Source organism: Mycolicibacterium sp. lyk4-40-TYG-92, assembly GCF_030209435.1.
Lineage (GTDB): Bacteria > Actinomycetota > Actinomycetes > Mycobacteriales > Mycobacteriaceae > Mycobacterium.
This window is the reverse complement of record NZ_JARVRX010000001.1, coordinates 904,315-961,985: the sequence shown is the minus strand read 5'-3', so window position 1 is coordinate 961,985 and position 57,671 is coordinate 904,315. Positions and strand designations below refer to the sequence as shown.

Genomic DNA, 57,671 nt, shown 5'->3' with positions numbered 1-57,671 from the left:
GCCTCAAATAACCGTGCTTCCGGGCAAGGCGTAGTGCGCTTTGAGCTGTCTCGGCGGCGCAATCGCGCGCGCCACTCGAGTAATGCGATCGCGTCACCAACGTAAGCGCAGCCGCCTGGCCGTAGGCATACGCTGCATCGGAGAAGAGCCGAACGGCTTCGTCGCCGTGCTTAATGGCGCTGGGTATGTCCCGTCCCCCCTCTATCAAGCATCGGGTGTAGGCGCACCAACCGAGGCGTATCAGCCCAGCAGGACCGCTTACACGCCCGGCGAAGTCCTCGGCACGCTGCAAGTCAGCCAGATGCATGTCGCTCTGCTGCGGGAGGACAAACAAGCCTGCGCGGGCCCGGTCATAGGCTGCACGCGCGCGCAACAAATCCTCGCCCGATCGCTCGGCGATGGCCTCGGCGCTCTCGGCGAGATCCAACGCGTCCTCGCCAGCTTCAGCCGACCCTGACGAGCGCAGCAGCACACCCGCGACACCAAGCGCCGACACACGCAACTGCGGACTGAGATTGCTGTCGTTTCCTGCGCGCAACAGATCGGGCAAGAACTCCGCCGCGGTCCGGGCGTTTGTATGAGTGAGTCCATCCACGAACTCCACCAACTGGGCGGTATCGGCTAGCCCACGCGTGGCGAGGGCCGGAGCAGTCTCAGGGTCGGGTGCCGATCGAAGGTCAAGCGTGGCCGTGAGGTCGGTTTCAGGCTGCACGTCCAGTCGACGGTACAGGCGCTGGCGTTTGTCGCCGACTCCCTCGGCTCGTTCGACTAGACCTTCTGCGAGCAGTTGGCGCAGCACACGTGACACCACGGTGGTCGGCGAGTTAACGAATTCGCCGATGGCTGTCGGGTTCGCGACGCCAGCGTCGAGGGCACCCAGGACCTTGTCGCGGAGTGTCTCACTGCCAGGATTGAGGGCCGCCGCGGCGACAGTGCGGTTGTGTAGATGCTGACGCACCACACCCAACAACGCGGCGAGTGGCAGCGCCCAGTGCCCCTTGATCTCATCGGATTCCGCATTAGACCGTTCCGACTCGAGATCGGCGATGAGCTGCAAAATGACCGGTTCGGGCTGGTCAGTGTCGAGCACATCGGAGATCGCCTGCCCCAGCAGCGCCACACCACCGATGTCGGCGGGGCGGTTAAGCAACCGGGGCCGCACAGCAGTCAGCATCTGATAGGGCGACAAGGTGGAACCAGACATGAAAGTACAATACATGTCTAATACTGGTTGCGCTAGACGGCGCGGTCCACTGCGGTACCGTCGGGTAGCTCTTCCGGCCAGATGCTCAACCCACGCGCGGCGCTGTCGAATACCAAAATGTGGTCGCGGTCGGGGAAGTTCGCGGTCACGATGCGGTGTTCGTACTTCGCCAACGGCATCCCGACGAGCGCGCCCTCGACAGCGTTGCCGAACCAGTCAGCTGGGTTGTTCACTGCAACCGACGTCGTTTGGCCGGCCAGAACGAGGGCATTCGCGGCGGCCTTAAAGTCGCCGTTTTTCTCGGTCATGTTGCACACCAACGTCACGGAAGGTGCCAATGCCTCCAGAACGTCGAGCAACTGGCCCTCAAGCAAGTCCGCACAGATCACGACGACGGCTGACAACTTCGCGCCCAGGTAAAGCCTGACCTCGTTGGTTGCGACGATGTCCTCGCGGAATTCGACGGTATCGGTGGACGTCGTGCCACTTGCGGCCACGGCTGTCGGCTTGGGCGGCGACGAGTGGTCACACACCATGGCCTCCAGCACTGTCCGCGGCACGGTCAGGGCGAAGAACCCCGACTTCGAATGCTGCCGGTCGTTGACCGCACCGGCCCGAGGAAAATGGACCCGAACCGAATTGCGTTGCTGATCGGCGTCGACGTGATGGAAGCTGCCGGAAATGACGACGCGCAATGCGTGGGAGTCTGCTTTTGCGCAGACCACAGTGCCGGGCTCGGATAGGTGCCCCGCTATCGCCGCGACGGCTGACTCCGTCATAACGAGCTCGGGGAGCAGGGCGATCCCCGCCCCAGCATCAGCGGCATGTCGTAGACCGGTCAGCACGCGTTCGACTTGTGTGTCCTCGTTGTGCGGACGGATGCCGAAGAACCGGCAATCGGCGTCCGACGGAGCGGATAAGCTCTTTAAGCAGAGTTCGTCTAGCGATTGGTTGGGCTGAATAAGCGCCACTCTCAGCGAGCCCTCGTGATCAACGGAGCGGCTGAACTGCTCACCGCCTACCCGATCGATGATCACGTTGAAGGAGCCGGCCTTGCTACGGCGCCACAGGGCCAGGCCACCGACGGACGATGGATCATTGCGGCGACGTTCAGGCCTAGGCCGTGCAGACAATCCTTTTGTGCCGCCGTAGATCGTCGAGCATGCACCGGTCGCCACGGGAAATGGCTGCATGTCTTCGAGCGACTGCACCGAAGGCCCGTGGACCGACGCGGAGAAGTCCTGTGAAATCGCCAACGAAATACGGTGCGCCGCACACCAAGCGGCCATCGGGCGATCATTGGAGTCGGCGACGGCCTGAGCAATCGCGTCAACCTCCTCTGGAGCGAGAAACGTCCGGAGGTCGCCGCCAACAATCGTGCAGATGCGCCCGTAGACATCGAGGGCGCGCTCCCCCACCGAGTCGAACGCGTACCCGGCGTCAGTGCGCAAAATCGCATATCGCAGGCATGCGACGGCGACCTCGGCGGCGCCTACCGCGTCCGTTGTCAAAGATTTGTACAACAGTTCAAAGGCCGGGTCGCTCGGTTGGTTCACCCAGATCACCCCCCGTCGCTAGTAGCATAAGTCCGCCACGGTGCGCAGGTGGCAAATATCGAGACCCGAGTCGTTCGCGGCATCTGTCGACGCCAATTCGCCACCGCCCTTGGGCGGTCAATCATGTACTCGACACCGCGCCGACATCTAATAACCGTACCGGTCGGCCAGCCGAATCATCACACCGCACGAATGCGCGCAGAAGTAGCTGCCCCGCTTGCTCATTCGACAGGGCGGGCTGGGGCTCAGCGGCAGTCTTCACACAAGCCAGCGACCAGGAGATGCCTTTGGAACTTCAAATAACAACTCGTGCAAGACTCTTCGCGTTCAGCGCGACGATCGCAATTGCATCGCTTACACGAAGGACAGAACTGTTGGCCGCAGTCGTCGCAGGGATAACCACGTACTGTGAATGTGCGTCCACAGCACGTGATCTGGGAAGAGGGCCTGCGGTCGAATTCATTAGGTTGATCAATGTGTAGTTGTTCGGCGTTCCAAACATCCAGATCAGCCAGAATTGCGATCACGCGAGTGCCCTCGCACACCGCGTCCGCATAGTAGTCACGCTGGGTGCCCCATCGCGCTCTCCAGTAGCTGCGTCTAGTCCAACTATCTCCAGACCGCATGTTGAGGAACGGATGTCCAGCGGGCACCTCGTTGCCCGGCCATGGAAAGACGTTCGGCCAGCCTTCCTCGACGTCGGGTCTCAGGCTGGCATATGAAACAACGGCAGCAACTCTATCGATCAAAAGTACTGAACCGCAGCAGGTTAGGCGTCTGGCCAGAGCGATAGCACACACCGGCCCGCTTGCTTCGCTGCGGTTGAACAGATTGATCACGTGGGAGGCACGGACAGGACCTGCTCCAACGACAGAATCAATCAGCGCTTCCGGTAGCAGCAGGCGCTGTGCGATTCTGTCGCAAAGTGTTTCGAGCATGCGTTGCGGCTCTGGCTGATCGGCCAGCCAGTCATATAGCTCGTCCTGTTGCTCGATGAGCCAGTGAGCGAGTTCGTGGGCCAGTGTGAAGTTCTGGCGTTTGCTCCAACGTGTCGGTGCGTAGAGGATGACGCCGTCCTGCAGGTACGAAACTCCGTCGCATGCGCCTCCGTCGTCTCGTCGTTGGGCGAGATGCTCGACAGGTTGAACCTTCAGCTCTAAGGTGTTGCGAAGAGCATCAACAGGGTCGGCAGCGAATCTCGTGCGCACGTCAGCTCCCAGCAGCCCCAACGCAAGCTCTGTGGCGCGGTCAAGATCCATGATTTGGATTCTCTCGTTCTTCCATTGTGCTGATGAGTGCCTCCAGCGACTGCAACATCTGGTCTTCATCGGGTCGATCGCCGCGGTGGACGGTGGCAAGCATCCGCGATCGCAGTGCAGACGACGCCAACGCATTCGACACACCTTGAAGCCGCGCCCACCGCCGCGCCAAGCTTTCGAAACGAGCGGACCGCATGGTCGAGGCAAGTGTTTGACTGTCAGTTGACAAACTGCGGTCCATCGTGAGCTGGTCCGGCAGGACGCCGAGCACTTCGGCGATTGCCCTAATCAGTGCTGGCGCCACATCCGAATGCGTCTGGTTTTCCCATTGGAAGACGTCGCGCACAACGATGTCCCACCCACGACTCTGTAACCGATCTGCGATGTCGCTTGTCTTGAGCTTCGCATTCTTTCGCGCGCGAGACACGGCGCGAGGATCCAGGCTAATCCGCGGGTCCGGGATCAGTCCAAGCATGGCAGCAACTGGGTCGGTCTCTAAAGGAGGCGCTCCGTGGCCCGCCTCCCACAAAAGGTCTGCCACCTCTATTAGCGAAGCGATCTCGGCCCGTTTTTGCTCGGGCCAGTCCTCAATGAAGTACCGAACGTCCTTGTGTGATTTGGCTTCAAGGAAGTCCTGCAGAATCCTGTCACGATCTTCATTGGTCATCTGCTCCCTCCTGTCAAACCCATGGCGTCTCTTAATATCCGGATGGTTGCGGTAGAGATTTGACTCACGCGTGCCGGTGTGACACCCAATTCGGCGGCGACCTCAGACCGCGGACGATCACGCGCGACGTACTCCCACGCCACAAAACGTTGTTGCTCGGTCAGCAACGGAAAATACTGGGTCACCTGGCTCGCCTGCCGTTGCCGATCGATGGCCTCGTCGATGTCCTCAACTTGGTACCGGGGATCGGCGGTGTCGTGTCCCTCAGACGGCGGCGGCCCCGCGTGGCGGACCACCGCAGAGTCAACGATGTCGAGGGCGCGTCGTTGGGTGGTCCTAACTAAAACCGCTTCCCAGCTAACGACACCAGCTGGCGGCGATTTCATCAATGAGAACATGGCCGCTTGGACAGCGTCATCGGCCTGGTCAGCAAGTCCAACCTCACGCAGCACTTTAGCGGCGACCCTGTACATCGCGTCGCGATGCCTCTGATACAGGGCCGCCCAGTCTGGATGATCGGGCATCATCCAGACCTCACCGATGGCTGATCAGCACGGCGGCACGCCATTGCACCTCCAACTCGTCGGCTACCCGCGCCAGCCTGTTCTGGATCTTGGGCTTACAACATGTAGTCGATACAGACGCTCATCGGGTTAGAAACGCTGACAACGACCAGCCCCGGGACACGTCGGCACAAGCGCCCCGTCGCCAGTCCAGTGCTGACAGAGCTCAAGCTGACCTCACTGACGTGCAGTTTTCCTGCGTTCGGCTATGCCGGTGGCGGCTGAACTCGCCGCGGCAGCAGAGTCCACTAACTCAGTTGACGGCTGTGTCGACTACTAGGTGAGGACATGCTGCACCACAGTCGACGGTCGAGTCCTCGGGGAGGAGGTGAACATCATGGCGAAGAACACGGGGCGCGACTATCGCGTCGGAGCGGTCAAAGGCCGCAGCGAGTTCAAGGTCGGGCAGACCTGGTTCAAGCGGGACACAGCCACTGGACGAATCCTGGACGGCAGTCCGCACGAACACAAGGGCGTGCGCAACGAAAAGAAGTAGAGGTTTCTCGCCGGCGGCTGGTGCGTCCGGCCGCCGGCGCGCCACACGCAAGTTCGACAGCCTCAAGTAAGCGGGTGCCCTGTAGCTATCACTCATTTGCATGCGTCCGATCTCGGCACAGAACACTTCTATCAATGACGTATCAGGCTATACACCAACAGGATTCCGTACCGATCTACCGGGCATCCGGCTGGCGGTGTGGTGATAGGTGTCGATGCGGTTACAGGACAACCGCCTACCCCAGAGGAGACATTACGTATGGCGCTAGCCGATCTTGACCGCCGCATATTGTGGGTCCGAGCCGGAGGCCGCTGCACCCTGTGCAAGAAATACCTCCTCGAGGGCGGCCTCAGCAGCAAGGAAGTCCCGCTTGGGGAGGGCGCGCATATTGTCGGCGCAGTCGCGTCGGCGAAGTCAGCCCGCGGTCTTGATCCGCTGCCCGTTGAGCAGCGAGATGACGTCGACAACATCATGCTGGCGTGCTCGGGCTGTCATACCGAGATCGATCAGCAGAAGGTGGCGGGTCTACTTGACGTGGACTTCCTGAGACAACGCAAGCGTGAACACGAAGCCGACATCCGAATGCAAACCGGTCTGCTGAAGGACAAGCGCACCGCGATCGTGCGGATGGCCGGCGATATCCGTGGAGACGTGATGGAACTCCCTCGACCTGCGGCGGCTGAGGCCGTCATCCGTCATGCACAGCGATTCCCGAGTTTTCTGGAGTCCTACGATCGTCAAGGAGTGGAGATCGACCTGCAGAAGCTACCGGGCGAGCATCCTCTGACCCCTGCCTACTACGACGCGGCCATCACCACCATCGATAATGCAGTCGATCACCGCATCCGGCCGGGCATTGTCAACGGCGATATTTCGCATCTGAGTGTGTTCGCGATCGCTCGCCTGCCGCTGCTGATCTACCTGGGGTTCAAGCTCGACGATGGGGTACCGCTAGATATCTATCAGCGGCATCGCTACACCGGTTCTTGGATGTGGCCCCAAATCGACGATCCCGGAACCGATTTCCATGTATCGGTGATCAACGGCGAGACTTCAGGCACCGGGGGCGTACTGGTTACCAATCTCTCCGGAACAACACCTCCGAGCGACCTTCCCCATGACCTTCGCGAGTTGCCGATGTGGACCCTGCTGCCTACCGGCGAGCCCGCCGAGGACATCTTCTCTCACCCGGCTGTTCTCGCCCGGTACGTCGCCGCGCTACGGACCTACTTCACCAATCTGGAAGGTACACATAAGCAGCTGCGCAGTCTCCATTTGTTCGGGGCGTTGCCACTGTCAGGTGCACTCGCCTTCGGGAGCATCCTCAAGTCCGCCAATTTGCGACCGACCATCGTCACTTACGACCGGACCGGCGAAGGCTACCACCGGGCCTTGGAGGTATAGACCGTGTCCACCGACTTCGACGCACACTTCACCGCCTTCCTCGAGAGCACGGTAAATCTCAAGCAGCACCGCCTCGACCAGCTCGATGCACGTGTTACGGCAATTACCAACGCGTTCAAGCGAGATGGTGAAATGGGTGGCAGGTACAAGGAGCACCTGCCACAGGGCTCGTGGGCTCACCAGACCATCATCAATCCCGTCACCGAGTACGACGAGTTCGACGCCGACATTCTGCTGCACTTGGAGAACGTTCCGGAGTGGAACGACAACCCCAGAATGTATCTGCAGCAGGTGCGAGCCGCGTTCAAGCGCAGCAGCCAATACAAGGACAAGCTGCAGCGGAAAAACCGCTGCGTGCGCATCTCCTACGCCAACGACTGCCATGTCGACGTTGTGCCGGCCGTCACCCTCGAGGACGGCAGTCAAGCCATCATCTACTACCGCGACAACGTATTTGAAGAAACCAACCCGGTTGGATTTGCGGACTGGATGAAAGAGCGTGATGACATCAGCCGTGGTCAGCTGCGGCGAGCCATTCGATTGATGAAGTGGCTGCGCGACTTCAAGAACACGTTCACATGCCCCTCGGTCATCTTGACCGTGATGCTAGGCGGGCGAGTCCAGCTCTGGGACAGCCACAGCGCCTACACCGACATGCCCACTTCCCTCGTACATCTACTGGAGTCGCTGGATACCTGGTTGTCCACCTACGCCGGAAGTCCACCGCTGGACGACCCCAGCTGCCCCGGTGTCAGTTTCAACCACCGCTGGGACGACCCCGTCGTCATCGCCAACTTCAAGTCGAAGATCGCTGACTACGCGCGATGGGCACGCGAAGCCTACGACCTGCAAGGCGTTGACGACGCCGCCGCCCTAATCGCCTGGCAAAAGCTATTCGGGCCCGAGTTCGCGGCCGACGAAGTCAAGGCCGCCCGCAACGACATCGTGGCCGCCAAGATGACCCGGGAGCTCGCCGCACGCGTCACTGTCCTGCCGCCGGCCGACGTTGCACCAGACGAAGAATTCATCCACGACCGGTACCCGGTCAGCGCTCCGCGCTACAGCGCAAACATCGAAGCCACAATTATTGACTTGCCGCGCAACAGCTTTCTGCGCAAGGAGCGAAGAGTTGCAAAGCGTCGGGAATTGCAGTTCTACCTGCGCACCGACGCACCCGAACCATACGAAGTGCTGTGGAAGATCCGAAACCACGGACCCGAGGCGGCCCGTGTGCGCGGCGGGCTACGTGGCCAGATCCGCCCCGGAGGCAACAAATCCCGCAATGTACATAACGAATCAACCCTGTATCGAGGCTCACACTACGTCGAGGCATACGTGGTGAAAGATGGCGTGGTCGTCGCAAGCGACCACCATGCCGTGACGATCGAATAGGCAGTCGTACCATACATGTCGTCGGCATTTGGCTCGCGCCGGTACCAGCTGGTATCTCCAAATGCCGATAACACCCAAGTATGTTGGCCTCTAAAGGTATTCCCGGGGACGTGTTCCGGTATCTCCTACCCGTGGCGACGTTCATAACCAACGAGGTTCGGCGGGCGGTAGTCGACCATTATTTCCATACGCGATAGGGCAGCGTCCGCAACTAGCTCGTTGTCCGGATCTGTGTGGCCGATCTGGCGAATATATGGTGGCAGAAGACGATGTGTTCCAACGTGTGGGTTGTGCAGCGCACCAAGCGGGTCGGCGTTGATGGGGTATTCCCGGAATGTCAGTCCTTGTTCAGTTGCCTTGGTCATCATCCAGCGCAGGCTGAGACCGGCCAAGCGATTGTCGGCGTAGCCGCCGCCAACATCAGCATGTGAGCCGGGAAACCAGACCTGCTCAGCTCCGAGACCATCGTCCCAACCCCTGCTCCACAGCGTCGGTCGGTAGCTAGACCGTCGCTCGTCAATCGCGACTGCGTGACATGCGTGTCGCACGATCCGGCTCTTCGAAGTGTCGTGGAACATCAACCGGCGCCAGCGCAGGTCAAGCAAGTGTCGCTGAGTGAACGGGATACCCAGTGCACCAACCGTTTCCCACACTCCGAGAAAATGCACGTCGGGTTCACAGGCATAGCTGTGTCGAAAGTCGGTGGCCGCGAAGCTTCGCGGATGGTTGTGGGCAGAGCGGCCCCGATAGAGCGCGTAAGCCTGGTCAACACGATCAGCGAACTCCCGACGGAGTATCCCGGCCGTTCTGATCATGCCCACCACTGTCCTGGCCACGTAGGCGCCGCGGCTGAAGCCGAAGACGTAGAGCTGGTCGCTGGGCCGAAAATTCTGCACGAGGAGCCGATACGTGTCGAGTACATCGAGCTCGACGGCGGCCGGGCTATCGGCCGTTCGACAACGTTGGTGAATAGCCAGCTGGGTCTCGCCATCGGACGAAGTCCTCGCGACCGCTCCGGCAATCCTGGATACATTGGTCGTAGCCTCCCCCCGTTGTTCCCAGACGCCGTCGCAGCAAATGACCAGGTTCCGGCGGCTGTTTTGCAAATCGGTCGATCTCGCGCGTTTTGCAGGCTTCGGCAATTGTTCCGATACCGCCGCAGCCAGATCACGACCGAAGCCCTCCGGCAGCTTCGCCCGCCAAACTGCCGCAGAGTCCAGGTTCGCGTCCCGCAGTTTTGCCCCGCTGAGATCCGCCCACTGCAGCATCGCCCGGTAGAGGTTGGCTCCTTCGAAGTCCGCATAGCGCAGGTCGGCACGCTCAAGGTCGGCGCCGACCAGATTGGCACCTGGCAGTGCAGCTGCCCAGAGCTTCGCGTTGATCAGGCTGGCTGCCTGCAAATTCGCCGAACGTGCTCGGACATGCTCCAAATCGACGCGGTCCAAAACGGCGTCCGGCATGTTGGCGCTGTTCAAATGGGCGCGTCGCAGATTGGCATCGGTGAGGTTGCTGCTGTCGAGGCGAACGTCATCGAGTCGGGCGTCACCGAGGTTGGCGGAGCGCAGGCTGGTGTCCCTGAGGTCTGCTGCGGTGAGGTCTGCCTCGTCGAGTTGAGCTCCACGCAGGTCTGCGCCGTTCAGACGAGCGCCTCTCAGGTCGGCGTTGACCAGGCACAAATCACGCAGATCGGGCAGGTGCCCGTGCGCGACGCCGTGTTGGCATAGAACGGTCAACGCGGCCTGAATGTCGGGGCTGGGGTGCTTCGGGAGATCCGGCTGGTACGCCGTCGATGCGCCGGATTCAGGCTTGCGAGGCGCACGATGCCGGATGAATGATGCGAGGACTTCGAGAATGGCCAGGCGGTCGTCGGAGGAGTCGCGTACCAAGGCTTCAAGCGCTCGGATTGCGCCGACGCGTACGTATAGTTCGGTGCCGCCAAGTTGGGTGAGTGCATTGGCTACCTGGCTCGCCGTCTGACCGCGGCGTGCCAGGCGGTAGTTAAATGCCGTGAAGAGCAGGCCTCCGGCCACAACTAGGGCCGCGCCGGCCGAGGTTACCGCTACACGTGCATTCTGTTCCGCAGTGAGTTGCGCCTCGTGGGTCGGTTGGGTGCCGGTGAGGAGCGCAGGAACGAACACGATCGCCAGCAGGTAGCCGACAGCACCGGATACGAGCAGCGTCCCCAGCAATACACGCCGCGTGTTTCGTGAACGGAGGACAGTCCATCGACTCTGGTCTCGATTCGCGCTGCCAGCCGAGACGGACTTGCGAGACCGCTTAACCGAGTTCGGCTGCCAGCGTTGTTGATTCAACTCGAGGAACCCGAAATGTCTTGTTGCGGTTCCCGGTCGCCGTCGGGATGCTCGGCTACATCGTTCACCGTTCGCAACTTGCTTTCATCGACTGCGGTGTAGCCCAGAAGATGCGAGTTACGCGTGCGAAGACCCCAATATTCAGTTCGCTCGCCATCGACTACTTTGCGGCCGTCAAACGCCACCGCTCCGGCGCTTACCAACAGCTTCCGCAACTCATCGTCGGTGAAGCCGCGTATGTGGTACTTGATGATTCCGAAGCTGCGCCGAGTCCATTCCTTGTGCTGCAGAAGTTGGTTGATTGCCTCGCGGACCATGAACTCGGTTCGCATTTCTGCGTGGAGTCTCTCGCGCGCGGTTGTTGCAGTCATCCGGCCGACGCTGAAGGCTACTGCGGCGGTGATCAACGCTCCGATGGCGGTACCCCAAGCTGGCGACACCCGAACAATTCTATTTATCAAAGTCGCTGGACGACTGGGTTTCTACGAATCAGGCCACGTCCACGCGTCCTGTTCGAGTCAGCGTCACAATCCCACGCTGGCGACCGCGGTGTCCGTGTGCCTAGAAGCGCGGACTTCGTCGTCCGACTTTGTCTCTCACCCGCTCCGGCCCCGGCACAGACGCGTGGCAGCACACCTCTGGTGAAAATTTGGGCGACGGCGCATTACGCAGTTCGCGCGGCCTACGCGTCCAGGCCGTCGGCAGCCTGCGTCTCAGCAGACTTAGAGATGAGCTTGACAAGGTCGTGTAGGGGTTTTGTGCCGCCTCCGATGATCAGTCCGGTGGCCAGAATTTCCGCCCACCATGGCTTGGTCGCTGCGATTCCTACGGTGCTGAGAAAATATAGGTTCATCGATGCGGCGACGACCATGCCCGCGCATGTCGCGATCACCCAGAACGCGGTGGTCCTTGCCAGTTGCCGAACACTGAGCTTCTCAGCCTTGGTTGCAGCGCTTTTGATCGCCTGAGTCACCTCGTTGGTGTCAGCATCGCCGTCCGACGAGCTATCGCCGGTGTCCGCTTGACGCCTTTGGGCGCGGCTGTGCACGAACGCTGCGGTCTGTGCGCCCGCCTTCTTGAGCGCGGTTCCAGCTTCCATTTCGCTTGTCGCTGTCGGCAGGATGGCATCGCTGAATGGCTCCAACAGGCGCTCGATCGCTAGCGCGGCAACGAAGAACACGGCGAATATTGTGAGGCCGTCGACCGGCACAGCCGATCCGGTTGCCACAACCGCGGGGTGTGCGAAATGTGCATCGAGGAACCAGCATAGGAGCAGAACCGTGCCGACGCCCCCGAGCGCAATTCCCCACCGGCCGAAGGCTCTATGGCACTTTTGCGGTTCGAGCCCAGACAGGTCTTCTGTCTCGATCGGCGCGAGACTCTGGGCGATCTCGGGCGAGATGAGATGCTGACGACGGTCGGCGCCCGCGAACGCGCCCACTCCCGATTGCGGACGACGAAGATGTGCCGCGAGCGCATCCTCGGGCGTGACTATTGTCGCCATCGTGTGTCCTCCTAACCGTCCGCGGAACTGGGATGCGGAACTCATCTTCCGCCGAGAAACGAGTTCGGTTCGGCAGACAGTAACGTCCGCCAAATCTGCTCGCCAGACAACGCATCTGATGATCCAGGGATTAACTACCCGCCCACTCTGTCAGGCGTGAGTTTGGCGGCAGATGCGACGATCCACGCTAACTCGGGGTGGAAGATGTCGCTGTGAGCCCCAGACGGTGGATTGCCGTTCCTCACCACCGCGGACGAATCGATGTTGAGGATTGTGTTCTTGGCGAACGGGTAGCCGGTGCCGACCTGGTCGATGAATTGTGTCGTGCTGTCGTATGCGCCGAGGGAACCAATCGCGCGGTAGCGGAACAGCGGGTCGGTGACGCCGGCTGTGTCCTGCCCGGCGGCTGCCGAGGCCAGTGGGTAACTGAGGCTCAGCGCGGTGTCGTAACTGGAGAAGCACACGGTGAGCGGTCCGTCGACTCGGACTAGCTGACCCGCCAGTGCGCCCTTGGGGGGCGTGGCGTCGAACGGAAGTGTGTCCAAGAAGGCGAATCGGGAGAACGCACCTTCGAGCAGGGTGACCGATTTGACTGGCGACGGGTCACCTGCGGGCAGGCCGGCCAACGCGAAGGAGACCACGCGGGCGCCAAAGCTATGTCCGACCAGATGGATTCGCAGTGTCTTGAATTCGTCCTTGGCGGTGATCCGCCCGATGAGCGGGCCTAGCCCGCGTTGCCCCACCACGCCGGCGCGGTTCTTCATCTGCCAGTAGGACAGCCCTCGCAGTGCTTCCTTGGCTCCATGCCAGAGCTTCCCGATCTGGTCGAGGACGCCGGCGCCGCCGCCGGCTCCCGCGCCGGCGAGGTTGACTCCTGATGCGACCAGCGCGTTGGCGTAGGCGCCGAAGACCTCATTGGGGGTCTTGCCGTCTTTGAACATCGCCGGCCGTTCGGTCTCGGCCGCCTCGCCGTCGGCGGATTTGACGCTGACGGCGTCGTTGAATCGCTGCATAGTCGCCAGCAGCTCGTCGGCTTTTGCCTGGCTGGGGTCTACGGCGAGCAGCGAGGCGATCTCGTCGAGTTCCGTGGCTCCTTGGGGGAAGAGGGTTTTGAGGTCCTGTAGCTGCTGCGGGGTCAACGCCGGGCTGCCCGCGTTGGCGGTTGCGGTTGTGGTGAGCGCCGCGGCCCCGGGGGCCGCTCCCGGCGGGGGATCGAAGTCCGGGATGGTCACGTCACGCCACAGCTGCGATGGCCAACGAACGCCGAGGAAACCGACTTTGTGGTCGGGGTCCAGCTGAGCGTTGAGGAGGTCGACCCATTTCGCGTAGAGCGCTGTCGCCGCGGCTTCGTCGTTGTTCCACCCGTGGGAGAACACGACGAGGTCGGTGACCTGGCTGTCGGCCAGCTGATGGCCGAGATCCTGTTCGGCCGCTGGATCGGGGTCGCCCTGGTCGTCGAATGTGATTTTCCAAGGTCCTGAGATGGCCATAATTATCGTGGTCCTTTCGGTGGTTAGGGTGTCTGTAAGGCGCGCATCAGGTCGACCATTCCGGCACCCTGGAAACTCGGGTCGCGGTGCAGCGATGTGGCCGATGACATGAAGATCCGCTTGACCTCGTCGGGGTTTCCGACATACTCGCGCTGTACCGAAAGAAATGCTGCGATCGCTCCTGATACGTGGGGGGCAGACATGCTGGTGCCGCTGTCCTCGATATAGGCCGCGGCGCCATCGAAGTCGGGGAACTGGGCGCTCGTGATGCTTGTGAGGTTCTTTCCGGCAGCGGCGGAGGTGATGCGTTCGCCCGGTGCCACGAGGTCCGGCTTGCAGCGGCCGTCACCGGTCGGTCCGCGGGAAGAGAAGAAGGAAATCCCGTTGGTGTGAGGGGAATCTCGGTGTGTCGAGCCCACGGTGATGGCCTTTTCCGCGTTGCCTGGATCGTTGATCGTGATGCCGGCACTGAACTGGGTCACATCTGACTGGCTCTCGTTGAGAGTGACGTAGCCGGAGTTGCCCGCCGCGGCCACGACCACGACACCGGAGTCCACCAGCCGGTTCACTTCCAGGCACAGTGGACTCTGTCCGCATCCGAACCATTCAGCGAGAAATGCGTAACCCAGCGAGAGGTTGACCCCGTGGATACGGGTCAATTTGCCGGCCTCGGCGTTCTTTTGGCGGACGTAGGCGAGGGCGGCCATCACCCGGCCAGTCCTGGCGGTCAGGTCGCCAAACTCGCTGAGCACCTTGAGGCTGACGAGTTTGGTCAGCGGCGCAACGCCATTGAGCTGGTCGATGTCCACAGTGCGGGGTATCAGGATGGGGTCGCTACTGCCCGGTGCGCCGTTGTTTTGACGTTTCGCGACGGCCAGGGCGTGACGGGGCCGGTCGTCGTCAGGTTTCCAATCCCGTAGGCCACCAGCGATGATCCCTGCCACGTGCGTTCCGTGTCCGTCGTCGTCGATTAATGCCCGTTTGGGATCGTCACTGCCAGAGACGAAGTCGTGATGCAGATCGGCTACCGCCGGGTCGTCGAGCGTGTGATGGCCGAGAAAGTGCGGATGCGTCTCATCAATGCCGGAGTCGATGACCGCCCATACGATGCCCTCGCCGAAGGCAGCGAAAGACCGCTGCGCCGGCACCGCCTTCACCGTGATCGTCGAGGCGTCAATCTGGCGGTGCACTGGGAAGTCTGGCCAGATTCGGAAGATGGCGCGCTGGGGCCAATCTCCGGCAGCTGAGTCCGCGGTGGCAATGTTCTGCACCTGTTCGGTGGTCAGCTCCCCCGACAGGTAATGTTCGGCTACGACGACGGGTTCCCCGGCGCCGCCGACCAAGGTCCACAGCTGGCGTACCCGGGCAATAGCGCCGCCGATGCCGGTGCCTTGCGCGGCGTCGGTGCCCAGGCCGTATTGCAGATTCAGCTCGATCATCACCGGCTCGGGTGAATCTGGCTGATGAATCAGGCTCTGCCAGTCGATGGTCGGACCGACGGCGCCGTGGATCAGATAGCGGGACCGAAATGACGGCCCGGCCACCCCCGCGAATCGCTGAGTGTCCCTCCAGGGCGGCTCCTCATGGGAGGACTGTTTTACCTTGTCTTGCAACGACGCCACGACGACGCCAGAAATCACAGGACCCGCGGAGACAGCTGGTGGTGCGGCGGGCGCGGTGTCCTCGGCAACCAGCTGAGCAACATTGCAGGCCGCCTCGGATTGTCTGCGTCCGGCAGCCGTGGTCGCCAGGACCTGCTCGCCCGCGGCGGTATCCACAGCTCGTGCCGTGCTGCGGCGAAGCAGTTTTCGGGATACTAGTTTTGTCGCGGCTTCGTCGACACGCGACTCCCAACTTGGCCGCGCGCCCTGATATAACCGGTCGGCCGCCAGGAATAGGGAAGCGAACTTCGCGCCGACCATCTCCTTGATCGCCGTCGCCGTCGCGGGCCGCTCCTCGTCCTCGAGGGCCGTCACCGCGCACAGCACCCTGGCCTGCCACGAGCGTTCCGCAGACGGGGCTCCGATGTCATCATCGCGGGATTCGAAAGTCATCGCTGCCTGCCTGCCTGAGCCGAGGGTCCGCGCAGAAGGCGACGACAATCGTCGCCCACTTCTCGGCGATTGTGGCCGGCCGGTTCGCCTCGGCCATAGATGCACGTAGAACTGTTCTCCACCGTGGTGCCCCCAACGATGTCCGATCGGTATCGCTTGCGCGGCTACCTCGCAAGGTACGCCCGCACCGACACCCGCGCACCAATTTCGTCCGAAGAAAACACCCGCCAAGCTCAACCGTACTTAGGGCATACGGGCCATCGCCGGCACGAACCTAGAGTTCCGATCCCTTCTGTACACAGAGGCGAAGAGCAAATCACTAATTAGCCGATGGCTTGATCTTGATTCCGCAAATTGCCCACGCATTTCAAGATCGATATTTTCTGCGCGACCACCACACAAAAGCCGTGCCGTTGAACACAGCGACGCGACCTCTTGCCGTTGTGACCTTATGGTCATTTATGGTTAACACGAATGCCTTTGGTACAGTTGCGAGCTGACGCACAGCGCTAGAACCGGATCGTCGCGACAAAGACTGCCGAACTCCCCCAGGCTTGACCCACCACTCCTACAATGGCGATTTCGCGCCGATCTTGAAGGTCAACTCGCGAAATTTGGGGAACATCGCAGCAAATTTGCGAATCCTGGTCCGCTAACGCCCTCGCAGTGCTCCAATTGCCAGGAGGTAAAAGCAGGTACCGGAAGATGCGTGCGCCCTACGGCCACAGCGTTCGAAGGTGTTGGCACGGGCCCGTGGTGCGTATCGATGTCCGACTCGGTGAGGCTGAACTGGGGGGCGCTCACGTGACAGAGAAGAAGCTGCAATTTGACCCGTCCGTAGTGCCGCAGCGAGAGACGTGGGACTGCGGCCCGGCGTCATGCCAAGTGGTGCTGAACTCACGGGGCATCATTCGCACCGAGCCCGACCTGATCCAACAGATCCACACCACAGTGAACGGTACGGACTATGTCGGCCTCATCGAGCGGGTGCTCGACCTGATCGTGCCAGACGCGCGATATACGTCGATCTACATCGAGCACTACCCCGCCACCGACCAGCAGAAGGCTGAGTTGTGGAACAACATCGTCCAATCAATCGACGGTGGCTTCGGCGTTGTAATGAATTGGGATGCGCCACCGAACAACTACCCGATCGGGGTAAAGGGCTCGCCATCGCCTAGCTACCACGGCGGCGAGGTCTTTCACTACATCGCCTGCATGGGCTATGACGACGACCCGGCCGCGCGGGCACTCTGGATCGCCGACCCCGGCTTCCCCCCATTCTGCTACTGGATCACCTTCGACCAAGCAGCCAAACTCATTCCGCCGAAGGGCTACGCGTACGCCGACACCGGAGCCAAGCAGGCCGCGCCGATCGCACCGCCCGACCAGGCCGCCGACACACTGATGCGCGCAATGGGCGGCAGCGTGCCGTTCGACCGCTACCGCGAGCTGCTGCCGTCAGTGACCCAGGCGCTGCAGCAGTCCCAGTGCAACACCATTGACCGCGTCGCGATGTGGATGGCCCAGGTCGGCCACGAATCCGTTGGATTGAAGTTCATGTTCGAGCTGTGGGGGCCGACTGCAGACCAAGCCGGATACCAGGGCCGCGCTGATCTCGGAAACCTCCAGCCCGGCGACGGCTTTCGGTTCAGAGGCCGCGGTCCCATCCAAGTCACCGGGCGAAACAACTACACCAACCTGTCGCAGTGGGCATTCGGCAAAAAGCTCGTGCCCTCGCCGACGTTCTTCGTCGATGATCCCGACCAGCTGGCAACTGACCGCTACGCATTTCTCGGAGCCATCTGGTTCTGGACCACGCAGCGACCGATGAACGACTTCGCCGACCGCGCCGACATCGAGGGCGGATCAATCGCAGTCAACGGCCGAAACGAAAACACGGGGCGTGCCAACGGTATCGAAGACCGTATCGCCCGCTGGAACCGTTGCCGCGGCATGGGCGCGGTGCTACTTACCATCCCCACGACCACAGGAGTGATCAGCATGGCCGACGCCCAAGACATCAAGAACGCCACCGCCGGCGTAGACGGCAATGGGCTGCCGGAGCCCTGGCGGTGGGCCTACTCACGCTGGCCACGCGACTTCAACCAGGTCGTCAGCGATCAAGCTCGCGGACCGTGGAACCGCACCATGCCCGACGGCAGCGTGCACCCCGGCCACACTGACGCCTACGAGCAGATCGTGCCCATCAACGAGCAGATCGCCTGGACTCACGTGTTTTCCGATGGCATCGAACGCGATTCGGGCGATGTGTTGATGGAGTTGATGGAGTTCGCGATTCAGTGGCGCCAGGCCAACGGCCTACCCACGAGCGCCTTCAAACCGAACGGCAACGGCGGACCCGTGAAGACAGTAGCGGCAGTGAAGGCTGCGCGAAAGCAGCCGGCCAAGGCGGCGGCGAAGAAGCAACCCGCGAAGGCGGCAGCAAAAAAGCAGCCCACCAGGGCAGCGAAGAAAGCTCCCAGATAATGACCGACTTCGGCGACCTGCTTGCCGATATTCGAGGGGTCCGCCGGATCCGTCATGCGTGGCTGACCTGCTCGGGCACCTGGGCCGCGCCCGGCACCGGTTACAGCTCATGGGTGATCCAAAACGCTGACCCGGAACTGGTTTACGAGGTCGCGGTACAGGCACCGTGGTCGTTCGGCCCAGTCAACAGCCCTGACCCGATGGCGCCGAGCTATCGACAGAGCGTCGCGATCGGCAAGCAATGGGCGATGAACTGGATTAACGCACACCCGAACCAAACATTCGGACTGGGCGGCTACAGCCAGGGTGGCCAGTGCGCCAGCGAGATTTTCGTCGAGTTACTGCCGGGCGGCCAGCTGGAAAACCGATTCGACGACTTCATCGGAGGGTTCAGTTTCGGTGACCCGATGCGCCCGGCCGGCGTCACCGGCGGCGGTGCACCCGATCCCGGTGGTGCCGGTATCAGCCCAGTACGGGTCGACCATCCCGACCCGCGCTGGTGGTACGAATCCAACGGACCTGCCAACGGCGCCAACGGAATTGACCTCTATACGGCGACGCCGCTCAACGGCGCCGGCCGCATCATTCGCATCTTCTACGACATGGGCGTAGACATTGGACTCTCACCGACACCGTTGCCGATGATTCAGGCGATCGCCAAAGGCGTTATACAACTGCTCATGGACCTGTTGGGGCCACTCGGTGGGCTCGGCGGCCTCGCAGCACTCGGCGCGTTCGCAGCGCAAGCCGGGCAATTGATGAGCACCCCGGGCATTCCCTCGCTGCCCGCAGGCCAAGTTCAAGGTGTGACCGTGGTCGACGCCATCGAGGCCGCTGTGGTGGCGTTGCAGTTCGTCGCCGCCAACACCGCACCACACGTCACCTACGACACCACCGACGCCGTCCCCGGCGTGAACCACATCGCCCACGCAGTAGGCCACGTCAACGCTGTGTGCGCCTCGGCATCTGCCCATGCGGCCGCGTGAGGTCCGCAATCACGTCGTTTTCCAGATCGAAGGCAAAGCGTGCGATGTTGCGCCTCAGGGTGATACACGCTGTCAGCTTGTGTTCCTCGGGAAGGCATGTATGTACTCAAACAAGAAGCGCTTGACCCGCGCCGAGGAACGGGCTGTCGATCCGCGAATGGCCGCCAAATTACTTAGTTGGTCTTGCATTTGAAATGTCGAATTCGGCATCACTCAGACATTTCGTAATGCAATTTCGACACGGAGAAATGCAACCTACACCTTCCACTTTCAACATATAGCGCACCCAGGGGCTTGCGGCAAGACCCCCCTCATGATCCAGAATCGCTGGGCTGCAACGTAACTGCAGTTGATTCGTCTTGAGGGGGACGCATGACCGACACTGATGTGATCATCGTGGGCGCAGGGCCGACGGGCCTGACGCTCGCCACCGAACTCTGCCTGACCGGCGTCAAACCGCTTGTGCTGGAGCGGCTCACCGATATTCGCGGGGTCGCCAAGGCCGGTGGCATCGGCGGCCAGATCCTCAACCTGCTGCGCTACCGGGAACTCGGAGACCTCCTGACCAAAGCGGCCGGCGAGCCAGTCACTGCCAAGCTGCCGTTCGGCGGGATCCACGTCGACCTGACGAAACTCGACGAGTCGCCGATGCAGGTGCAGCGACTCCCCCAGCCTCAGCTGGAGGCACTCCTGCAGAACTACGCACAAAACCTCGGCGTCGAGGTGCGGCGCGGCCACGAGGTCGTCGGTCTGCAGCAGGACGACGACGCCGTGTACCTCGACGTTCAGGGTCCCGAAGGCCCGTACCGCATGAGCGCCAAGTACATCGTGGGTTGCGACGGCGTGCGCAGTCGGGTGCGCGACCTGGCCGGCATCGGATTCCCAGGCATCGTCTACCCCGAGATCCATCGGATGGCCACGGTGACGTGGTCGCCCGAGATCACCGTCCGCGACGACGGCGACTACGACGTACCGGGCTACGGCCGCCTCCCGTGGGGCTACAGCCAGACCGAAGGCGGCATCTTCGCCATCGCGTCGTCGGAGCCCGGGTGGCTGGGCCTCTACACCAGCGAGGCCCCGGACCACGAGTACGACGATGACGACCCGATGACGCTCGATGAACTCCGCGCCAGCGTCCGTCGCGTCCTCGGCGTGGACTTCCCACTCGGCGAGCCAAAGCGGTTGACCCGCTTCACCTATGCGGCCCGGCACGCCGAGCGTTACGTGGCGGGACGGGTGCTGCTGGCCGGTGACACCGCACATCAGATTCCGACAGGCGGCGTCGCGGTGTCGGCCGGGATGCTCGACGGGGTGAACCTCGCCTGGAAACTGGTCGCGACGCTGCAGGGCTGGGCACCGCCCGGACTGTTGGAGGCCTACCACTCCGAACGGCACCTCGCCGGCGAGCGCCTGCTGCTGCATTCTCAGGCCCAGGTGTCGTTGCGGCGAGGCCACGATCCGGCCGACGAGGCGCTGCGACAAGTGTTCAGCGAGTTGGTCTCCGATGCGCCCGCGCTCGCGCGCATCGGCGCGATGATCGCCGCGTCCGATGTCCGGTACCCGATGCCCGGCGCGCAGCCGCACGCACTGGCCGGGACATTTGCGTCGCACCTGCCCGACGCCGTCGTGGCGGCGCTGCGCGCGGCGCGACCCGTCTTCGTCGGGCCGGCAGAGCTGTGCGATGTCGCCGCACCGTGGGCAGATCGCGTCGACATCATCAGCAGCCAAACCGAGTCGCTGCTGCTCCGCCCCGACGCGCATATCGCCTGGGCGGGCGCCTCGGATGCGGGGCTGCGGGAGGCGCTGGCGTATTGGTTCGGCGAGCCGCGATGAGTATTCGGACCCGCGCTGGTCTACCCAGTGAACGCAATCTTCAGGAGGCAACATGACCGAGCAGACCGCCCTGCCGCCGGTGGTCGACCAGGACACCTGGCGCTCCGCTCTCGACGACCTGCGCCGCCGCGAAAAAGCTGCGACGCGCGAGCTCGACGCCATCGCGGCGCAACGGCGCCGGCTGCCGATGGTCGAGCTGCCCGACTACACCTTGATCGGCGCTGACGGTCCGACCCGCCTGGCCGACATCTTCGAAGGCCGGTCTCAGCTGATCGTCTACAACCACATGTGGACCGACGGCGCCGACTGGCAGTGCTCCGGGTGCACGGGCTTCACCTCACAGTTCACGCGCCTGGATTTCCTGGCGAACTACGACGCCCGCTTCGTCATCGTCACCAACGGTCCCATCGAGGAGGCCCTGGCCTACAAGGCCAAGGTGGGCAACAAGATGGACTGGTACTCGTCGTCGGAGAGCACCTTCGGGTCGGACATGGGCGCTCCGCCCGGCGCGGGTTTCGCTGTCAATGTGCTTCTGCGACATGGCGATACGGTGTACCGAACCTGGCACACCGACGGCCGCGGCTGCGAACAGCTGGGCCACAGTTTCGCGTTGATCGACGTTCTGCCCTACGGCCGTCAGGAGCAGTGGCAGGATTCGCCCGAAGGCTGGCCCCAGTCGCCGACGTACTCCAAATGGGCCAGTTCACAAGACATTGCCCGCGCATACGGGTCGAACGCAGAGAACGGACAGAACCGATGACCAGCAACTTGACCGCCCAGGAACGCTTCGTCGCCACCCGCACCATCGCCGCGCCGCCCGCAGTGGTGTTCGCCGTGCTGGCCAACCCGGCCCGGCACAAGGACACCGAGCCGGGCGACTGGGTCCGCGACGCCGTCGACACCGCGCCTATCACGAGTACGGGCCAGGTCTTCGCCATGAACATGTACCTGGACCAGGCCGGCGGCGACTACGTCACGTACAACCGCGTGACGGAGTTCGAGCCCGACAAGACCATCTCCTGGTCGACCGGCAGTCTGGACGAATCGGGACAGCACGTCCCGGGCGGTTGGTGGTGGCGCTACGACCTGACCCCGAACGGTGACCGCACCGATGTCGCCCTCACGTACGACTGGGCCGGAACACCGCAGGCCTTCCGCGACCAGATCGGTGGCATGCCGCCGTTCCCGATCGGGTTCATCGAGGAATCGCTGGCCGCGCTCGACCGGGCGGTTACGGGCTGACGGACCATTCCAGCACCCGCTGTCAGCGCCAATTCGCCATCAAGCGGCCGGGTGGCGGTGGACAATGTGCCGGTACTCACCAACCGTGAGTAACCATTCGCCGGTGGTGTCCACCGGGAAGGGGGTCCACGTGACGGCACCCGGTTGGTACGACGATCCGCACGACCGGAACGCGCTGCGTTACTGGAACGGTCAGCAATGGACACCGCAGCAGCAAAGAAAAGCCGCTGTTCCGGCGCCGCCCCCGCCGCCGCCGAATTACGGTGCGCCGCCCCCGTCACCGAGCCCGGGCGTGCCGCCGCCCGGCTACGGCACGCCAACTCCTCCGGTTCCGCCGGGCTACGGTCAACCACCTCAGCCGCCCGTTCAAGCGGGCTTTGGGGGCCAGCCGGCAGGTGCCGGTTCGCAAACGGCGTCGCAAGGTCGGAACTTCGCCGCGAACCTGTCGGTTCCGGGCTGGCTCATCTACGGTGGCTGCCTCGCCGCCTTCATCGGTGTCTTCATGCCGTGGGTGACGGTGAGCGCCAGCGTGATCATCCAGGTCTCGGCGAACGTCAGCCCATCCCAGCAGCCGGCAGTGATGATCTTCCTGCTGGCTGCCATCGCCGTCACAGCGGGGCTGGCGTGGGCGGTGCTTTCGGCGGCCCCCGCGATACCCGCTGGGCGACTCGCCGGACTCGCAGCGGGCGCCGGCGCTCTCATCCTCGGCGTCCTGCTGGGCATCTACTGGTACTTCAGCGGCGCTTCGGAGATCAGTAATCAGCTGGGTGGTTCCGGTACGGACTTGTCCAGTCTGGTCAGTGTGTCGTTGAACTTCGGGTTCATTCTGTACACCGCCGGCGTCGCAGTCGTCATCGCCGGCGTCGCCATGCTCTGGCGAAAGCGCCCTTCGGCATCGCCGCCGATGCAGCTACCCATTCAGCCCTACTAGCGCAAAAATTCACCTCCGAGCCATACTGCCGAATCCCGCACGATTTGTACCGGCAGCTATCCCGCGTATGCTTAGCTCTATCGGCGGTACTTCGTCGTATGGCTGATCATTGCCATGCCGTCGCCGATTCGAAGAAGGTTGACCGATTCGCGGTCAAGGCAGGAGCGTCGGAATGACGCCGCAAGAACATTGCAAACCCCAGTTAGAACGCACATCATCCAAGCCAACGCCGAGATTGCGGTTGAAGCCCAAGGCTCCCCACAGCGGATTCGTCGATGGCGCGTGGTGGCCGCACACGAGCAACCTCAGTGCTGAACTACCCGACCTCTTGACCGTGCTGTCAGACCGCCTCGGTCGGATCGACCGAGTGCTGTACAACGTCGACGACTGGTCGCAGACCCCATCCAAGCTCGCCACCGGCGGGCGACGGATCCACCTCGACGGATACCGGCGCCAGCCGGTCAACACTGTCGAGGTGATCGGCTTCGACCGCGGCAGGATCGTGCTGCTGGCGGTCCCCGCCACCACGTACCCGGCCGAAGCTCGTTCCGCGCTCATGAATGCAGCGCGCCCCAATGACCGATCGACAGCGGTGAACATCCTGCTGACCGCCCAGCACGCGGACTGATCACCACATCGTTTTATCCTGCACCCCAATGGATTTGGCTGCAGCAAATCGCAGCCATCAAGAAAGAAAGTAGTTATCGCATGAGCGAAGGAACCGTGAAGTGGTTCAACAACGAAAAGGGCTTTGGCTTCATTGCCCCGGACGGCGGCACGCCGGACGTTTTCGTTCACCACAGTGAAATCCAGTCCGGCGGCTTCCGCTCGCTGGAGGAAAACCAGCGGGTGAAGTTCGACATCACCCAGGGCGCCAAAGGCCCTCAAGCGGTGGGCGTCAGCGTCCTCTAGGCATCACGGAACCCTTGGAGCGAGCGGCGTTATGCCGTTTCACTCCAAGGGTTTTCCCATTCTCTGCCGTCGAGCGGCGGTCAGAATCTCCTCCGCCGTCTCCAACATGGCGACGTCCCCGCGACGTGGCTCAACCGGCAGACCGGCCGCACGTCGCAGCACCATGCCGGCCAGCGGACCGTTGGTCGCACTGGGCACGATGAGCAGATTCGCAGTGCCGTCACAACCGCCGACGGTGATGATGTGCTGAGGTTTGGTGCGCCAGTCCCGCCAGTTGAGGCTCGGCGGATTGTTGAGCGGCGACCAGTTGAGGCTGACCTCGACAACCTTGCCCAATTGATCGTCCAGCGCCGCGACCAAGCTGCTCAGCTCATCGGCAAGTGCCGACGAGTACGGCCACCACGCGCCGTCGATCCGACGACCGAGATCGTAGGCCACGCAAAGCCGCACCGGTCTGCCCGGACTGCGCCGCGGCACGGGATACGCCATCAGGTCACCACAAAACGGGGAAGCAAGTCGGTGCGCCATCTCATGGAAGATCCTTACGTCGATGCCGCGACCACTCCACCCGCCGGCACGACGAGCGGCAATCACACGACTCCCATCGCCAACGCTACCCCGGTTCGGTCGATGAACCCGCCCACCCAGATGCGCCAGGCGGCCGAGTCCTCAGTCGGCGTACTCCGCGGTGCCGTCTTCGAGCACCAGCCGGGCGTTACCACCGTCGGCTCCGGCGGCCTCCGTACGGAACACCGCATGCCCGGGCTCCGTGCGCCACACCGAAGTCGTCAACGTCTCGCCGGGAAACACCGGTGAGGTGAATCGCGCGCCGACGGCCTTGATCTTCGAGGCATCGCTGCCGGCCAGCTCGGCCACCAGCACGCGGCCGGCAACGCCGTAGGTGCACAGGCCGTGCAGGATCGGCTTCGGGAAACCGGCGAGGGTCTGCGCGAACCACGGGTCGCTGTGCAGCGGATTGCGGTCGCCGGAAAGCCGGTAGATCAGCGGCTGGTCCTCGGTCGTGGCCAGTGCGACGACGGCGTCGGCCGGGCGATCCGGGATTTCCGGCGCAGCTGCCCGCTCCCCTGGCTGCCCACCGAAGCCACCCTCGCCTCGGATCACCGCAGTCGACCAGGATTCGGCGATCACGTTGCCGCTGTCGTCGGTCGCGGTGCCCTTGAACGTCAGGATCGCGTTCTTGCCCTCGCCCTTGTCCTGAATGTCCACCACCTCTGAGCTGACGTTGAATCGGCCCGACGGCGGCAGCGGCGCGTGCAACCGAATCTGCTGACTACCGTGCAGCAGCTTGCCGAAGTTGAAGCTGCCGACCTCCCCGACGGCGCCCCATGCCGGGCAGCAGATCACCGCGTAAGTGGGCAGCACCTGTTGGTCGATGCCATGGCTGTTCTCCGTGGTGAACGCCAAATCCTTGGTGCCGCAACCCACTCCGAGCGCGTAGAGCAGAGTGTCGCGTTCGGTCCACTCGAAGGGCTGCGGTGCGGTCTTGGCTCCGATGGCATTGGGGTTGATCGGCATTCGGCGGTTCTCCCTCAGAAGTCGATGTGACAAATCGGACCCTACGCGCTATTGACCTTGGGCCGCGAGAGGTTCACGATGACTCGCATGCGATATGTCGTTACCGGCGGTACCGGGTTTATTGGCCGCCGCGTCGTCAGCCGGATTCTGGCTCTGCACGACGAAGCCGAGGTATTCGTTCTCGTCCGCCGGGCCTCGCTGGCCCGCTTCGAAGAACTGGCCGCGGAATGGGGGGACCGGGCGAAACCCCTGGTCGGCGACCTCACCTCCGCGGGTCTGGGCCTGGCCGATCTGGCCGATCTGGGTCCGATCGATCACGTGGTGCACTGCGCCGCGATCTATGACATGACCGTCGACGCCGACACCCAGCAGGCCGCCAACGTCGAAGGCACCCGCGCGGTGATCGAGTTGACGCGCAATCTCAGTGCCACGCTGCACCACGTGTCGTCGATCGCGGTGGCCGGCAACTACCGGGGGATTTTCACGGAGGACGACTTCGACGTCTCGCAGGAGCTGCCGACGCCGTACCACCAGACCAAGTTCGAAGCCGAGCAGCTGGTGCGCGCCACCCCCGGTCTGCGGCACCGGATCTACCGGCCCGCCGTCGTGGTCGGCGACTCTCGGACCGGCGAGATGGACAAGGTCGACGGGCCGTACTACTTCTTCGGCGTGCTGTCGCGCCTGGCCGCACTGCCGAAGTTCACACCGATGATGGTGCCCGACACCGGCCGTACCAACATCGTGCCGGTGGACTATGTGGTCGACGCCCTGGCGGCGCTGATGCATGCCGACGGTCGGGACGGGCAGACCTTCCATCTCACGTCGCCGAATCCCATTGGGCTCAAAGACATCTACCGTGGCGTGGCACGGGAAGCCGGGCTGCCGCCGCTGCGTGGCACGCTGCCGAAGGCCACGGCCGCACCAGTACTCAAGGCCACCGGGCGGGCCAAGGTCCTGCGCAACATGGCCGCCACTCAGCTGGGTATCCCCGGCGAGGTGCTCGACGTCGTCGACCTCGCGCCGTCGTTCGCCTCGGAGACCACTGTCGCGGCGCTGCAGGGCACCGGCATCGTGCTACCCGAATTCGCTTCGTACGCACCGAAACTCTGGCGGTACTGGGCCGAGCACCTGGACCCGGACCGGGCCCGCCGGGACGATCCGCGCGGCCCGCTGGTCGGCCGCAATGTGATCATCACGGGCGCTTCGAGCGGTATCGGCCGGGCCTCGGCCATCGCCGTCGCCGAGCGCGGCGGGCGGGTGTTCGCCTTGGCCCGCAGCGCAGACGCCCTCGATGAGCTGGTGACGGAGATTCGCCAATTCGGCGGCGAGGCCTACGCTTTCACATGCGATGTGGCCGACGGCGCGTCGGTGGAACACACCGTCAAGGACATTCTCGGGCAGTTCGATCACGTCGACTATCTGGTCAACAACGCCGGCCGCTCGATCCGTCGTTCGGTGGTCAACTCGACCGACCGCTTCCACGACTACGAGCGCGTGATGGCGGTCAACTACTTCGGCGCGGTGCGGATGACGCTGGCGCTGCTGCCGCACTGGCGGGAGCGCCGGTTCGGTCACGTGGTCAACGTGTCGAGCGCCGGCGTGCAGGCCAACAGCCCGAAGTACAGCGCGTATCTGCCGAGCAAGGCGGCGCTGGATGCGTTCTCGGAAGTGGTTGGCACCGAGACTCTTTCGGACCACATCACCTTCACCAACATTCACATGCCCCTGGTGGAGACCCCGATGATCGCGCCCTCGAAGCGGCTGAACCCGATGCCGCCGATCACCCCGGAGCACGCTGCCGCGATGGTGGTGCGCGGCCTGGTCGAGAAGCCGGCCCGGATCGACACTCCGATGGGCACGCTGGGTGATCTCGGAAACTACTTCACCCCCAAGCTGTCTCGTCGCGTGCTGCACCAGCTGTACCTGGGCTACCCGGACTCGGCGGCGGCGCGGGGGGTGACCGAAACTCCGCCGGCGGCGAACCCGGATCGCCCGCGTAGCCCGCGACGGCCCAAGCGGCCGCTCGCGGTCAGCAGGGTCCGGGTGCCCCGGCCGGTCAAGACCGCGGTGCGGTTGATCCCCGGCGTCCACTGGTAGACACCGCGCAGACGACGACACCTGGTCCGAGCCAAAGCTCCGACCAGGTGTCGCGGTGTCTTGCTCAGATCAATTCGTACGCGGGATCGCGGTGCAGGGTCGAGTCGATGCCCTCTTCCTCCTCTTCCGCCGAGATGCGCAACCCCATCATCTTCTTGATCACGAGGGCGATCACGAGGGCCACCGTGAACGAGTAGACCAGGACCGCCCCCGCGGCGACGGCCTGCTTGAGCAGCAGGTCTGCGCCGCCGCCGTACAGGAGTCCGTTGACACCGTTGGGCATGCCCGAGCTGGCGAAGAACCCGATCAGCAGGGTGCCGACGATGCCGCCGACGAGGTGGACGCCGACGACGTCGGTCGAGTCGTCATAGCCGAACTTGTGCTTGAGGCCGATGGCGAACGGGCAGAGCACCGCCGGGATGAAGCCGACGAAGATGGCACCGAGCGGGGTGACCGCACCGCACGCCGGGGTGATGGCAACCAGACCGGTGATCGCGCCGGAGGCGGCCCCGATGCCGGTGACGTGACCGTCCTTGAACTTCTCCACCAGGAGCCAGCCCAGCGTCGCCGCGCACGTCGCGACAAACGACGTCACCATGACAATGGCGGCCGGCTTACCGGCGGACAGCGCCGATCCACCATTGAACGCGTACCAGCCGGCCCACAGCAGGCCGGCACCGAGCAGGGTGAGCGGCACGTTGTGGGGCTTACGTGACGACCAGGTTGCCGACCGGCCGAGCACCAGCGCGACCGCGAGCGCGGCTGCTCCCGCGTTGATGTGGACGGCCGTGCCACCGGCGAAGTCGATGGCATGCAACTTGTTGGCGATCCAGCCGCCCTTCGCATCGCTCGTGACGACCCCGTCGACCGCGAAAACCCAATGGGCGACGGGGAAATAGACCAGAATCGCCCACGCTGTCGCGAACGTCATCCAGGCGGCGAACTTCATCCGGTCCGCCGCGGCGCCCGAGACGATTGCCACGGTCAGCGCCGCGAAGAGCGCCTGAAACAGCGCAAACAGACTGACCGGCAGGCCGTTGATGGTGGTCATCGGGTCCAGGAGGTCCTTCATCCCCGCGAACTCGGTGAAGCTCCCGACGAAACCACCGTAGGAAGTACCGAAGGTCATCGAGAAGCCGAACAACACCCACAGCACTCCGACGACCGCCACGGCGCCGTACGTCATCATCATCATGTTGGTCGAACTCTTCACACTGACCATGCCGCCGTAGAACAGCGCCAGTCCCGGGATCATGATGGTGAGCCCAATGATGCAACAGAGCATGAATGCTGTTGTTCCGGTGTCCATTTCGCCTCCTCACAGATTCGTGGGCATACCGCATGCCCGTCTCTGGACAGTAGACATTGTTTTCTTTGCGTAGACGAGACGGTGCGCGTAACAAGCTTGTGAACGACCTCGTAACGCCGAAGTTACGTAGATTCTGTTGCAATCCCCAAGTCAGCGATGTCTACTATTGAGAAACGATGATTCCTATCAGTAGTCGGGAGTTGGCATGACGAAGCCCCACGCACTAGCGGAACTGGCCGCGCAGGCGGGAACCAAGTTCATCCTCGCGCTCTTCGTCGATCTGAACGGCAAGCCGTGCGCCAAGCTGGTACCGGTAGAAGCAGTCGACGAACTCGCCACCAACGGAGTCGGGTTCGCCGGCTACGCGGTCGGCGCGATCGGTCAGGAGCCGAAGGATCCCGACCTGGTCGCCATGCCCGACCCGGCGTCGTTCACGCCGATCCCCTTCGTCAAAGAGGGCCTGGCCCTTGTCCATTGCGATCCGTACGTCAACGGCGCGCCGTGGCCGTTCGCTCCGCGAAACATCCTCAAGGCCATGATCCAGCAGGCCGCCGACGCCGGCTTCGAACCCTGGATCGGCGCCGAGGTCGAATATTTCCTGCTCAAACGGGACGCCAACGGCGCGTTGGTGCCCGCCGACGACCAGGACACCGCGGCTCAACCGTGTTACGACGCCCGCAGTGTCACCCGGATGTACGACCACCTCTCGTCGATCAGCACTGCCATCAACGGCCTCGGCTGGGGCAACTATGCCAACGACCACGAGGACGGATCGGGCCAGTTCGAACAGAACTTCAACTACGCCGAGGCGCTGACCACCTGCGACCGCGTGATCACCCTGCGTTATCTGCTCAACGTGATGGCCGCCGAGCGGGGCATGATCGCCACGTTCATGCCGAAACCGTTCGCGGACAAGACCGGATCCGGCCTGCACATGCACATGTCACTCACCAGTGGCGGCACCCCGGTGTTCCCCACCGAGCCCCGCGAGGACGACCGCGGCCTCGCGATGTCCGCGACGGCGTATTCGTTCATCGCCGGCATTCTCGATCACGCGTGCGCCATGCAGGCGGTGATCGCGCCAACGGTCAATTCCTACAAGCGAACCGGCGCCATCTCGACCGCGTCGGGTGCGTCCTGGGCGCCACGGTTTCCGACCTACGGCGGCAACGACCGCACCCACTACGTGCGGGTCCCGGACAGTAGTCGCATCGAGCTGCGCGGCGGCGACGGCTCCGCCAACCCGTACCTGGCAGCCGCCGTTGCCCTCGCCGCCGGACTGGACGGCGTCAAACGGGCTGCTGATCCCGGCGACCTGGGCACGGGACCGAAACACGAACGCCTCCCCGCCACGCTGTTGCACGCGATCGAACGGCTGGAGACCGACGACGTGATCACCGGTGCACTCGACGCCGCCATCGCACCCAACACCGACATCCCCAGTGTCGCCGCCTATTTCGCCCGCCTGAAGAAGACCGAATTCTGGGACTGGCATTCAGCGGTCGGCGCCTGGGAGCACGAGCGCTACCTCACCGCTTTCTGAGCACTGCAACAAAAACCTTGTCGGCCAACCACATCGGGGCCGCGACGAGAAAGGAACAGTACAACCATGTGCGGAATCGTCGGGTTGCACCTGCGCAACCCCGAGCTGTATCCCAGGCTGGGTGAACTGTTGACCGGCATGCTGACCGCCATGGAGGCGCGCGGCGCCGACTCCGCCGGAATCGCCGTGTATGGCGACCCCCAGTGGTCACCTCCGGGGCAGAGCACCATCTCGCTGATCGAGGTCGGCGAGTCCGCTGAACAGGTCGCCGCAGCACTCGGCGCCCGCCTGGACACCGAGATCACCGTCGTCACACGCGATGTGACCTATCTGGTATCGGCGCCCACGGCCCCCGAAGCGCTGCTCGCGGCGGCCAAGGCGGTGTACCCGCACGTCCTGGTCGGCGGATTCGGCACCGACGTGGCCGTCCTCAAGGGCGTCGGCACCCCCACGTCGCTGGTCGACAATTGGGGACTGGTCGGCGCGAGCGGGTGGCAGGGCGTCGGCCATACCCGAATGGCCACCGAATCGGCGGTCACCCCCAGCGGCGCACATCCGTATGCCGTCGGCCCGGATCAGTGTCTGGTGCACAACGGTTCGTTCGCCAACCATGCCGGCATCCGGCGCGATCTGCGCGCCGCCGGGGTCGAATTCGATTCTGAGAACGACACCGAAGTGGGGGCCCGCTTCGTGGCGCACGAGCTGGCCGCGGGATCCGACGTCGAGCAGGCATTGACTGATCTCACAACCACTTTCGACGGTTTCTACACGTTGCTGGTCTCCAACAGCGACAGCTTCGCCATCGTGCGCGACGCCATCGCGTGCAAGCCGGCGGTGATCGCGGAGACGGCGGACTGGGTTGCCATGGCATCGGAGTTCCGCGCCCTGGCACACCTGCCCGGGATCGAGGACGCCCGCATCTGGGAGCCGGAGCCCGAGGTCGTCTACGCCTGGAGCCGAGAGGCGGTGCCGGCATGAGCGACGCGCCAACAACTTTCGACCTGTCCACCGTGAGTCTGCGTGACGTCAACGCGGCGCTGCATGCCGACGGCATCGACGGCCAGTTCGTCATCACCAATCCGCAGGGCGCGCACAACGTGGCCGTCGGGGTCAACTCACCGGTCGAGATCACCGTTCACGGCCACGTCGGCTACTACGCCGCCGGCATGAACCAGAAAGCCGAGATCACCGTCAACGGCAACGCCGGGCAGGGCCTGGCCGAGAACATGATGAGCGGCGTCGTCCACGTCACCGGTGACGCATCGCAGTCGGCGGGCGCCACCGGGCGCGGCGGACTACTGGTCATCGACGGCAATGCCGCCGCCCGGTGCGGCATCTCGCTGAAAGGGCTGGACATCGTGGTGGGCGGCTCGGTGGGCCACATGAGCGCATTCATGGCGCAGAAGGGCCGCATCGTCATCCGCGGCGATGCCGGCGACGCCCTCGGCGACTCGATCTACGAGGCCCGGCTGTACGTCCGGGGAGAGGTGAAATCCCTTGGGGCGGACTGCATCGAAAAACCGATGACGGCCGAGCACCTCGAGGAGCTCGCGGGCCTGCTCAAGGCCGCGGGCCACGACGACGACCCGGCCACGTACCGGCGGTACGGCTCGGCGCGCAACCTCTACCACTTCCAAGCCCACAACTCCTACTGATTGAGGCCAGCCCATGACCTTCTCGGCAGACGACCGCGCGAACCGCGGTCTACGTGAGTCCGCGACCTTCGACCGCACAACCATCGCCGCCATCCACCGGGCCGCGGAAACCGGCATCTACGACATCCGTGGCTGGGGCGCCAAGCGCGCGCTCCCCCACTTCGACGACCTCCTCTTCCTGGGTGCATCGATGTCGCGCTACCCCCTTGAGGGCTATCGGGAAAAGTGCGGTACCGATGTGGCGTTGGGTGCACGGAATGCCAAATATCCACTGCACCTGGATATCCCGGTCACCATCGCCGGCATGTCGTTCGGGGCACTGTCCGGGCGGGCCAAAGAGGCCTTGGGGCGCGGCGCCTCGGAAGTGGGCACGTCGACCACCACGGGCGACGGCGGCATGACGCCCGAGGAACGCGGCCACTCCAAACACCTTGTCTACCAATATCTGCCGAACCGGTACGGGATGAATCCGGACGACCTCCGTCGTGCCGATGCCATCGAAGTGGTGCTGGGCCAGGGCGCCAAGCCCGGCGGTGGTGGCATGCTGTTGGGACAGAAGGTTTCCGAACGCGTCGCCGGGATGCGGGACCTGCCGCAGGGTATCGACCAGCGTTCGGCATCTCGCCACCCCGACTGGACGGGCCCCGATGATCTGACCATCAAGATCAACGAGCTCCGGGAGATCACCGACTGGGAGAAGCCGATCTACGTCAAGGTCGGCGCGTCGCGCACGTACTACGACGTCAAACTCGCGGTACACGCCGGCGCGGACGTCGTGGTGGTCGACGGGATGCAGGGCGGCACCGCAGCCACGCAGGAGGTCTTCATCGAACACGTCGGCATCCCCACCCTGGCCGCGGTGCCGCAGGCCGTGCAGGCGCTGCAGGAACTCGGCGTCCACCGCAAGCCCGACGGTGTGCAGTTGATCGTGTCCGGCGGTATCCGCACCGGCGCCGATGTGGCGAAAGCGCTGGCGCTCGGCGCCGACGCCGTCGCGATCGGGACCGCCGCATTGATAGCCCTCGGCGACAATCACCCCAAATATGAGGCCGCGTACGCCCAACTCGGTTCGGCGGCCGGGTTTTTCGACGATTTCCAGGACGGCCGCGACCCGGCCGGCATCACCACGCAGGACCCGGCATTGCAGCAGGCGCTGGACCCGGTCGACGGCGGCCGTCGGGTCGCCAACTACCTGCGGGTGCTGACCATGGAGGCCCAGACCATCGCCCGCGCCTGCGGCAAGGCACATGTGACGCACCTGGAACCCGAAGACCTGGTCGCCGTGTCCATCGAGGCCGCCGCCATGGCGCGGGTGCCGCTGGCAGGTACGTCGTGGATTCCGGGACACCCCGCGGCCGGGGCGTTCTGATGGCGTCGAAAGCCGTCATCGTCGGCGGCGGGCTGATCGGGCTGTCCATCGCCAACTCCCTCACCCAGCGCGGACTCTCGGATGTCGTTGTGCTGGAACGCCATCAGCTCGCCAGCGGTGGCACAGGCAAGTCATCAGGCATCGTCCGCGCCCATTACGGCGTGCCGTCGATCGCCGCGATGGCGTGGCGCAGCCTGCCGGTGATCGAACAGCTCGGAGACGCCGTCGGCTTCCGGCAGGTCGGCTACACCGTGCTCGTCGGTGACGAGAACGTCGACGCCTTGAGCGCGAACACGGCCATGCACCAGTCGCTCGGCGTCGACGTCGAACTGATCGACACCGACACCTTGCAGAAGCTGTGGCCGATGCTCGAGACCTCCGATGTGGCACTGGCCTCCTACGAACCACGGGGCGGATTCGCCGACGCGACGCAACTGGCCCTGCACTTCGGGCAGGCCGCCCGGGCCGCGGGTGCCCGGATCCGGCAGAACACGCCCGTCGCCCGTGTCGTGACAGCCGGCGACAAGGTCACCGGCGTCATGCTGGAGAACGGTGATCTCATCGACGCCGATCTGGTGATCGTGGCCAACGGCTGGTGGTCGGCAAAGTTGTTGGCCGCCATGGGTATCGACTTCCCGATCGAGGCCTACCGATCGGAACTGCTGATCGTGGATGCCGGGGAGCCGCTACCCGACCTCCCGGTGATCTCCGACCTGATCAGCCTGCAGTACTGCCGTGTCGAAGGCTCGGGCCAGTTCCTGGTCGGCAACAGCGATCACGCAGACTTCCAGAAGAAGTTCGTCGACCCCGACAACTATTCGAACGTCGCGGCCGAAGCTTCCGTCCTGGCCTACGGCGAGAAGGTGATGCACCGGTTCCCCGGCTTCCCCGAGCCTGCGGTGACCCACACCTATGCGGGCGTGTATGACGTTCCGCCGGACTGGAATCCGGTGATCGCCCCGATCGGCGGGGTCGACGGATTGATTCTGGCAGCAGGCTTCGCCGGCCACGGATTCAAAATCAGCCCCGCGGTCGGCGAGCTGGTCGCGGACCTGGTGTTCGAGGGCGACAGCACCGACCCGGACGTCCCGGCCGCGGACTTCCGGTTGGAACGGTTCGCCGAAGGCAAGCCGCTGAACAGTCTGCACCCGTACGTCGGTGCGGGCGAGATGCGCTGACTTTCATGCCCGACACCGTCACCTCATTGCTTGCCGAGATCGCCGGCACCGGCGCCGACACCCAGCGCGGCGGCTACACCCGGCCCGTCTATTCCACGGCCGAACTCGATCTGCGGTCGTGGTTCGTCGCGCACGCGGCTAAGCGCGGCCTGGACGTCCAGACCGACCGCAACGGCATCATCTGGGCCTGGTCGGGTGGAGTCGGTGACGATGCCGTCGTCACCGGCAGCCACCTGGACTCTGTCCCTGGCGGCGGCGCCTACGACGGGCCACTCGGGGTGGCGTCGGCATTGGTCGCCTTCGATCTGTTGGCCGCCCGCGGCGTCGGTGGGTGCCGGGCCATCGCAGTGTTCCCCGAGGAGGAGGGCTCCCGGTTCGGGGTCGCATGCCTGGGCTCGCGGCTGCTGACCGGAGCGATCGACCCGGACCGGGCCCGGTCACTCACCGACAACGAAGGCACCACGTTCGCCGAGGCAAGTCGTTGCGCCGGAATCGATCCGGCGCATCTGGGACCCGACCCCGAGACGCTCGGACGGATCGGCACGTTCGTCGAACTCCACGTCGAACAGGGCCGCGGTCTGGTCGATCTGGGTAGACCGGTGGCCGTCGCCTCGTCCATCCTCGGCCATGGTCGCTGGCGGCTGTCCTTCACCGGCGAAGGCAACCACGCCGGCACCACGCTCATGACGGACCGCGCCGACCCCATGGTGGCCGCCGCTCGGCTGATCACCGCCGTCCAAACACAGGCGCGGGCCATCAGCGGTGCGCGCGCCACGGTCGGCAGGATCGTCCCGGTGCCCGGTGGTACCAACGTCATCGCCTCACGCGTCGACCTCTGGCTCGACGTACGCCACCCGGAAGACACGGTGACCAAGTTCTTGGTGCACGAGATCGCGGAGGCGGCCAACACCGCCGCCGCGGGCGAAGGTTGCAGTGTCACCATGACAGAGGAATCATTCAGCGCCACAGTTGATTTCGATTCACAACTGCGGGACCGCCTGAGCACCACCCTCGATGACGCCCCCGTACTGGGAACCGGAGCCGGCCACGACGCCGGTGTGTTGAAGGACCACGTCAGCACCGCAATGTTGTTCGTGCGCAACCCAACCGGCGTCTCCCATGCCCCATCCGAAGCGGTCGAGGACGCCGATGCTGAAGCCGGCTCGATTGCGCTGGCCGACAGCCTGCAGCAGCTCATCGAGATCCGGTCGGCGGGGGCGGATTCCAACGCGCGTCGTCTACTGGCAGTGGACGTTGATGCGTTACGGTTGACAGGTGGAGAACGACGAAACGCTACTTCGCAATGCGGGCACCACCCGTAACCGCCGGCCCGAAGACAAGGTCGAAGAACTCGAGCTCGAGGTGGCCATCGCGCGCAATGTTCGTCAGCTGCGCCAGAATTCGGGTCTGTCCGTCGGCGAGATGGCGGCCCGTATCGGCATCTCCAAGGCCATGCTCTCCAAGGTCGAGAACGCACAGACATCCTGCTCATTGAGCACCCTCGCGCTGCTGTCCAAAGGTTTCGACGTACCGGTGACGTATCTGTTCCGCGGTGCGGACACCGAGCGGCCGGCGTCGTTCGTCAAAGCCGGCAAGGGCACCCCGATCGTCCGCAGTGGCTCACAGGCCGGCCACGAGTACGAACTGCTGGGCGGGCTGCGCGGCGAGCACAAACGCCTGGAATGTCTGATGGTGACGCTCAATGAGGACAGCGAGGTCTACCCGCTGTTCCAGCATCCCGGGACTGAATTCATCTACATGCTCGACGGCGTCATGGACTACGGCCATGGCCGTTCCGAGTATCGGCTCGAGCCCGGTGACTCGTTGCAGTTCGACGGTGAGGGCGTCCACGGGCCGACCCGGCTGATCCGGCTACCGATACGTTTTGTGTCGGTCATCGCATTCCCCGACGGCGCGATATAGATAACAGGCCCAGAGCCGGCGATCGGAATGCCCGTTACCGCGCGGCCCCTTAGGGTTGGCGACATGACAGGGGGCCTACTTCCCGCCGGCCGGGCCAGGGTGCAGCCGGTTTTTGCTGACGTCGACACCGGCGTGGACGATGCGATGGCGCTGGCCTACCTGTTGGCCAGCGCCGACGCCGAGCTGGTCGGCATCGCGTCGACCGCGGGCAACGTCCCGGTCGACCAGGTGTGCGTCAACAATCTGGGGTTGCTGCAGTTGTGCGGGGCGGGCCCCATCCCGGTGTCGCGGGGCGCGAGCGTCCCGCTGGTCGCACCGTTGCGGACCGCCGAGGACACCCATGGCCCGCAGGGGCTGGGTTATGCAGAACTGCCCGAGCCGAGTGCCGAGTCGGAGACCGGCGGCGTGCTGACCCAGTACGACGCCGCCGAGGCCTGGATTCAGGCCGCACGTGAATACCCCGGCGAGTTGATCGGTCTGGTCACCGGTCCGCTGACCAACTTCGCACTGGCGCTGCGGCGGGAGCCGTCGCTCCCCCGGCTGCTGCGCCGGCTGGTGATCATGGGCGGCGCCTTCGACTACCGGGGCAACACCACGCCGGTGTCCGAATGGAACATCAGCGTGGACCCGGAGGCCGCGGCCGAGGTGTTCTCGGTCTGGGGTGCAGCGTGGGGCCTGGAGGACCCCAAGCATCTGCCAATTGTGCTGGGGCTCAACCTGACCGAGAACATCGCGATGACGCCGTCGCTGCTGAGCCGGCTCGCGACCGCAGCGGGCGGCCCGTCATCGCCGATGAGCGTGCTGGACGATCGCGGGACGCGGTCGTCGTCGTCCAACCCGCTGATCCGGGTGCTGGAAGACGCCATGCGGTTCTACTTCGAGTTCCATTTCGACCAGGGCGAGGGATACCTGGCGCACCTGCACGATCCGCTCGCAGCGGCGGTCGCCCTGGACCCCGACATCGTCCGGTACCAGCAGGCGACGGTCGATGTGGAACTGCTGGGCACGCTGACGCGCGGCATGACGGTGGCCGACTGGCGCGGGCATTGGGGACGCCAGCCCAATGCCCACATCGGCGTCGAGGTGGACCCGGTGGCGTTCTTCGATCGGTTCATCGACCGGGTCGGGGCGTTCGCCTCCAAGCTATGACGCCGACGGAAGTTCAGTCGTCGGTGACGGTGATCTTGACGTCGATGTTGCCGCGAGTGGCATTGGAGTACGGGCACACCTGGTGGGCCTTGTCGGCCAGTTCCTGCGCGGCGTCGTGGTCCAGGTTGGGCAGGGTGATCTCGAGCTCGACCGCCAGGCCGAACCCACCGTTGTCCAGCTGCCCGAGCGAAACCCGTGCCCCCACAGACGAATCAGTGACGTCCGCCTTGGCTTCACGGGCGACCAGCCGCAGCGCCGAGTGGTAGCAGGCCGCGTAGCCGATGGCGAACAGTTGCTCGGGGTTGGTGCCGTTGCCACTGCCACCCATCTCCTTCGGGATGGCCAGGTCCAGGTCGAGCTTGCCGTCCGAGGTGCGGCCGTGGCCGTCGCGACCTTCGCCGGTGGCCAGGGCTTCGGCGGTGTAGAGCGTCTTCATGTCGATCTCCTTGTGGTGGTTGGTGCACGGTGACGCGGGATGCGTCGGTAAATCACTGCGATGCGGTGAGCGCTTCGGTCAATCGGCGGATCGCATCGCGCAGGTCCGCGGCTTCCTGCTCGGTGATGCCGCTGCGGGCGCCCAGTTGCTCGGGAATGCACTGGGCACCGGCTTCGAGCTTGCGGCCGGCCGGGGTGAGGCTCACCTCGACCTGACGCTCGTCCTGCTGCGACCGTTCACGACGGATGAATCCATTGGCCTCCAGCCGTTTCAACAGCGGTGAGAGGGTTCCCGAATCCAACTGCAGCCGCTCACCCAGCCGCCCGACCGTGACCCGATCCTCTTCCCACAGCACCAGCAGCACCAGGTACTGCGGGTAGGTGAGGTTCAGCTCGGACAGGATCGGCCGATAGGCCGCCGTCATCGCCCGCGACGCCGAGTACAAGGCGAAGCAGAGCTGGCGGTCCAAGGCGAGTGCGTCCACGTGAAGTACTGTAGCCCACAATTCAATTGTGCACAACTAATATCTGGAAGACAGCACGCCGGCCTTTCAATCGAGGTGCTTTTGGAGCCAATCGACGCTGGTGGCGAGCCATTCGCTGTAGTGCCCCATGGCACAGTGATCGTCATTCGGGTACAGGATCAGTTCGCCGTTCGGCACGGCGTCGGCGAGGTCGACGGAGTCTCGCGTCGAGACAAGGGTGTCGGTGTCACCGTTGATGACGAGCAGCGGCACCGTGATGTCTGGATAGCGAGCCTTCAGAGACAGCGCATGCAGTCGCCGGCCCAAGTCGATCAGGCTGGTTGCGCCGGTGGTGTTGCGCAGAGTTTCCAGGATGATCGCGGGCTTACCGAAGGTGGACGCCGGCGTGAAGCTGCGGTGGTAGAGGCCTCCATTGCAGACCACCGCCTTGATTCGTTTGTCACGCGCAGCCATTCGCGCCGACCAATGCGCGCCGAAGCTGACGCCGACCATGCCGATCCTGTCGGCGTCCACGCGAGGGTGTGCGGCGATGTGATCAAGCATTGCCGCGTAGAGGTTTTCAGACTCAGGCGAGAGCGGCTTGCGGTAGGCGTAGGTGCCGGGCATTTCCATCGTGACGACCGCCATGCCGTTGTGGCGGTACTTCAGGATCGGGATGGCAACCTCCTGGCTGGCGCCCTCCAGGCCATTGGTGATCAGGACCGCGGCAGTGGGTTCACTCCCCGCCGGGAACGCTGCGTAGCCCTTGATGGCCTCACCCTCGACGTGCAGTGTGACGACCTCGACGTCGATACCCATAGCCGGAGCCAGCGCGCGGATCAGGGCTTCGAACAGGCATTGCGACTGGGCATAGGCCTGCAGTCGGCTCGGCGTCCAGCCCGGCCATGACGCGACGAACAAGTAGGTCATGGCTTTGACCAGTTCGTCGATGGCAATGGCGGCATCAACGTGGTCCGGGTTGTCGGCGATGAACGACGTAACCAACTGCCCGACGGTTTCCGGGGCGCGCTCGGCGAACACGTCCACCGCCGGCGCCAGCACAGCGCCGAGCCGGGCGATGAGTCCGTCGTCCGCCGGCGCGAGCAACTCACCCGGGGCGGGACCACCCAACCGTTCCAGCGCGGGTGCGGCGGTATCGAGGTGCTCGACAGCGAACCGCCGCCAGTAGTCCGCCCACGCTTCGTCGTCGAACGAACGACATTCCTGCAGCTGGATTGCGAAGAGCCGCTTGTCGATTCCGCCCATGTTCGCGAACCGGTCGACGGTCAGTTCCGGCAGGAAGTAGCCGACGCCGAACCGTCGCGCGGCTTGTTCGGTTGTTCCGGTCAGCGCACAGAGGCTGACGATCAGATTCTTGGCGATGCGTGACATGAGGAGCCTCCGGTCGGCGTGTGGCAGTGCGCCGATAGTAGGCAGACAATTCCTACTAACGCAATTATCTTTGCGTTACACTGACGACATGGAGGAACGGAATGAGGTCTCACGCCGACCCGGTGGCCGCTCCGCGCGCATCCGCACGGCCGTCCTCGAAGCGGCGCTCGAGCTGCTGGAAACCGGCGTCACTTCATCGAGCCTTCCCGAGCTGGCTGCTCACGCCGGGGTGGCGCCGTCGTCGATCTATCGCCGTTGGGGCACCTGGGAGAACGTCATCGCCGACGCGCTGCTGGCCAGCAGCGAAGCCGCTATTCCCGTCCCGGACACCGGCAACCTGCGCCGGGATCTGATCGAATTCGCCACGTCACTGGCGAGATATCTGGAGTCGCCGCGTGGATACGCGTTGACCCGCGCGGCCAGCTCCGTCAGCGCGGACTCGCCCGACATCGCTGATGCCCGAACGCGATTCTGGACCGAGCGATTCCAGGTTGCCAAGGCGATCATCACGCGCGGCATCGACCGCAACGAGCTGCCTACGACCGCAGATGCGGCACTCATCATCGAAACCATCATCGCGCCAATGCATTTCCGGCGTCTGGTTACTCACCATGAGGTCACGCACGGGCTCGCCGCACGGATCGACATGGTGTTGAAAGGAGCACAGACCACATGATCGACGAAACCCGAGTACAGGCCATGCGACGACGGCAGTCCGACGGTGCCGTCGTCGTCGAGGTGCAGTCGGACAATGGCTGGCACCAATGGACGGATGCTCAATTACCCTTCGGGCTTCCACCAGTTCCCGAGTGGCGTGACGCGGCGGCGGACGGCCTCACGACCGATGCGCGATTGCCGTTCGCTCCCATATCGTTCCGCGACTTCATGCTCTACGAACAACACGTCATCGATGCGTCCCGCGCGATGGCACGCCGATATCTGCCCGGCCGCTACCGCGTCACCGCGGCGTACGAGCGCATCACCGGGTCGACGTTTCCGATGTTCAAACCGAACCGACTGTGGTTCGAGCAGCCGATCTACTACATGAGTAACGCACTGACGTTCGTGCCCAGCGGAACACCGGTCACCACACCGGCTTACGCCCACGACCTCGACTATGAGCTCGAACTCGGGTTCGTCATCGGCCGCCCGCTCCGCAACGCCACGCCGGCCGAAGCGGCCGCGGCGATCAGCGGCTACGTCGTTTTGAATGACCTGTCGGCCCGCGACGTCCAAATCGCCGAGATGCGTAGCGGTTTCGGACCACAGAAAGCCAAACACTTCGCCAACTCCATGTCCGATACCGTGGTCGCCGCGACACCGGACATCGACCCATGCGCCCTGGAAGCCGAAGTCAAGATCAACGGTGTCACCGTGACGCGAAGCTCCACGAGGGGCATGCGGTACTCACTCGGCGAAGCCCTAGCCCACGCGTCCAAGAGCGAACAGCTCTACCCCGGAGAGCTTTTCGGCACCGGGACCTTGCCGGGATGCTCGGGCATCGAGTCCGATCATCTTCCTCAAATGGGAGACAGGATCGAACTGACCATCCATGGCATCGGCACCATCACCCACGAATTCCGATCCGGCGCCGAAAGGCACCGCGCATGAACACGTCAAACTGGGCGCAGCGTCAGCCGCCCAGACAAACTAATTACTCATAAACCCCCTCCACATACCACCGCCGCTGCCGGTAGCACAGCAGCAGCGCACGGCTCTCCCCCTCACCTCCGAGCAGCACCTGGGCCCGTGCCGTGCGGCCCTTCCCCCGCTCCGGATCCCACCAGCGTTCGTCGACCGGCCACGGCCCCGCCCACCAGCGCAACACCCCGCGATACCCCGAACCCGTCAGCCCCACGGGATCGGTGGAGAACATGCCCCGGTCCGTCACTCGAACCGAATCACCGCGTACGTCAACAAGTTCCACCGGGTCATCCAGCAGGACCACCGGAGCCGGCTCCGGCAGCCGCCCCGGCCACGGCTGGGTGGGGTCGCGACGCGGCACCACCTCATCCCCCAGCGGGGTGAGCGTGATGCGCTCGGCCGGCCCGCGCCCACCACTGAGCACCGGCACCTGTACCGCCTCCGGCCCGAGCAGACCCTGGACCCGCACCAGCGCCCGCCGGGCCCGCATCCGGTCGTCATCTCCGGACGATCCCCACAACGGCAACTGCAGCGCGGCGGCAGAGACCACCTCGACCGGATGCAACCGCAACACCGTGATGGGTCCGGTGGGTCCGGCCCCGCCCAGTCCCCGCCTGGTCAACCAACCGTCCAGCTGCCAGCGCACCCGGTCCGCGGTGGCGTCCTCGGTCAGCGGCTCGGCGCACCGCCAGACACGTTGCAATTCTTCCCCGTTGGCGGTCACCGCGTCGATGGCCAACCGGGTGCATCCCACTCCGGCAGACTCCAGGCTGCGGTGCAACTGGCCCGCCAGCGACCGCCCGGCGAACGCCGCCGCGTCGACCCGGTCGATCGGCGGGTCGCAGTCCATCACGGCATCGAGGTCCGCCGGCGTCTCCGGCCCCGCCGGGCGGCGCGCCGGTTCACCCCGCGAAAACCGGTGCGCGACCACGGCATCCGTCCCGAACCGGGATGCCACGTCGGACCGGGACAGCGCGGCGAACTGCCCGATGGTTCGAATACCCATGCGCCACAACAAATCCGCCAGCTCTTCCCGGCCCTCGCCGGACAGGCTCGGTTCCGTGGCCAACTGCCGGATGGACAATGCGGCGAGAAATTGCGCATCCTCACCTGGCGCGAGGATGCGTCCCGCCCGGGCCGCGAAGACCGCGGTGGGCAACTGGTCGGCAATGCCCACCTGGCATTCGACCCCGGCCGCGCCCACCGCGTCGACCAATCGCTCGGCCGCGGTCTGCTCCGACCCGAAATAGCGGGCCGCTCCACGCACCGGCAACACCAGCAGCCCCGGCCGCAGGACCTCCGCGCGCGGCACGACCTCGTCGACCGCGGCCGTCACTCCCTCGAAGTGCCGGGCGTCCCGCGCCGGATCGGCTGTGGCTACGTGCAATTGGGCGCAGCGGGCCTGCGCCTCCCTGCGCCGCAACCCCCTACGCACCCCCGCCGCCCGGGCCGACGCCGAACAGGCCGCCACCCGGTTCGCCAGGGTGACCGCGACCGGCTCGGTCACCGGAATTCCGGCCGCCACTGCCGCCGCCACCGCGGGCCAGTCCATGCACCAGATGGCCAGGACCCGGGACATCTCAGCCACCCACCGCTCGCAGCGGGCGCATCGAGCGGCCCCGGGCCCGCGTGTCCAGCCGCACCCGGCCGATCCGTCCGCACCCCGGCACCGGGTCCCCGGCACCCGCGCCGACCACCTCGTACCCACGGACCCGGGCCTCCAACCGGGCCGTCGCCCCGGGCCAGTCGCCATCGGTGACCAGCAGGGTGCACTCGCGCTGCCGGGCCCGAGACGCCACCACCCGTGCCCGGCCGGCCGGAACAGACTTGCCGCCCAGACCGAGCAGCACCAAGTCGAGCCCGTCCATGAGCACCGCGGCCACCTCCACCGGATCCGGGCCCGGATCCGGGATCAGCGCGATGCGTTCCAGGTCGGCCCCCATCTCCACCGCGGCCAGCAGCCCGACCCTGGGCTGACCGACGATGGCCGCGTACCCACCGGACGCCGTCACCGCAGCCACCATGCGCAACGGCAGCGAGCGGGCTCCAGAGAGCACCGCGACCGTGCCGCGGGGCAACATGTCAGGCAGCAGCTCAGACTGGGAATCCGGGGATTCCAGCAAACTTTCCGCAGCGCTCGGGGCCGGTTCCGGCCGCCCTCGGTCCCGGCCGCGCAAACCTGCCGGCCCGGACATCTCGGCGATCTTGCGCCGGAGCTGTTCCAGCTGGTCAGCACGGTCAATCCGACTATCCGCCAGACTGGTCACAGCCGCCACAACAACACCTCCCGCACCATCAGACACTCCCCATATTCGAATATTTGTTCGATATCGTGAGTAAACACCCACCCACCGACAGGGTCAAGCCGCCGACGCCCCCCAACGCCGCCGTCACAGCGCGCTGACCTGTACGCTCATAACTGGAATAGGTCTGGAATCCCGCTCGGGGCTTGGCGGACCGCTGCGCTAGTGGAAGGGCATGCATCATGCGTTCGAATCGTCTGGCCCACCGCCTCACCGCCGCTGCCGGCGGCGCCGCACTCATCGCGATGATCGGCCTCACCGCCGGCTGCGGTGAAGAGAAGAAGACCCCTGAGACACCGTCATCGACCACCACGACGACGACCACGACCACATCGGCGGTCACCCCGACCGAGAAGTCGCTCAGCCCGAACGGCGGCAACCTGTTCACCCCGTCGATCACCGCCAACCCGGCGCCCACCGCCACACCGGGCACCCACCGCAACTGACAACCGACCCCGGTAATCCAAGGGCTCAACAGGATCCGGTTTGGCGCTACCGTTGCTACATGCCATCGCCGAACCGGACACCGTCAAAGCGATGGCTGATGGCTCTGGCCCTCATCGCCACCTCGGTTCTGGTCTTCAACCTGCCCACCCCGGGCCGGCCGACCACGGCGCCAGCACAACCGTCGGGCACCATCGACGGCCCCTTCGCGTCGTTACTGGCGTCGTCGACCGACCTCGGACTCGCGCATCCGCAGCGCGTCCAGCTCACCGCCGCCCTCGATGACGACTACCGGCCCGATGCGCTGATCAACTGGGCTGAGCTGCAACGGCTTTCGGTGCGCTGGCGGCCGGGCGACAACTGGGCCGTCGTCGAGGGCGAGCCAGATCGCATGGGCGCGGCCTTCGGCGTCGAGGTACACGACTACCGAAGCCGGCGGGGGCAGGAGTTCTACGCCGCACCGCAACAACCCCGGATTCCCACCGAGTTGCACGGCACCGTCAGCGAATTGGGCCGGATCCTCAGCTATACCCCGCACCACAATTCGACACCGCCGGACCCGCCGCTGAGCGCCCCGGAACGCGGTCTGACGCCGAGCCACCTCCTCAGCGCCTACCACGCCGACAAGTTGGGCGCCGCCGGCTACACCGGCAAGGGCACCACGGTGGTGGTCTTCGCCTTCAACGGCTACGACCAAGCCGACCTGGACCAGTTCTCCACCACCTTCGGCCTGCCCAAATTCACCCCGATCCTGGTCGGCGGGCAGCCCGGTGACGAGCGGGGCGAGACCACCATGGACCTCGAGGTGATCCATGCCATCGCCCCCGACGCCCGACTGGTCGTGGTCAACGCCCGTCCCACGGTCACCGGCGACGGTGCGTATCTGAAGATCGGCGAGATGTTCGAGAAGACCGACCGCGATTTCCCCGGCGCGGTCTGGAGCCTGTCGATCGGCTGGGGCTGCGACAAACTGACCACCGCGGCCGACCTCGCACCCGTCCGGTCCGCGTTGGCCGCCGCAGAAGCGCACGGCACCACAGCTTTTGACGCCAGCGGCGACCTCGCCGGACTGGAATGCAAGGGCGGTGACGACTGGGATTCCCCGCCCGGCCCGAGCGACATCGGGCTGGATTCAGTGGCGTCGCTGCCGGAGATGACCAATGTCGGCGGTAGCACCCTGTCCACCGATGCCGACGGCAGGTGGGTGGACGAACAGGCCTGGTTCAACGTCCCGCTGTCTCAGGGCACCGGCGGCGGCGTTTCCGCCCTGTTCGACCAGCCCCGCTGGCAGGCGGCCGCGGCGACCCAGGTCGACCCGAAACGCAGCGCCGGCAAGCGCCTGACGCCGGACATCTCGGCGGTCGCCGATCCGTACACCGGCGTGCGGATCGTGGTGGACAAAGAGGTGGTCGTCGGTGGCGGCACCTCGCAGTCCGCGCCGATCTGGGCCGGGCTGACCGCCGTCATGACGCAGTACCTGACCGCCAACGGCGGACGTCCGATCGGCGCGCTCAACCCGCTGCTGTACCGGATCGCCACCGGCGCCCCACGACCGGCATTCCGCGATATCACCCTGGGCGGCAACGCCGTCGACACCGCTGGGCCGGGCTACGACCTGGTCAGCGGTCTCGGCACCCCGAACGTGGAGAACCTGGCAGAAAACCTGTTGTTGCTGCAGAAGGTGACGCAATGACCACCCAGCTCGAAGACCGGCCGATGATGGAGTGCGAGGTCTGCCAGCTGGACGTCCCGGCCGGCGAGTACTGCGGGCTGTGCGGCGCACCGCTCAGCGAACACCGCCGCGACGGACCACACTGGTTGCGGGCGCGATCGTTCAGCGCCGCCCCCGGCCAGCATCTGCTTCGGCTGTCGATCACCAGTTCCCTGTTCCCCCACCTGTCCCCGCGGTCGCGCACGTCGTTCATGCTCGGGCTCATCGCCCTGGTGCTCGCACTGGTCGCAACCGCGATGCTCCGCCTGCCCGGCGCACTGGTCGCGGTCGCCGTCCTCGGGCTGCCCGTCATCTTCGGGATCTATCTGCGGGAATCCGAATTCAACAAGGACGCACCCCGCGGCAACCTGTGGCTGACCGCCGTCCTCGCCGTCGCCCTCGGCGTCGGCTGGGCACTCCTCACCGGAGTGGTGGCCGCCCGGTCCTACGGCATCCCGCTCGGCGCGGGCATCGCGGCCGCCCGCATGCTGCGCACCGGTGTGGGTGTCACGCTCGGTGGGCTCCTGCTGATGCAGGTGCCGACGCTGGTGATCCGCCTGGTCCGGCCAGGCCATCGAGAAGCCTTGCACGGCTACGCCATCGGCGCCCATGCCGCCATCTACTTCACCGCGGCGGCAACCCTGACCCGGCTGGCCCCGCAGTTCGGCACGGGCATGGTCAATCGGGATCGACCATTGCAGGGCCTGTTGGTCGAAGCCGGCATCCGCGGTTTGGCGACCCCCATCATCGCGGCCACCGTCGGCGGTCTGATCGGTGCGGCGCTGTGGTTCACCCGGCCGCCCAACAAGGCACACCAACATCGCGGCTATGTCCGGCTGACGCTGACCCTGATCGCGGTGGCCGTCGCCGTGGTCTATGCCCTGCTCGGCCTGATCGATACGGTCCAGCTGCCCCAGTTCGTCCAACTGGCAATGTACTTCGGGCTCACCATGATCGCGCTGCTGGCGTTGCGCGTCGGGCTGCACCTGGCACTCCTGCACGAGGCGCACGACGACTACAACATGGACGAGCCGCTGCTGTGCACCCAGTGCGGCCACGTGGTGCCCGACGCGCCGTTCTGCGCGGCCTGCGGTGCCGCCACCCGCGCCTCCCCACGCGCCACACGGCATGGCCAGCGCACCGACCGCCCGGCACCCGCCGACACCATGGCCGTCGGCCTGCTGCCCGGCTATTCGCTGCACGCCCCCGCTTACTCGGCACCGCCCACCCGGACCACGAAACGCGTTCAGGTGGCGCTGATCTTCGCCCTCGCCGCCGTGGTGGTGGCCGCGCTCCTGGTCGGGGTGTCCGGCCTGCTGGAGAAACCGGCCGTGCGGTACGTGTGCCCGCCGGAATGCGGCCATCCGCCCATGGGCCAACCGGTGACCATCAACCCCCGGTTCACCGCACCCGACGGCTCGTTCAGCGTCGCCTACCCAGCAGTCGGATCGGCATACGACGTCACCAAGGACGACCATGGCGTGCTGGCGAAACTGCTCGCCGGTGACGGCGGGATGCTGCAGTTGTTCAGCCGGCCCGCGACCGGGCGTAAGCCGAAAGACATTGCGGCCCAACTGGTCTCGTCGACCTATCCGGACGCCAAGACCGCGTACGAGATTCCGAACGCCATGGTCGGATACCAGTCGGGCTACGGCATCGTCGCCGACTGGTATCCGCAGGGCGCGAGCCGCCAATACACCCGGATGCGGCTGCTGGTGCTCGTCGCCGTCAAGAACGACTTAGCACTGATCGCCGCGGCGGCGGGTCCGTACCACCGCTTCGGTCCGGACTTCGGCTCCGGGAAGCCGTCCGCCGTCGGCCTGCAACTGGCCCTGGACATGGGCCAGTACGTCAACAGCTTCGCGTGGCGGGGCGACCCGCCGCGCTAGCTCACTCCCACTCGATGGTGCCCGGCGGCTTGCTGGTGATGTCCAGCACCACGCGGTTGACCTCGGGTACCTCGTTGGTGATCCGGGTCGAAATGCGTTCCAGCACTTCGTAAGGAACGCGAGTCCAGTCGGCGGTCATGGCGTCCTCGCTGGACACCGGGCGCAGCACGATCGGGTGCCCGTAGGTCCGCCCGTCGCCCTGCACGCCGACCGAGCGCACGTCGGCGAGCAGCACCACCGGGCACTGCCAGATGCTCTGATCCTGGCCGGCCGCAGTGAGCTCCTCGCGGGCGATCGAGTCGGCGCGGCGCAGGGTGTCCAACCGGGAGCCCGTCACCTCGCCGACGATCCGGATACCCAGGCCGGGCCCCGGGAACGGTTGGCGCCCAACGATTTCCTCGGGCAGGCCGAGCTCGCGGCCGACGGCACGCACCTCGTCCTTGAACAGCAGCCGCAACGGCTCGACGAGTTTGAACTTCAGGTCCTCGGGCAGACCGCCGACGTTGTGGTGGCTCTTGATGTTGGCGGTACCCGTGCCGCCGCCGGATTCGACGACGTCCGGGTAGAGCGTGCCCTGCACCAGGTATTCGATCTCGGACTCGCTCGATCCCAAGGTGTCGCGCACCGCGCCCTCGAAGGCCCGGATGAACTCGCGGCCGATGATCTTGCGCTTGCCTTCGGGGTTGGTCACCCCGGACAGGGCGTCGAGGAACCGGTCGGCTTCGTCGACGGTGACGAGCTTGGCGCCGGTCGCGGCGACGAAGTCACGTTCGACCTGCTCGCGCTCACCCGCGCGCAGCAGGCCGTGGTCGACGAACACACAGGTCAGCCGGTCGCCGATGGCGCGCTGCACCAGTGCCGCCGCCACCGCCGAGTCGACGCCGCCGGACAGGCCGCAGATGGCCTGGCCGTCGCCGATCTGCTCGCGCACCTGCTCGACCAGCTGGTCGGCGATGTTGGCGGCGGTCCAGGTCGCGCCGATGCCGGCGAAGTCGTGCAGGAAGCGGCTGAGCACCTGCTGGCCGTGCGGAGAGTGCATCACCTCGGGGTGGTACTGGACGCCGGCCAGCTTGCGGGCCCGGTCCTCGAACGCGGCGACCGGGGCACCGGGGCTGCTGGCCACGACGTCGAAGCCGGCGGGCGCCGCGGTGACCGCGTCACCGTGGCTCATCCACACCGGCTGCGTGGCCGGCAGGCCCGAATGCAGTTCTCCGCCGGCGACTTTCAGCTCGGTCCGGCCATATTCACTGGTGCCGGTGTGCGCCACGGTGCCGCCGAGCGCCTGGGCCATGGCCTGGAAGCCATAGCAGATACCGAACACCGGGACGCCGAGATCGAAGATCGCGGCGTCCAGTTGCGGGGCGCCGTCGTCGTAGACGCTGGACGGGCCGCCGGACAGCACGATGGCCTGCGGATTCTTGGCCTTGATGTCCTCGACCGTCGCGGTATGCGGCAGCACCTCGGAGAACACGCGAGCCTCGCGGACCCGGCGGGCGATCAGCTGCGCGTACTGCGCACCGAAGTCGATGACCAGAACGGGCTGTGAAGCTGGTGTTTGCACCCGCCCAGTCTAGTGGTGGGCGGCCGGCGGCTCTGCCAGCCGCTCGGCCGCCGCGCCCACGGCGGCGCGCACGTCGTCGTCGGTCATCTCACCGAGGCCCAGCGCCGGCCGCAGGAATGGCCCGAGCAGTCGCCAGCCGAGTTGCAGCGCGATGATGTTGCCCACCGCGAGCCGGGCCTGGTGCTCGTCGGCGTACCGCGGCAGGAATTCGTCGAGCAGGCGCGCCATGTTGGGAAATGTCGTCTGCAACTCCCCGACCGGGTACCCATCGAGCGCGGCCCGCGCGATCACCCGGAGCTGCCGGTCCAGCGCCGCCTCGATCACGTCGGCCGGCGCAGCGGTGTCGATCAGCTCCTTGAGCCGTTGCCCCAGATGGTCCAGGACCGCTCCGACCAGCTTGTCCTTGGAGCCGAGGTGCCGGAACACCAGTCCGTGGTTGACGTTCGACTTGGCGGCGATGTCCCGGATCGACGTAGCCGCGGGACCACGGGCGGCGAACAGCTCCGCTGCCGCCTCGAGGACGGCCGCGACAACCTCGTCCCGGCCCACTGGCACACCCGTAGTCATGCGGCTACACTAGCGTCCACGTGCTGTAGTCAAGTGACTACAGTGCTTTCGCTGAAAGGAACGTCATGCTCACTGCCACCAAACTGACCAGCAAGATCGGCGCCGTCATCGACGGCGTGCGACTGGGCGGTGACCTGTCCCCCGAGACCGTCGCCGAGATCCGCGCCGCGCTACTGGAGCACAAGGTCATCTTTTTCCGCGGCCAGGACCACCTCGATGACGACCAACAGCAGGCCTTCGGCCGACTCATGGGCGAACTGGTCGGTCACCATGCCATGAAGCGAGACGGTGCGCCGATCATCACGCCGATCGACTCCGAGTACGGCAAGGCCAATCAATGGCACACCGACGTCACGTTCGCCCCCGACTATCCGTCGGCGTCGATCCTGCGGGCTGTCACCCTGCCCGCCTACGGCGGCTCGACGCTCTGGGCGTCCACCGCCGCGGCGTACGACGCGCTGCCCGCGCCCTTGAAGTCGCTGGTCGAGAACCTGCGGGCCGTGCACTCCAACCGGTTCGACTACATCAAAGAGGTCGCCATCGTCGCGCGGGAACTGAGTGACGAGCAGCGGGGCTATATGGAGGCGTTCCAGAAGCCCGACTTCCGCACCGAACACCCCGTGGTCCGGGTCCACCCCGAAACCGGCGAACGCACCCTGCTGGCCGGCAATTTCGTCCGCGGCTTCGTCGGCCTGGACAGCTACGAGTCAGCTGCGCTACTCGAGCTGCTGCAACGCCGAATCACCATGGCGGAGAACACCGTTCGCTGGGACTGGCAGCCGGGCGACGTCGCGATGTGGGACAACCGTGCCACCCAGCACCGCGCCGTCGACGACTACGACGGCCAGCACCGGCTGATGCACCGCGTCACGCTGACCGGCGACGTCCCGGTCGACGTGCACGGAGCGCCGAGCCGCGTGATCAGCGCGGCATAGCGCCGACGAATAACCGGGCCGAAAAGCGGGAAAGGACACAGCAGAACCGCTCCCGATCGAAAGAGCAACAATGCTGGGTCTCCCCGAAGCTGTGCACGCCTGCCTGTTCGACCTCGACGGCGTCCTGACCGACACCGCGAGCGTGCACAAGAAGGCCTGGAAGGCGATGTTCGACGACTACCTGCGGCAACGCGCCGACCGTGACGGCGAACCATTCGTCCCGTTCGACAGCCACGACGACTACCTGCGGTACGTCGACGGCAAGCCGCGCCAGGACGGCGTCCGCTCGTTTCTGCGCAGCCGCGGCATCGACCTCCCCGACGGCGGCCCGGACGACCCGCCGGACGCCGAGACCGTCGCCGGGCTGGGCAACCGCAAGAACGAGATGTTCCAGAAGGTGCTGCACGACGACGGCGTCGAGGCGTTCAGCGGCTCCCGGCGATATCTGGAGGCCGTGGCCGCAGCAGGACTCGGCATCGCGGTCGTGTCGTCGAGCGCCAATACCCGCCAGGTGCTCGACGCCACGCGGCTGTCTCGGTTTGTCCAGCAGCGGGTCGACGGGCTGACCCTGCGCGACGAGCACCTCGCGGGCAAGCCGGCACCGGACTCGTTCCTGCGGGCAGCACAACTCTTGGGTGTCGAACCGGCGGCGGCTGCCGTCTTCGAAGACGCGTTGGCCGGCGTCGCGGCGGGCAGAAACGGCCGCTTCGGGTACGTCGTCGGGGTGGACCGGGCCGATCAAGCCGCGCAGCTACGTGCCAGCGGCGCCGACGTCGTCGTCAACGACCTGGCCGAGCTGCTGTAGGCCGACGATGATCACCCAGGAATCATTTCCCGTCGAGCCATGGCAGGTCCGCGAGACGCAGCTGGACCTCGACCTGCTGGCGCAGTCGGAGTCCGTGTTCGCATTGTCCAACGGGCACATCGGGTTTCGCGGCAATCTTGACGAGGGCGAACCGCACGGGCTGCCCGGCACCTATCTCAACTCGTTCTACGAGACCCGTCCCCTGCCGTATGCCGAAAGCGGATTCGGCTATCCCCAGGGCGGCGAGACCATCGTCGACGTCACCAACGGCAAGATCATCCGCCTCCTGGTGGACGACGAGCCCTTCGACGTCCGCTACGGCGAACTCATCGACCACGAGAGAATCCTGGACCTGCGCGCCGGCACCCTCTCCCGCACCGTGCACTGGCGGTCGCCGGCCGGAAAGCAGGTGCAGGTCAAGTCGACTCGGCTGGTCTCACTGGCCCAGCGCAGCGTCGCGGCCATCGAATACATCGTCGAGGCCGTCGGCGAATTCGCCCGTGTCACAGTGCAATCCGAGCTGGTCGCCAACGAGGATCAGCCGAAAACCACATCAGATCCCCGCGTCGCGGCCGCCCTTGCCAACCCACTGCAGCCGATACACCACGAACACAATCAACACAGCGGCCTGCTGATCCACCAGACCAAGCGCAGCGGCCTGATGATGGCCGCCGCGATGGACCACGAGATCGAGGTCCCGGGCCGTGTCGAGGTGGCCACTGACGCCCGCCCGGATCTGGCGCGCACCACCGTGATCTGCGGGCTGCGACCGGGCCAGCAACTGCGCATCGTGAAGTATCTCGCCTACGGCTGGTCGAGCCTGCGGTCGCGGCCCGCGCTGCGGGACCAGGTCGCCGGTGCGCTCGCCGGCGCGCACTACAGCGGGTGGCAGGGCCTGCTGGACCTGCAGCGCACCTACCTCGACGACTTCTGGGACAGTGCCGACGTCGAGGTCGACGGTGACCCTGACTGCCAGCAGGCCGTGCGGTTCGGGCTGTTCCACGTGCTGCAGGCCAGTGCCCGCGCGGAATGCCGCGGTATCGCCGGCAAGGGGCTGACCGGAACCGGCTACGACGGTCACGCGTTCTGGGACACCGAAGGTTTCGTCCTCCCGGTACTCACCTACACCAAACCGCATACCGTCGCCGATGCCCTGCGATGGCGCGCCTCTACCCTGGAAATGGCGAAAAGCCGTGCGGCCGAACTGGGTTTGCGCGGCGCGAGCTTCCCGTGGCGCACCATATCCGGCCCCGAGTGCTCGGCCTACTGGCCTGCCGGCACCGCGGCATGGCACGTCAACGCCGACATCGCGATGGCGTTCGAGCGCTACCGCAACGCCACCGGGGACGACTCCCTGGAACTCGACTGCGGCCTGACCGTCCTGGTGGAGACGGCACGGTTGTGGATGTCGTTGGGGCACCACGACCGGCACGGGGTCTGGCATCTCGACGGCGTCACCGGCCCCGACGAGTACACCGCGATGGTGCGCGACAACGTCTTCACCAATCTGATGGCGGCACACAACCTGCGCGTCGCCGCGGACGCCTGCACGCGGCACCCCGACAACGCCTACGCCATGGGCGTGACCAACGAGGAGACCGCTGCCTGGCGCGATGCCGCTGCCGCCGCGCACATCCCGTACGACGACGAACTCGCCGTGCATCCGCAGTGCGAGGGCTTCACGACCTTCGCGGAATGGCAGTTCACGCCCGACACCGCCTATCCCCTCTTCATGCACCACCCGTACGTACGGCTGTATCCGGCGCAGGTGATCAAGCAGGCAGACCTCGTACTGGCCATGCAGTGGCAGGGCCACGCCTTCACCGCCCGACAGAAGGCACACAACGTCGACTACTACGAGCGGCGCACGGTCCGGGATTCGTCGCTGTCCGCGTGTAGCCAGGCGGTGATGTGCGCCGAGGTCGGTCACCTGGAATTGGCGCACGACTATGCCTACGAGGCGGCCCTGATCGACCTCCGCGATCTGCACCACAACACCCGCGACGGGCTGCACATGGCGTCACTGGCCGGCGCCTGGATCGCCCTGGTCGCCGGTTTCGGTGGCCTGCGCGATGACGAAGGGGTCCTGGCGCTCGACCCGCAGCTGCCGGACAGCCTGGCTCGGCTCCGATTTCGATTGCGGTGGAGGGAATTTCGGATCACGGTCGATGCGACGCACCGCGAGGTGACCTACACCCTGCGCGACGGCCCCGACTCCACCCTGGTGATCAGGCACGCCGGCGACGACCTCACGCTGAGTACGCGCGAACCGACCGTCGTCGACGTCAAGCCGCGGCAGTCGCTACTGCCCCCGCCACCGCAACCGCCGGGCCGGGAGCCCACGCACCGGCGGTTCAGCTCCGCCTGACCTAAACCGGGGTGATCGGCAGCCGGCGCAGCGCGCCGGGTGCGTCAGCCGGGACCACGGGACGGTCCGGGGCGACCGGTTCGATCCGCCGGTAGGGCTCACCCTGGGCCGGACGCAGGTCGTCCTGCCCCTTGTTCGGCCACAGCGACGCCGCGCGCTCGGCCTGCGCCGCGATCGAAAGTGACGGATTCACACCGAGATTCGCCGAGATCGCGGCACCGTCCGTGACGAACAGCGTCGGGTAGTTGTAGACGCGGTGGTAGGGGTCGATGACGCCCGTCCGGGCGCTGTCACCGATCGCCGCACCACCCAGGAAGTGGGCGGTCAGCGGGATGTTGAACAGCTCGCCCCAGGTGCCGCCGGCGATGCCGCCGACCTTCTCGGCCATCCGCCGGGTCGCCTCGTTGCCGACCGGGATCCAGGTCGGGTTGGGCTCGCCGTGGCCCTGCTTGGACGACATGATCCGGATGCCACCGGGCCCACGCTTGGTGAACGTGGTGATCGAGTTGTCGAGGTGCTGCATCACCAGCGCGATCACGGTGCGCTCACTCCACCGCTTGGGGTTGAGCAACCGGATCAGCTCACGCGGGTCCTCACCGGCCTGGTTCAGGAACTGCTTCCACCGCGGCACGTCGGTGCCCTGCGGGCCGGCGCCGTCGGTCATGAGCGTCTGCAGCATGCCCATGGCGTTCGAGCCCTTGCCGTACCGCACCGGCTCGATGTGGGTGTCCGGCGTCGGGTGGATCGACGACGTGATGGCCACGCCGTGCGTCAGGTCCATGTCGGTGGGCACTTCGCGGGTCTGCGCGCCCACGATCGACTCTGAGTTGGTACGGGTGAGCACGCCGAGCTTGTCCGAAAGCTTGGTCAGCTTTCCGGTGTCGCGCACCTTGAACAACAGCTTCTGCGTGTTGTACGTACCGGCCGCCACGATGAGGTACTTGGCGGTGAAGGTCCGCTTGCCGCGCCGCACCCGGCCGTTGGTGCGTCGGGTCGACACCTCCCACAGCCCGTCGCCGCGCTGCTCGAAGCTGGTGACCGTGGTCAGCGGATGTACTTGTGCCCCAGCCTTTTCCGCCAGACCGAGGTAGTTCTTCACCAGGGTGTTCTTGGCGCCATGCCGGCAGCCCGTCATGCACTCACCGCATTCGATGCAGCCGGTGCGGGCCGGGCCGGCCCCGCCGAAGTACGGGTCGGGCACCGTCTTGCCCGGGGTCTTCTCACCATCCGGTCCGAAGAACACACCGACGGGCGTCGCGACGAAGGTGTCGGCGCACCCCATGTCCTCGGCGACCTCTTTGATGATCTTGTCCGCGTCGGTGAACGTCGGATTCTTGACCACACCGAGCATGCGCTGCGCCTGCTCGTAATGCGGCATCAGTTCGGCGCGCCAGTCGGTGATGTTCTTCCACTGCGGGTCGTTGAAGAACGGGTCCGGCGGGATGTAGAGGGTGTTGGCGTAGTTCAGCGAACCACCGCCGACGCCCGCACCGGCCAGGATCATCACGTTGCGCAGCAGGTGGATCCGCTGGATGCCGTACATGCCGAACTTGGGCGCCCACAAGAACTTTCGCAGGTCCCATGAAGTCTTTGCGAAGTCGGCATCGGAATACCGGGGGCCGGCTTCCAACACTCCAACGCGGTACCCCTTCTCGGTGAGCCGGAGGGCGCTGACGCTGCCTCCGAAACCCGAGCCGATGATCAAGACGTCGTAGTCAGGCTCCATGGCAGAAGTATGGACCTACCGCTCGGTAACCAGCTACAAAGGTAAGCCTAACTCGCTACCGCCGGTACTAGCTACCGACGGTGAGGCCTACCTTCTGGAACTCCTTGAGGTCGCAGTACCCGGCCTTGGCCATCGACCGGCGCAGGCCACCGACCAGGTTGACCGAACCGAAGGGGTCGTCCGACGGGCCGCCCAGCACCCGTTCGAGCGACGGCCGCTCGCCCAGCGCCACCTGCAGCAGCGCGCCACGCGGCAGCGACGGGTGCGCCGCGGCAGCCGGCCAGAACCAGCCGTCACCAGGCGCTTCGGCCGCCGCGGCCAACGGGGTACCCAGCAGAACCGCGTCGGCGCCGCAGGCGATGGCCTTGGCCAGGTCACCCGAGGTGTGGATGTCGCCGTCGGCCAGCACGTGCACGTAGCGGCCACCGGTCTCGTCGAGGTACTCGCGCCGCGCGGCGGCGGCGTCGGCGATGGCGGTGGCCATCGGCACACTGATGCCCAGGACCTCGTCGCTGGTCGTCGCGCCGTAGGTCGAGCCGTAGCCGACGATGACGCCGGCCGCGCCGGTACGCATGAGGTGCAGCGCGGTGCGGTGGTCGAGCACGCCGCCGGCCACCACCGGGACGTCCAGCTCGGAGATGAAGGTCTTGAGGTTGAGCGGCTCGCCGTCCTGCGCCACCCGCTCGGCCGAGATGATCGTGCCCTGGATGACCAGCAGGTCGATCCCGGCCGCCACCAGCGTCGGCGTCAGGGCCTGGGCGTTCTGCGGGCTGACACGCACCGCGGTGGTGACGCCGGCTTCACGGACCCGCGCGACGGCGGCACCGAGCAGCTCCGGATCCAGCGGCGCCGCGTGGAGTTGCTGCAGCAGCCGGACGGCGGCCGACGGGTCGTCTTCCTTGGCCGCAAGCTCGACCACCTGGGCGAGCTTGTCCTCGACATCGCGGTGCCGGCCGATCAGGCCCTCACCGTTGAGCACCCCGAGGCCGCCGAGGCGGCCCATCTCGATGGCGAACTCGGGCGACACCAACGAGTCCGTCGGGTGCGCCAGGACCGGAATCTCGAACCGGTAGGCGTCCAGCTGCCAGGCGGTGGAAACGTCCTGGCTGGAGCGGGTGCGCCGGGACGGCACGATGTTGATGTCGTCGAGTTCATAGGTACGACGAGCGGTCCGGCCCATGCCGATTTCGACCATGTCACGCATGTGTGTTCTTGACTTCCCTGTCAGTTAGCGCGAGGAATAGTTCGGTGCTTCGACTGTCATCGTGATGTCGTGCGGGTGGCTTTCCTTCAAGCCCGCCGCCGTGATCTGCACGAACTGCGCCTGCTGCAGTTGCTCGATGGTGGCCGAACCGGTGTAGCCCATGGCCGCC

General features: G+C 65.3%; 51 protein-coding genes (2 of these 51 only partly in view). 28 read left to right on the top strand and 23 right to left on the bottom strand.

The genetic code is table 11. From position 1 onward, the window contains the following. The 5 genes from QRN63_RS04735 to QRN63_RS04715 all read right to left on the bottom strand — a co-directional run. Positions 1 to 1,204, bottom strand: partial view of a helix-turn-helix domain-containing protein gene (locus QRN63_RS04735; protein WP_285029647.1) — the 5' portion only. Its footprint begins 548 nt before the window's first position; only the first 1,204 of its 1,752 coding nucleotides appear in the window; it begins with the start codon at positions 1,202 to 1,204; its stop codon lies beyond the left edge, outside the window. A gap of 32 nt (positions 1,205 to 1,236) precedes the next feature. Then, a complete protein-coding gene (locus QRN63_RS04730; RefSeq protein WP_285029646.1) occupies positions 1,237 to 2,760 on the bottom strand; it encodes a hypothetical protein in 1,524 nt (507 codons plus the stop codon). 245 nt (positions 2,761 to 3,005) lie between these two features. After that, positions 3,006 to 4,019, bottom strand: a complete 1,014-nt coding sequence (locus QRN63_RS04725; protein ID WP_285029645.1) for an ImmA/IrrE family metallo-endopeptidase — start codon at positions 4,017 to 4,019, stop codon at positions 3,006 to 3,008. Beyond that, positions 4,009 to 4,686, bottom strand: a complete 678-nt coding sequence (locus QRN63_RS04720) for a hypothetical protein (protein ID WP_285029644.1) — start codon at positions 4,684 to 4,686, stop codon at positions 4,009 to 4,011. Before QRN63_RS04720 ends, QRN63_RS04725 begins: the two co-directional genes overlap by 11 nt. Continuing rightward, the gene (locus QRN63_RS04715; protein ID WP_285029642.1) at positions 4,683 to 5,210 is read right to left on the bottom strand and encodes a sigma-70 family RNA polymerase sigma factor; all 528 of its coding nucleotides are present in this window, start codon (positions 5,208 to 5,210) and stop codon (positions 4,683 to 4,685) included. The genes QRN63_RS04720 and QRN63_RS04715 overlap by 4 nt, the downstream gene beginning before the upstream one ends. 376 nt (positions 5,211 to 5,586) lie before the next feature. Between QRN63_RS04715 and QRN63_RS04710 the strand changes: the two genes are divergently transcribed. The 3 genes from QRN63_RS04710 to QRN63_RS04700 all read left to right on the top strand — a co-directional run bounded on the left by QRN63_RS04710 (position 5,587) and on the right by QRN63_RS04700 (position 8,541). Further along, complete coding sequence (locus QRN63_RS04710; RefSeq protein ID WP_285029641.1) at positions 5,587 to 5,745, top strand: hypothetical protein; 159 nt, start codon at positions 5,587 to 5,589, stop codon at positions 5,743 to 5,745. A 258-nt stretch (positions 5,746 to 6,003) separates the two neighbouring features. Then, positions 6,004 to 7,149 carry an HNH endonuclease gene (locus QRN63_RS04705; RefSeq protein WP_285029640.1) on the top strand — a complete coding sequence of 382 codons (1,146 nt, stop codon included), beginning with the start codon at positions 6,004 to 6,006 and terminating at the stop codon, positions 7,147 to 7,149. A gap of 3 nt (positions 7,150 to 7,152) precedes the next feature. Continuing rightward, positions 7,153 to 8,541, top strand: coding sequence for an SMODS domain-containing nucleotidyltransferase (locus QRN63_RS04700; RefSeq protein WP_285029638.1), 1,389 nt, complete (start codon positions 7,153 to 7,155; stop codon positions 8,539 to 8,541). Positions 8,542 to 8,666: 125 nt separating this feature from the next. Here the strand turns inward: QRN63_RS04700 and QRN63_RS04695 are convergent, their stop codons facing one another. From QRN63_RS04695 to QRN63_RS04675, 5 genes are all read right to left on the bottom strand, one after another. Continuing rightward, a complete protein-coding gene (locus QRN63_RS04695) occupies positions 8,667 to 10,730 on the bottom strand; it encodes a phospholipase effector Tle1 domain-containing protein (protein ID WP_285029636.1) in 2,064 nt (687 codons plus the stop codon). A 119-nt stretch (positions 10,731 to 10,849) separates the two neighbouring features. Further along, positions 10,850 to 11,293: a hypothetical protein gene (locus QRN63_RS04690; RefSeq protein ID WP_285029635.1), complete on the bottom strand. Its 444-nt coding sequence runs from the start codon at positions 11,291 to 11,293 to the stop codon at positions 10,850 to 10,852. Between the two features lie 242 nt (positions 11,294 to 11,535). Next, complete coding sequence (locus QRN63_RS04685; RefSeq protein WP_285029634.1) at positions 11,536 to 12,357, bottom strand: hypothetical protein; 822 nt, start codon at positions 12,355 to 12,357, stop codon at positions 11,536 to 11,538. A gap of 134 nt (positions 12,358 to 12,491) precedes the next feature. Further along, entirely contained in the window at positions 12,492 to 13,847 is a 1,356-nt protein-coding gene (locus tag QRN63_RS04680) for a serine-threonine protein kinase (RefSeq protein WP_285029633.1), read from the bottom strand. Between the two features lie 23 nt (positions 13,848 to 13,870). Then, on the bottom strand, positions 13,871 to 15,823 hold the full coding sequence (locus QRN63_RS04675) for a S8 family peptidase (protein ID WP_285029632.1): 1,953 nt from the start codon (positions 15,821 to 15,823) through the stop codon (positions 13,871 to 13,873). An 882-nt stretch (positions 15,824 to 16,705) separates the two neighbouring features. Here QRN63_RS04675 and QRN63_RS04670 point away from each other — a divergent pair. The 8 genes from QRN63_RS04670 to QRN63_RS04635 all read left to right on the top strand — a co-directional run bounded on the left by QRN63_RS04670 (position 16,706) and on the right by QRN63_RS04635 (position 24,295). Further along, positions 16,706 to 18,391, top strand: coding sequence for a glycoside hydrolase family 19 protein (locus QRN63_RS04670; protein ID WP_285029631.1), 1,686 nt, complete (start codon positions 16,706 to 16,708; stop codon positions 18,389 to 18,391). Next, entirely contained in the window at positions 18,391 to 19,377 is a 987-nt protein-coding gene (locus QRN63_RS04665) for a hypothetical protein (protein ID WP_285029630.1), read from the top strand. The genes QRN63_RS04670 and QRN63_RS04665 overlap by 1 nt, the downstream gene beginning before the upstream one ends. A 372-nt stretch (positions 19,378 to 19,749) precedes the next feature. Then, positions 19,750 to 21,210: an FAD-dependent monooxygenase gene (locus QRN63_RS04660; protein ID WP_285029629.1), complete on the top strand. Its 1,461-nt coding sequence runs from the start codon at positions 19,750 to 19,752 to the stop codon at positions 21,208 to 21,210. A 52-nt stretch (positions 21,211 to 21,262) separates the two neighbouring features. Then, entirely contained in the window at positions 21,263 to 21,970 is a 708-nt protein-coding gene (locus tag QRN63_RS04655) for a DUF899 domain-containing protein (RefSeq protein ID WP_285029628.1), read from the top strand. Next, positions 21,967 to 22,452, top strand: coding sequence for an SRPBCC family protein (locus QRN63_RS04650; RefSeq protein WP_285029627.1), 486 nt, complete (start codon positions 21,967 to 21,969; stop codon positions 22,450 to 22,452). Before QRN63_RS04655 ends, QRN63_RS04650 begins: the two co-directional genes overlap by 4 nt. Positions 22,453 to 22,537: 85 nt before the next feature. Next, positions 22,538 to 23,383: a DUF2510 domain-containing protein gene (locus QRN63_RS04645; RefSeq protein ID WP_285029626.1), complete on the top strand. Its 846-nt coding sequence runs from the start codon at positions 22,538 to 22,540 to the stop codon at positions 23,381 to 23,383. A gap of 172 nt (positions 23,384 to 23,555) precedes the next feature. Next, entirely contained in the window at positions 23,556 to 24,011 is a 456-nt protein-coding gene (locus QRN63_RS04640; protein ID WP_285029625.1) for a DUF5994 family protein, read from the top strand. An 80-nt stretch (positions 24,012 to 24,091) separates the two neighbouring features. Continuing rightward, positions 24,092 to 24,295, top strand: coding sequence for a cold-shock protein (locus QRN63_RS04635; protein ID WP_267318381.1), 204 nt, complete (start codon positions 24,092 to 24,094; stop codon positions 24,293 to 24,295). Between the two features lie 39 nt (positions 24,296 to 24,334). On the opposite strand, the gene QRN63_RS04630 is transcribed toward QRN63_RS04635, so the two are convergent. Further along, a complete protein-coding gene (locus QRN63_RS04630; RefSeq protein WP_267318382.1) occupies positions 24,335 to 24,733 on the bottom strand; it encodes a DUF5994 family protein in 399 nt (132 codons plus the stop codon). A 231-nt stretch (positions 24,734 to 24,964) separates the two neighbouring features. Further along, complete coding sequence (locus tag QRN63_RS04625) at positions 24,965 to 25,831, bottom strand: MaoC family dehydratase (protein ID WP_285029624.1); 867 nt, start codon at positions 25,829 to 25,831, stop codon at positions 24,965 to 24,967. A gap of 87 nt (positions 25,832 to 25,918) precedes the next feature. Here QRN63_RS04625 and QRN63_RS04620 point away from each other — a divergent pair, with 87 nt between their 5' ends. Beyond that, positions 25,919 to 27,928, top strand: a complete 2,010-nt coding sequence (locus tag QRN63_RS04620; RefSeq protein WP_285029623.1) for an SDR family oxidoreductase — start codon at positions 25,919 to 25,921, stop codon at positions 27,926 to 27,928. A gap of 64 nt (positions 27,929 to 27,992) precedes the next feature. Here QRN63_RS04620 and QRN63_RS04615 read toward each other — a convergent pair whose 3' ends face one another. Then, the gene (locus QRN63_RS04615; RefSeq protein WP_267318385.1) at positions 27,993 to 29,237 is read right to left on the bottom strand and encodes an ammonium transporter; all 1,245 of its coding nucleotides are present in this window, start codon (positions 29,235 to 29,237) and stop codon (positions 27,993 to 27,995) included. Positions 29,238 to 29,442: 205 nt separating this feature from the next. On the opposite strand from QRN63_RS04615, the gene glnT reads away from it, so the two are divergent. The 8 genes from glnT (at position 29,443) to QRN63_RS04575 (ending at position 38,054) form a co-directional block, all read left to right on the top strand. Then, positions 29,443 to 30,780, top strand: coding sequence for a type III glutamate--ammonia ligase (glnT, locus tag QRN63_RS04610; RefSeq protein ID WP_285029622.1), 1,338 nt, complete (start codon positions 29,443 to 29,445; stop codon positions 30,778 to 30,780). Between the two features lie 66 nt (positions 30,781 to 30,846). After that, positions 30,847 to 31,758, top strand: coding sequence for a class II glutamine amidotransferase domain-containing protein (locus tag QRN63_RS04605; RefSeq protein WP_285029621.1), 912 nt, complete (start codon positions 30,847 to 30,849; stop codon positions 31,756 to 31,758). Next, the gene (locus QRN63_RS04600; protein ID WP_267318388.1) at positions 31,755 to 32,435 is read left to right on the top strand and encodes a protein glxC; all 681 of its coding nucleotides are present in this window, start codon (positions 31,755 to 31,757) and stop codon (positions 32,433 to 32,435) included. The genes QRN63_RS04605 and QRN63_RS04600 overlap by 4 nt, the downstream gene beginning before the upstream one ends. A 13-nt stretch (positions 32,436 to 32,448) precedes the next feature. Further along, positions 32,449 to 33,804, top strand: coding sequence for an FMN-binding glutamate synthase family protein (locus QRN63_RS04595; protein WP_285029620.1), 1,356 nt, complete (start codon positions 32,449 to 32,451; stop codon positions 33,802 to 33,804). Then, entirely contained in the window at positions 33,804 to 34,982 is a 1,179-nt protein-coding gene (locus QRN63_RS04590; protein ID WP_285029619.1) for an NAD(P)/FAD-dependent oxidoreductase, read from the top strand. The genes QRN63_RS04595 and QRN63_RS04590 overlap by 1 nt, the downstream gene beginning before the upstream one ends. Before the next feature lie 5 nt (positions 34,983 to 34,987). Continuing rightward, entirely contained in the window at positions 34,988 to 36,304 is a 1,317-nt protein-coding gene (locus tag QRN63_RS04585; protein WP_285029618.1) for an allantoate amidohydrolase, read from the top strand. Next, positions 36,258 to 36,905, top strand: coding sequence for a helix-turn-helix domain-containing protein (locus QRN63_RS04580; protein WP_267318392.1), 648 nt, complete (start codon positions 36,258 to 36,260; stop codon positions 36,903 to 36,905). The genes QRN63_RS04585 and QRN63_RS04580 overlap by 47 nt, the downstream gene beginning before the upstream one ends. Before the next feature lie 63 nt (positions 36,906 to 36,968). Further along, positions 36,969 to 38,054: a nucleoside hydrolase gene (locus QRN63_RS04575; protein ID WP_285029617.1), complete on the top strand. Its 1,086-nt coding sequence runs from the start codon at positions 36,969 to 36,971 to the stop codon at positions 38,052 to 38,054. Between the two features lie 13 nt (positions 38,055 to 38,067). Here QRN63_RS04575 and QRN63_RS04570 read toward each other — a convergent pair whose 3' ends face one another. The 3 genes from QRN63_RS04570 to QRN63_RS04560 all read right to left on the bottom strand — a co-directional run bounded on the left by QRN63_RS04570 (position 38,068) and on the right by QRN63_RS04560 (position 40,345). Next, positions 38,068 to 38,490, bottom strand: coding sequence for an organic hydroperoxide resistance protein (locus QRN63_RS04570; RefSeq protein WP_133427590.1), 423 nt, complete (start codon positions 38,488 to 38,490; stop codon positions 38,068 to 38,070). A 52-nt stretch (positions 38,491 to 38,542) separates the two neighbouring features. Continuing rightward, on the bottom strand, positions 38,543 to 38,974 hold the full coding sequence (locus QRN63_RS04565) for a MarR family winged helix-turn-helix transcriptional regulator (protein WP_285029616.1): 432 nt from the start codon (positions 38,972 to 38,974) through the stop codon (positions 38,543 to 38,545). Positions 38,975 to 39,040: 66 nt separating this feature from the next. Beyond that, on the bottom strand, positions 39,041 to 40,345 hold the full coding sequence (locus tag QRN63_RS04560; RefSeq protein WP_285029615.1) for an alpha/beta hydrolase family protein: 1,305 nt from the start codon (positions 40,343 to 40,345) through the stop codon (positions 39,041 to 39,043). Positions 40,346 to 40,433: 88 nt separating this feature from the next. Here QRN63_RS04560 and QRN63_RS04555 point away from each other — a divergent pair, with 88 nt between their 5' ends. Further along, complete coding sequence (locus QRN63_RS04555) at positions 40,434 to 41,021, top strand: TetR/AcrR family transcriptional regulator (RefSeq protein WP_267318395.1); 588 nt, start codon at positions 40,434 to 40,436, stop codon at positions 41,019 to 41,021. Continuing rightward, complete coding sequence (locus tag QRN63_RS04550; protein ID WP_267318396.1) at positions 41,018 to 41,956, top strand: fumarylacetoacetate hydrolase family protein; 939 nt, start codon at positions 41,018 to 41,020, stop codon at positions 41,954 to 41,956. The genes QRN63_RS04555 and QRN63_RS04550 overlap by 4 nt, the downstream gene beginning before the upstream one ends. Positions 41,957 to 41,999: 43 nt before the next feature. On the opposite strand, the gene QRN63_RS04545 is transcribed toward QRN63_RS04550, so the two are convergent. Continuing rightward, the gene (locus QRN63_RS04545) at positions 42,000 to 43,568 is read right to left on the bottom strand and encodes a DNA polymerase Y family protein (RefSeq protein ID WP_285029699.1); all 1,569 of its coding nucleotides are present in this window, start codon (positions 43,566 to 43,568) and stop codon (positions 42,000 to 42,002) included. Position 43,569: 1 nt separating this feature from the next. Then, positions 43,570 to 44,265, bottom strand: a complete 696-nt coding sequence (gene imuA' / locus QRN63_RS04540; RefSeq protein WP_267318397.1) for a DnaE2-dependent mutagenesis accessory factor ImuA' — start codon at positions 44,263 to 44,265, stop codon at positions 43,570 to 43,572. A gap of 209 nt (positions 44,266 to 44,474) precedes the next feature. Between imuA' and QRN63_RS04535 the strand changes: the two genes are divergently transcribed. From QRN63_RS04535 to QRN63_RS04525, 3 genes are read left to right on the top strand one after another with little or no spacing between them, the layout of a single operon-like run. Next, positions 44,475 to 44,738 carry a hypothetical protein gene (locus QRN63_RS04535; RefSeq protein ID WP_267318398.1) on the top strand — a complete coding sequence of 88 codons (264 nt, stop codon included), beginning with the start codon at positions 44,475 to 44,477 and terminating at the stop codon, positions 44,736 to 44,738. A gap of 59 nt (positions 44,739 to 44,797) precedes the next feature. After that, positions 44,798 to 46,429: a S53 family peptidase gene (locus QRN63_RS04530; RefSeq protein WP_267318399.1), complete on the top strand. Its 1,632-nt coding sequence runs from the start codon at positions 44,798 to 44,800 to the stop codon at positions 46,427 to 46,429. After that, positions 46,426 to 48,336: a GumC domain-containing protein gene (locus tag QRN63_RS04525; protein ID WP_285029614.1), complete on the top strand. Its 1,911-nt coding sequence runs from the start codon at positions 46,426 to 46,428 to the stop codon at positions 48,334 to 48,336. Before QRN63_RS04530 ends, QRN63_RS04525 begins: the two co-directional genes overlap by 4 nt. Position 48,337: 1 nt before the next feature. On the opposite strand, the gene guaA is transcribed toward QRN63_RS04525, so the two are convergent. Beyond that, positions 48,338 to 49,897, bottom strand: coding sequence for a glutamine-hydrolyzing GMP synthase (guaA, locus tag QRN63_RS04520; RefSeq protein WP_267318401.1), 1,560 nt, complete (start codon positions 49,895 to 49,897; stop codon positions 48,338 to 48,340). A 9-nt stretch (positions 49,898 to 49,906) separates the two neighbouring features. Then, positions 49,907 to 50,464, bottom strand: coding sequence for a TetR/AcrR family transcriptional regulator (locus QRN63_RS04515; protein WP_267318402.1), 558 nt, complete (start codon positions 50,462 to 50,464; stop codon positions 49,907 to 49,909). Positions 50,465 to 50,529: 65 nt separating this feature from the next. Here QRN63_RS04515 and QRN63_RS04510 point away from each other — a divergent pair, with 65 nt between their 5' ends. From QRN63_RS04510 to QRN63_RS04500, 3 genes are all read left to right on the top strand, one after another. After that, entirely contained in the window at positions 50,530 to 51,399 is an 870-nt protein-coding gene (locus tag QRN63_RS04510; RefSeq protein WP_267318403.1) for a TauD/TfdA dioxygenase family protein, read from the top strand. A 70-nt stretch (positions 51,400 to 51,469) separates the two neighbouring features. Then, entirely contained in the window at positions 51,470 to 52,204 is a 735-nt protein-coding gene (locus QRN63_RS04505; RefSeq protein ID WP_285029613.1) for a beta-phosphoglucomutase family hydrolase, read from the top strand. Between the two features lie 7 nt (positions 52,205 to 52,211). After that, on the top strand, positions 52,212 to 54,572 hold the full coding sequence (locus QRN63_RS04500) for a glycoside hydrolase family 65 protein (protein ID WP_285029612.1): 2,361 nt from the start codon (positions 52,212 to 52,214) through the stop codon (positions 54,570 to 54,572). 1 nt (position 54,573) lies between these two features. On the opposite strand, the gene QRN63_RS04495 is transcribed toward QRN63_RS04500, so the two are convergent. From QRN63_RS04495 to guaB, 3 genes are all read right to left on the bottom strand, one after another. Then, positions 54,574 to 56,298, bottom strand: coding sequence for a GMC family oxidoreductase (locus QRN63_RS04495; RefSeq protein ID WP_285029611.1), 1,725 nt, complete (start codon positions 56,296 to 56,298; stop codon positions 54,574 to 54,576). 67 nt (positions 56,299 to 56,365) lie between these two features. Then, entirely contained in the window at positions 56,366 to 57,493 is a 1,128-nt protein-coding gene (locus QRN63_RS04490) for a GuaB3 family IMP dehydrogenase-related protein (protein WP_267318548.1), read from the bottom strand. A 33-nt stretch (positions 57,494 to 57,526) separates the two neighbouring features. Next, positions 57,527 to 57,671, bottom strand: the final stretch of a protein-coding gene (gene guaB / locus QRN63_RS04485; RefSeq protein WP_133427623.1) for an IMP dehydrogenase. Its footprint extends 1,397 nt past the window's final position; the window shows 145 of its 1,542 coding nt (coding positions 1,398–1,542); its start codon lies beyond the right edge, outside the window; it ends in the stop codon at positions 57,527 to 57,529.

What these genes read in the sequence shown, in the direction of transcription:
- QRN63_RS04725 (WP_285029645.1), bottom strand. Translation starts at nt 4,019, where the DNA reads ATGGATCTTGACCGCGCCACAGAGCTTGCGTTGGGGCTGCTGGGAGCT.
- QRN63_RS04720 (WP_285029644.1), bottom strand. Translation starts at nt 4,686, where the DNA reads ATGACCAATGAAGATCGTGACAGGATTCTGCAGGACTTCCTTGAAGCC.
- QRN63_RS04715 (WP_285029642.1), bottom strand. Translation starts at nt 5,210, where the DNA reads ATGCCCGATCATCCAGACTGGGCGGCCCTGTATCAGAGGCATCGCGAC.
- QRN63_RS04710 (WP_285029641.1), top strand. Translation starts at nt 5,587, where the DNA reads ATGGCGAAGAACACGGGGCGCGACTATCGCGTCGGAGCGGTCAAAGGC.
- QRN63_RS04705 (WP_285029640.1), top strand. Translation starts at nt 6,004, where the DNA reads ATGGCGCTAGCCGATCTTGACCGCCGCATATTGTGGGTCCGAGCCGGA.
- QRN63_RS04685 (WP_285029634.1), bottom strand. Translation starts at nt 12,357, where the DNA reads ATGGCGACAATAGTCACGCCCGAGGATGCGCTCGCGGCACATCTTCGT.
- QRN63_RS04680 (WP_285029633.1), bottom strand. Translation starts at nt 13,847, where the DNA reads ATGGCCATCTCAGGACCTTGGAAAATCACATTCGACGACCAGGGCGAC.
- QRN63_RS04665 (WP_285029630.1), top strand. Translation starts at nt 18,391, where the DNA reads ATGACCGACTTCGGCGACCTGCTTGCCGATATTCGAGGGGTCCGCCGG.
- QRN63_RS04660 (WP_285029629.1), top strand. Translation starts at nt 19,750, where the DNA reads ATGACCGACACTGATGTGATCATCGTGGGCGCAGGGCCGACGGGCCTG.
- QRN63_RS04655 (WP_285029628.1), top strand. Translation starts at nt 21,263, where the DNA reads ATGACCGAGCAGACCGCCCTGCCGCCGGTGGTCGACCAGGACACCTGG.
- QRN63_RS04650 (WP_285029627.1), top strand. Translation starts at nt 21,967, where the DNA reads ATGACCAGCAACTTGACCGCCCAGGAACGCTTCGTCGCCACCCGCACC.
- QRN63_RS04640 (WP_285029625.1), top strand. Translation starts at nt 23,556, where the DNA reads ATGACGCCGCAAGAACATTGCAAACCCCAGTTAGAACGCACATCATCC.
- QRN63_RS04635 (WP_267318381.1), top strand. Translation starts at nt 24,092, where the DNA reads ATGAGCGAAGGAACCGTGAAGTGGTTCAACAACGAAAAGGGCTTTGGC.
- QRN63_RS04625 (WP_285029624.1), bottom strand. Translation starts at nt 25,831, where the DNA reads ATGCCGATCAACCCCAATGCCATCGGAGCCAAGACCGCACCGCAGCCC.
- QRN63_RS04620 (WP_285029623.1), top strand. Translation starts at nt 25,919, where the DNA reads ATGCGATATGTCGTTACCGGCGGTACCGGGTTTATTGGCCGCCGCGTC.
- QRN63_RS04615 (WP_267318385.1), bottom strand. Translation starts at nt 29,237, where the DNA reads ATGGACACCGGAACAACAGCATTCATGCTCTGTTGCATCATTGGGCTC.
- glnT (WP_285029622.1), top strand. Translation starts at nt 29,443, where the DNA reads ATGACGAAGCCCCACGCACTAGCGGAACTGGCCGCGCAGGCGGGAACC.
- QRN63_RS04605 (WP_285029621.1), top strand. Translation starts at nt 30,847, where the DNA reads ATGTGCGGAATCGTCGGGTTGCACCTGCGCAACCCCGAGCTGTATCCC.
- QRN63_RS04600 (WP_267318388.1), top strand. Translation starts at nt 31,755, where the DNA reads ATGAGCGACGCGCCAACAACTTTCGACCTGTCCACCGTGAGTCTGCGT.
- QRN63_RS04595 (WP_285029620.1), top strand. Translation starts at nt 32,449, where the DNA reads ATGACCTTCTCGGCAGACGACCGCGCGAACCGCGGTCTACGTGAGTCC.
- QRN63_RS04590 (WP_285029619.1), top strand. Translation starts at nt 33,804, where the DNA reads ATGGCGTCGAAAGCCGTCATCGTCGGCGGCGGGCTGATCGGGCTGTCC.
- QRN63_RS04585 (WP_285029618.1), top strand. Translation starts at nt 34,988, where the DNA reads ATGCCCGACACCGTCACCTCATTGCTTGCCGAGATCGCCGGCACCGGC.
- QRN63_RS04575 (WP_285029617.1), top strand. Translation starts at nt 36,969, where the DNA reads ATGACAGGGGGCCTACTTCCCGCCGGCCGGGCCAGGGTGCAGCCGGTT.
- QRN63_RS04570 (WP_133427590.1), bottom strand. Translation starts at nt 38,490, where the DNA reads ATGAAGACGCTCTACACCGCCGAAGCCCTGGCCACCGGCGAAGGTCGC.
- QRN63_RS04560 (WP_285029615.1), bottom strand. Translation starts at nt 40,345, where the DNA reads ATGTCACGCATCGCCAAGAATCTGATCGTCAGCCTCTGTGCGCTGACC.
- QRN63_RS04555 (WP_267318395.1), top strand. Translation starts at nt 40,434, where the DNA reads ATGGAGGAACGGAATGAGGTCTCACGCCGACCCGGTGGCCGCTCCGCG.
- QRN63_RS04550 (WP_267318396.1), top strand. Translation starts at nt 41,018, where the DNA reads ATGATCGACGAAACCCGAGTACAGGCCATGCGACGACGGCAGTCCGAC.
- QRN63_RS04545 (WP_285029699.1), bottom strand. Translation starts at nt 43,568, where the DNA reads ATGTCCCGGGTCCTGGCCATCTGGTGCATGGACTGGCCCGCGGTGGCG.
- QRN63_RS04535 (WP_267318398.1), top strand. Translation starts at nt 44,475, where the DNA reads ATGCGTTCGAATCGTCTGGCCCACCGCCTCACCGCCGCTGCCGGCGGC.
- QRN63_RS04530 (WP_267318399.1), top strand. Translation starts at nt 44,798, where the DNA reads ATGCCATCGCCGAACCGGACACCGTCAAAGCGATGGCTGATGGCTCTG.
- QRN63_RS04525 (WP_285029614.1), top strand. Translation starts at nt 46,426, where the DNA reads ATGACCACCCAGCTCGAAGACCGGCCGATGATGGAGTGCGAGGTCTGC.
- QRN63_RS04515 (WP_267318402.1), bottom strand. Translation starts at nt 50,464, where the DNA reads ATGACTACGGGTGTGCCAGTGGGCCGGGACGAGGTTGTCGCGGCCGTC.
- QRN63_RS04510 (WP_267318403.1), top strand. Translation starts at nt 50,530, where the DNA reads ATGCTCACTGCCACCAAACTGACCAGCAAGATCGGCGCCGTCATCGAC.
- QRN63_RS04505 (WP_285029613.1), top strand. Translation starts at nt 51,470, where the DNA reads ATGCTGGGTCTCCCCGAAGCTGTGCACGCCTGCCTGTTCGACCTCGAC.
- QRN63_RS04500 (WP_285029612.1), top strand. Translation starts at nt 52,212, where the DNA reads ATGATCACCCAGGAATCATTTCCCGTCGAGCCATGGCAGGTCCGCGAG.
- QRN63_RS04495 (WP_285029611.1), bottom strand. Translation starts at nt 56,298, where the DNA reads ATGGAGCCTGACTACGACGTCTTGATCATCGGCTCGGGTTTCGGAGGC.
- QRN63_RS04490 (WP_267318548.1), bottom strand. Translation starts at nt 57,493, where the DNA reads ATGGTCGAAATCGGCATGGGCCGGACCGCTCGTCGTACCTATGAACTC.